The following is a 56,956-nucleotide window of genomic DNA, read 5'->3' as shown; positions in this document are numbered from 1 at the left end:
CCATTGCTGGCCAAGCGATTGATCGATGTCGTCGATTGGGCAGGACAGGATCAGAGACTCCAGACACTGCACGTTGGCCTGTTTGGTGCCAGTACTGGCGCGGCCGCGGCGCTGCTCGCAGCGGCTCAACGCCCGGATGTGGTGGCGGCGGTGGTCAGCAGGGGAGGCCGGACTGACCTGGCCTGGTCAGTGCTGCCGCGAGTGAAAGCGCCAACGTTGCACATCGTGGGTAGTGAAGACGTACAGGTGCTGGAGCTCAATCGTCTGGCTGGTCGTATGCTGCAATGTGACCATCGACTTGAAGTGGTGCCAGGCGCTACGCATCTTTTCGAAGAGCCTGGCACGCTGGGCAAGGCTGCGGCGCTCGCTGCCGACTGGTTTGTCGCGCACCTGCAGGCGTCGGGCAGTCACACGCCAAATGGATAGGTTTCGTCCTCTGGTTCCAGATGTTGTTGTTTCGGCAAGGGCAGCGCGGTGACCGGCCTGGTTTGTTCGACCCAGAGCATGGCATCGAACTGCTCGGCCAGAACTGCCTCGAAATAGTGGCTGAGCCGCTCGCTTTCGGGACGATAGATGACACCAATGGCCCGCTCGAGCAATGGCGTGGACAAGATCCGGCGCAGTTCCTTGCGCTGCGGGTCTCGCCAATCGGTCAACGAGGCTGGCACTCCGGCAAGCCGGAACTGGCACTCCCAACTGTCCGTGCGGGATGGACGTATGTCCTTGATCTGCAGGTCGCCGTCCCAGTCATCGGCTGCGGCCACCTGGCCTCGGTCGGTCGCCATGCCGATCAGCACGGCATCCCGTCCAAACGCACCGCGACAAAGCTGACCGATGTTGAACTGGCCTTTCCAGCCCATTTCTGTCGCGCCTGCATCGCCGATATGAGAATTGTGTGCCCAGACCACCGCCTTGGCTTTGGGACCGCGGTGCTCCAGCAGCGCACGCAAGGTATCGAACATGTGCCGGTCGCGCAGGTTCCAGGATGCGGCCGACCCTCGGTAGATGGCTCGATAGTATTGTTCTGCAGCTATGATTACGCGTGCATTCTGCGTTGCGTTGAAAAAGGCTTCGTCATTGCGGATCAGGCCTGACAATTGTTCGGCCAGCATGACATTCAGTTGCTCGATCACCGGTTGCTCGCAAGGCATGACGCCACCGCGCTCGACAAAATGGCCATACAGCGCAGGGTCGTCCTGCCAGGGCGTCAGGCAGCCGTAGCGCCGACGGGCTTCATGGGCCAGATGCGGATCGACCCGGTCCAGATAGGCCAGCACTTCATGTATGGAGTTGCGCAGGCTGTAGACGTCCAGGCCACGAAACTCTACGCGACGGTCCTCGGCCAGCATGCGATTGTGCGCGTGGAGCCACTGGACAAAGGCCTTGGCCTCACTGTTGCGCCACATCCAGGTTGGGAAACGGCTGAAGATATGGCGTTTCCACGCTGAATGTGCAAGTCCTCGCACATATTGATCGACATGTCCGGCATCCGGCCAGTCGGCTTCGACGGCCACGATGTTGAAGCCATGCAGTTCGATGAGTCGTCGGGTAATAGCCGCACGGGCGCGGTAGAACTCGCTGCTGCCATGGCTCGCCTCGCCGAGCATCACCACTCGGGCATCTGCATAACGGTCGAACAGCTTGGCAAAAGCCGGGTCGTCCAGGTCCGGCAGAGGCTCGGCGTATTGGTGCAGCATTGGCGCGATATCACCAGTGTCGACCTGGTATTGCTTGCCGTAAAGCTGCTCCATCAGCTTGTTCGAAGGTCCGTTCATGGGCTTTCTCCCTGGGATGGATTGCTGCGTCGGCCCGCGGCAGATACTAGGCGCCGCAGCATGGCAGGTCATGGGGCGGCGGCCTTGGGTCAGCTCAGTGCGAGGCGGTGGATGACCTGGCTCGGGTCATCGGGGTCGGTGGTCGTGGTGAACCCTGCCGCTTTGGCCATGTCACGCATCGCCTGGTTGGCGGCTGAGTCGATCGAATACATCTGCCGGAAACCTTTGGCCCGAGCATGATCGGTCAGGTGCTTGAGCAGCAAGCGGCCGAGGCCGTGGTGTTGCCAGCTGTCGAGTACCGTGACCGCGCACTCGCATTCATCCTTGCCGGCACAGGCGGCGTAACGGGAAATGCCCACTTCTTGCAGTTCACCGTCCACATGCGCGAGGGCGACGAAGGCGGCTTGTCGGTCCTGATCGACCGCCATCAACTGGTCGAGCATCGCCTCACCTGGCTCCTTGATCTGGCAAAGGAAGCGAAAGTGCCGTGATTCGGGTGACAACCGTTCGATGAAGGCTTTTTCACGCTGTCGGTCCTTGGCTTGCAATGGCCTGATCAGAACATGGGTGCCATTGTCGAGCGCTTCGATCCAATGCTCGCCGACGGGTGCCGTAAACGAGGTGGCGGCAGGTTGGCGGGAAGGTTTGATAGGAGCCATGGCGGTATCCTCATGCGTCTGGAATGAATAGTGGAAATACAGTTTCGCTCCATGACCTTGCACTGACTTGATAGTTGTCAACTGCTCGGCTGGCAGCTGCTTTTCGCTGTCAAATTGAGGAAAAGAACGGATGTTGCCGGTCCGTACAGGCCCTGGCCGCTTGTTGTATTGGCGTGCCTGCGGTATTGACCACAATCAGGCTGCATTTGAGATGGCTCAGCAGGTATTGCAGGGTCTCGCGCTGCCACGGATTATGCGGGCAGCCAATGACCATCAGGTCGTATTCACAACGATTGGCATAAGCGCTGAGGGTATGTGAACAAGAACCGACAACAAGGTGATGCTGAAGGGGAGGAATGCCGACTTGCCCTGCAAACGCTTTGAATCTATCGGCAAGGGTTTCGTAGCCAGGAATTTTCGCCTGGCTGTAATGCTCGCTGTGGCGCAGCAGCGCAGCCTGATCGAAGACTGAAAACACATTGGCGTCCATGGCCGTTGCCAGTGCGACGGTTTGCTCGAAGGCCGGGCTGTACTGATCATTGCAAGGTGCGGGTAGAAGCAGATTTCTGATTCTCATGATTTTTTTGCCTTCCGTCCGCAATGGGCGCGAACTGAGCCAAATGGCTGCTTAAAGTCTGTGCTCAAGCATGAGCGCATGAAGGCCGCAAGACCTGATCTTGATCAAGCCTTGGCAGGTGACATTACCCTTCGTCGGTAGCCCGGAAAACACTGAGCGTAGCGGCTAATTTTGAATTAATGCTCGCATGAAAAAACGTTGAGGCGTCACCATGTCAGGCCCTGTAGATATGGGGGCAAGGCCCCATGTGAAGTGCCTTGCGTGTTCGTTGAGCCGCCTTTGCTTGCCCGCTAGCCTCAGCGCTGACGAAGTGGACCAGCTGGAACGTATCGTGCGCCGTAACCGTCCGTTGAAGAAGGGCTCCTATCTGTTCAAGGCCGATGAGCCCATGGAGCATGTATTTGCCCTGCGCTCGGGGGCCATCAAGAGCTTCCTGCTTGATGCCGAGGGCAACGAGCGGGTCACTGGCTTCATCCTGCCGGGTGAGATGCTGGGGCTGGACGCTATCGGTGCGAGTCATTATCGAAGCTACGCGCTGGCGCTTGAAGTTTCTCTGGTCTGCTCTATCCGGCTGGATCAGCTGGTTGATCTGTCGGGGCAGATCCCTGGCTTACGCTACCAGCTACTGCATATGCTGAGCCTGGGCATCCAGGGCAAGGATGAACACCTGCGGTGCTGCCATGGGCGGGCTGATCAACGGTTGTCGATATTCCTGTTGGGCATGTCGGCGCGCTACCATGACCGTGGATTGAGGGCTGATGTTTTCAATCTGCCCATGTCCCGTTGCGATATCGCAAACTACCTGGACCTCACTCAGGAAACCGTCAGCCGGTTGTTCACCCGGTTCATCGAGGCAGGGTTCCTGCAATGCGTAGGGCGTGAGGTACGAATTGTCGACCAACAAGGGCTGCTCAACCTCAGCCGGCTGGAGGAACCCATTTAAGCGCCGCGAGCACCCTGTCATAGCGTTGCACAAGCCCACCCAATGGCGACTGGGTACTCCAGGTAGGGTAGGGCACATGGTCTGTTCGCAGCCAGATGCGCTGTGGCTGCACGCCTTTTAGCCAGCACAAGCGCGCGGCCTGGCGCGCTACTTGCGGTGGTGCGCAGCAGTAGACAGTATCCGGCCTGAAATCTTCCAACTGCTTTGTCAGTTGCGTCCATCCGCTTTGGCTGTCGCGCACTACCGTCTTTTGTGCCGTCAGGTACAGCAGGCAATCTGCGGGCAAATGCTCCAGGGGCAAGCCTTCGTGTAGCAGCCGCACCTGAATCCAAGGTAGCCAGCAGCGGATTTCATCGAGCAGGCAAAGAAGCGCCAACACTCCCTCGCCGCGAGTGATGGCCAGCAGCCGTGTGCTTTGCAGGGGCACTGGCCAGGCGTTGCCCAATGGCCCGGAATAGCGAAGCAACTGACTCGCTTTCTCCAGTGCCTGGGCTCCATGAGTGGTTACCATGAACCGGCCAGCTATCCCAGGCAGGCTTACATAGCTGCAGGGCCAACGTTGCTCGCGACTGGCCAGAAAGCAGTATTGGCCCGGCATCGCCTCGCCGCGCTGCGGGCTGCACAGTGCCAAGCGCAGGTACTCCTGGGTGCCTGTACCCGATAACGTTTCCAGCAAACGGACACATCCACCGTCGTCCCGCCCCATGTGCGCCTCGATTGTGTCTGGTTCGACCCTGCTGTATTCAGGTTAGGCGCCTGCCTTCACTGGACCTTGATCAGGATCAAAGGGGCAGCGATGGTAGCCGCTAGCAGATTGATAAACGCAGGGTTGCCTCCGGCCCCAAGACTGATCGAGCATGGTGAAGACGTGCCTGACGTTGCGCAATGGCACTGCACGCGCCCGCCAAACGACTGAACCACCGCTATTTGGCTTTCCAGTACTTCTGCATTTCCAGGAACAGGAACGAAGCTGTCCAGGTGATCAGCACCAGGCCGGTCAATGCCTGCAAGCCAGTGAGGTATTTGAGGTGCCCGGTAGGGGCGATGTCGCCGAAGCCGATGGTGGTGTAGGTGGTGAAGGAAAAGTACACGCAATCCAGGAAGCTGCCATCGAAATTGCCACTGAGCGTGCCCCAGCCATCAGCGTGAGCCATCAGGTAATAGGCCAAGGCAAAACACCAGACCTCCAGGGCATGGGCCAGCAGCGCGCCGAACACACCCGCGACTATTCGGAATCGGCTCCACAATTTCAGCTGCGGTAGCCAGTCATTCAGACGCAGCAAGCATTCGTAGTGAATGATTACCACCAGTATGACCACCAGCATGTTGATGAATGTGACGGTGAGCATGGTCGCTATCCTGATCAGGAGCGGAGCGTCATTTGGCTGTGTCGAGTAGCGGGTAGGTGACAGGTTCCTTGACCAGCGGCAGCAGCGCCGGGAATTCTTCGGGGGTGATGGTCTCCTTGGCCAGTAACAGGCGTGCTCCGGCGTCGAGATCTGCCCGGCGCTGTTCGAGCAACACCCGGGCACGGCTGTAGGCCTCTTCCAGCAAGCCACGAATGCCCAGGTCGATCTCCCGTGCGGTCTGTTCAGAATAGTCCTTGCGCTCCTGGCGCAACACCGACTCGCCCAGATAACCGGCCTGCTGCCGCTCCAGCACCGCCTGGCCCAGCTCCGCGCTCATGCCGAAGCGCGTGATCAGCTGCCGGGCTATGTCAGTGGCGCGCCCCAGGTCGTCGGCGGCACCGGTCGAGACCTGGCCGAATGCCAGGTTTTCGGCAGCGCGCCCGGCCATCATCACGACGATACGGTCACGGAGCATCTGTGCGCTGATCAGGAAACGGTCATCGGTGGGCCGTTGCAGGGTATAACCCAGCGAGCCAGCGGCGCGGGGGATGATCGAGACTTTGTGCACTGGGTCCATCGCTGGCAGGCTGCTCGCCGCCAAGGCGTGCCCCATTTCATGGTACGCGACCACTTGACGTTCATCGTCGCGCAGCACGTTGCCCTTGCGTTCCACACCCGCGACCAGGCGCTCGACGGCAGCAGTGAAGTCCTGCAGTTCGACCCACTGGCTGGCACGCCGCGTGGCGATGATGGCCGCTTCGTTCACCAGGTTAGCCAGGTCTGCACCGGTCAGGCCTGGCGTGATTTCGGCAATGCGCTCGCAGTCCAGGTCGTTCTTGTAGACGATCTTGTGCAAGTGCACCTTGAGAATCGCCAGGCGACCTTTGCGGTCGGGCCTGTCGATGAGAATCTGCCGATCGAACCGTCCTGCGCGCAGCAGCGCCGGATCCAACACTTCGGGGCGGTTGGTTGCCGCCAGCAGCACGACGCCTTCGCGCGCGTCAAAGCCATCCAGTTCGGCCAGCAGTTGATTGAGCGTTTGCTCCTTCTCATCATTGCCGCCAAGGCTGCCAAGCCCACGCATCTTGCCCAAGGCGTCCAGCTCATCGATGAAGATGATGCAAGGCGCCGCCTGGCGTGCCTGGTCGAAAAGATCGCGAACCCGCGCAGCGCCCACGCCCACGAACATCTCGACGAACTCCGACCCGGAAATGGAAAAGAACGGGACCGCCGCTTCGCCAGCAATGGCCTTGGCGACCAAGGTCTTGCCGGTACCGGGAGGACCGACCAGCAACGTACCCTTGGGCACGTGAGCGCCAAGGCGGGCATACCACGCCTTGTTCTTCAGGAACGCGACGATCTCGGTCAGCTCATCCTTGACGTCGTCTATGCCGGCAACATCGGCAAAGGTCACCTTGATATCGCGCTCGACATAGACGCGGGCGCGTGACTTGCCTACACCCATCAGCCCGCCCAGGCCCTGTTTTTCACCAAGCCCATGGAACAGGAAGTACCACAAAACCAGCATCATCAGCAGTGGCATGAGCCAGCCCACCGTGGTGGCCAGCGCGCTGTCCTCGGCGACGCCGGTAAACACCGCCCCCGATCGCCCTAGCTGCTCGCTGAGCACCGGGTCGATACGCACCGTGGAAAACAGCGAATGTCCATCGATGGGTTCCTGCAGCCTGCCCAGGATGCGGTCGTGCTCGATGCGCAGGTCGTTGACTTTCTGCTGTTCCAGCAGCTGTAAAAACTGACTGTAAGGAATGGCCTGCACCGCTGGCCGGTTGAACAGGCCGAGTTGAACTGCGGCCAGCACCGACAGCCCGATGGCCAGGAAATAGAATTTCCATGGCTGACCCTTGTTCATGGTCATCCCTCCTCTGGGCTGAGTACCAGGTTGCGCAGTTCCAGGTCGCTCATGATGAGCTCCAGCATCAGATCCAGTAGTGGGTTGGAATGCCTTGAGCCCTTTTTCTACGCTCCAGCGTTGTTGGGCGATTGACAAAGGTCAAGGTGACGCGCTGACAGATACCTCATGAGATTGATAAATGTCAGGCTGCCGCGGGCGGTGCTGTCGATACTCAGGATGTCTTGGGCACGCGAAAGGGCATCTACATGCAACGCTATCTGCTTGGCGGATTGACGAGCCTGCTGCTGGCATCCTCCCTGGGATGTACGCGTTGGCCTGCCGAGGAATACGATGCACGTCTGGAGTCGGCTGAAAACAACGCGGCGACCGCCAGGCTGCGAGCCGACCAGGTCTGCTACCGGATCGATCTGGTCGAGCAGACCGCCAACGAGGCGCTGCGCAGGGCGACCCAGGCCGAGGACCAGATCCAGCAGTTGCTCCGCCAGGCCAAGCACAAGTAGCCGCCATGTCACGTCGATGGCTAGACCCGGTCCTGTTGCTGGTGTGTGTTCTGGCCTTGCTGGCCGGTGGGCTGGCCTATGCGGCGCAACAGCCCGCCTGGGCCTCTGTGATCTGGGCCGGTGGCAGCGCGATCATGGCAGTGGTGCTGGCGGTGGAGATGACTCAGCGCCTGGCCAGACGCGAGGCGGGCATCGATCTGATCGCGCTGATGTCTATCGGCGCAGCCTTGGCTCTGGAGCAGATGCTGGTGGGGGCGGTGGCCGCACTCATGCTTGCCACCGGCCGTGCGTTGGAGGCGCTCAGTTTGCGTCATGCCGAGCGCGAGTTGCGCGCACTGATCGACAGGGCTCCCCAACGGGCCTGGGTTCAGGAGCACGACAGGCTGCGAGAGGTGCCCGTGAGCGAAGTCCGGCCTGGCCAGGTCGTGCTGGTGCGACTTGGTGAAGTGGTACCGGTGGACGGACGCCTGCAGACGGAACAGGCGACCCTCGACGAGGCTGCGTTGACTGGCGAATCGTTACCCGTCACCCGCCATGCTGGCGAGTCCGTGCCCAGCGGTGTGATCAACGCGGGCGCGCCGTTGCTGTTGCTGGCCACGCACACCGCCGCGCAGAGCACCTATGCCGGCATCGTGCGTCTGGCCGAAACAGCACGCCAGTCACGAGCCCCCTTCGTGCGCTTGGCCGACCGTTACGCGCTGGCGCTTATTCCGCTGACGCTGTTCATCGCCGCGCTGGCTTGGTGGGCCAGTGGCGATGTGCAACGGGTGCTGGCTGTGCTGGTGGTTGCCACGCCTTGCCCACTGATACTGGCAGTACCGATAGCCATGCTGTCAGGTATTTCCAGAGCCGCGCGGCGCAACATCCTCGTGCGCGATGGCGAGGTGCTGGAAGCGCTGGCCGGGATCCGTCATGTGTTCCTCGACAAGACCGGCACCCTGACCAGCGGCCATGCCCAGTTGCAATCGATCGAGATCAAAGGGGAGGGGACGCCCTTGCAGATCTTGCAACTGGCCGCGTCGTTGGCCCAGGCTTCCACTCATCCGATTGCCCAGGCCATCGTTCACGCTGCCCGTCTGCGCAACCTGGCGCTGACACCTGCGCAACAGGTACAGGAAAGCCCTGGCCTGGGGCTTGCCGGCAATGTGCAGGGCAAAGCCGTCCGCTTGGGGGCCCTGGCTTACGTGCGCAACGGCACAGATGATGGCAGCTGGGCTCAGGCGCGCTTACAGCAACTGGACTACCTGGCCAACAGTGGCAGTTTCGTGGCGGTCGACGGTGCGTTGAAAGCCGTGCTGCGGCTTGCCGACGACCTGCGCCGGGAAACACCCCAGACCCTGCGTCTGCTACGTGCCCGCGGCATTGACAAGATTGTCATGCTGACCGGAGATCGCCCGGAAACGGCCGAGATGATTGCTCTGACAGCGGGCATCGACGAACTTCGTTCAGGGCTTTCTGCGCAGGACAAAGTTCGCCTGGTCCAGCAAGGCTGCCGCAGTGGACCGACGCTGATGGTCGGTGATGGCATCAACGATGCCCCGGCGTTGGCTGCAGCCGATGTCGGAGTTGCCATGGGTGCCACTGGGGTTACTGCCTCGGCGCAGGCGGCCGGTGTGGTCCTGCTGGTCGACAGGCTCGATCGTTTGGTCGAGGTACTGGATATCGCCCGGCATGCCGTGCATATCGCCCGGCAGGGGGTATGGGTGGGCATGAGCCTGTCATTGCTGGCTATGCTGGTCGCCGCAGCCGGTTACCTGCCAGCGCTGATGGGGGCGGTGCTGCAGGAAGGTATCGACCTGTTGATCATCATCAACGCCTTGCGCGCGCTTGGCCCCTTGGCGGGCCGGCGGCACACCGGGCTCCCCGTGGAAGACCTGAATCGGATGCAGGATGAGCATCGGCAGCTCGACGGGCTGCTGACGCAACTTGGCCAGATGGCTTGTGACTTCGCCAGGCGCCCTGCTGGGCAGGCTCGGGCCGACCTGCGCGAACTGGTCGGTGCGCTGCACGACCTGCTGGAGCGCCACGAGCGCGATGACGAACGCCGCTTGTATCCGGCGTTGAGCCGTTTCATTCCCGGTGAAGATCCACTGTCGGCAATGAGCCATACCCATCGGGAAATCTTTCGGCTCATCCATCTGCTGTCGTGCATGAGCCGGGATTTCAGCCAGGCGGCCGACAGCCCGAGCGCCGACGATATCCAGCACCAGCTCATCCGTCTGGATACTCTGGCCAAGCTGCACTTTGACCAGGAAGAAGCCTTGTATCGATATCTGGATCGCCGCTGAGCAGCGCTTCTGCTGCCCTGATGGGTTGACAAAAATCAAGCATCAGGGGGCGGGGGGCGAGATGCTGGCAGCATTCGCGATTAGTCCTGACCTGCATGGGAGGCGACGCCATGGCCCACAGCAAAATCCTGTTCCGCTCGGCCGCGCGGGAAAAAATTCTAAGTGGTGCCACTCAGCTTGCCGATGCCGTACGCGTCACCCTGGGGCCAAAATCCAAATCGGTGCTGATGCAGAGCAGTTGGGGGAGGCCGACCGTCTGCAACGATGGAGTGACCATTGCCAAGCGGGTCGATCTGCAGGACCCGGAAGAGAACCTCGGCGCCCAGATGCTGCGCCAGGCGGCCGAGCGTACCGGGGAGGCGGTGGGCGATGGCACCAGCACTGCGACTATCCTGGCCCACGCGATACTGGCCGATGGCGTACGTAATGTGGTGGCAGGGGCCAGTGCCATTGACCTCAAGCGTGGCCTGGACAAGGGGCTGGCATTGGTCATGAAATCGCTGCTGGCACAATCACGCCAGGTCAGCACGCTCAAGGAAAAGGCCCAGGTGGCGACCCTGTCGGCGCACAACGACCCATTGATCGGTCAGCTGGTCGCTGATGCCCTGGAGAAGGTCGGGGTCGAGGGCGTGGTCAGCGTCGAGGAGTCCAAAACCACCGAGACCGTGGTCGACATCATGGATGGCATGCGCTTTGACCGAGGTTATGTGTCTCCCTACTTCGTGACTGATACCGAAAAGATGCAGGTAGAACTGACCGATGCTTGTGTCTTGCTTTGCGACCACAAGATAGGCGCACTCAATGACCTGCTGCCCTTGCTGGAGCAAGTGGCGAAAAGCGGCCAGCCGCTGGTGGTGATCGCCGAGGACATTGACGGCGAGGCGCTGACCACGTTGGTGGTCAACCAGATTCGCGGGGTGCTGCGAGCCGTGGCGGTGAAGGCTCCCGGCTATGGCGATCGGCGCAAGGAAATGCTGCAGGACATCGCCGTGCTCACGGGGGCGACCCTGGTTTCAGCGGAGCTTGGCGTCAATCTCGATACGCTGCAGCTGTCCCAGCTGGGCCAGGTGCACCGTGCGGTGGTGTTGAAAGACAGCACGGCGCTGATCGGTGGCAAGGGAACCCAGCAAGCCGTGGCGGCACGGATCGCGCAAATCCGGGCTCAGATCGAGGCCTGCACCAGCGATTATGACCGGGAAAAACTTCATGAGCGCCTGGCAAGGCTTGCCGGCGGCGTGGCAGTGATACGTGTGGGCGCACCCAGCGAAGCGGAGATGAAGGCGCGCAAGGATGCGTTGGATGACGCCTTGGCCGCCACCCGTGCGGCTATTGCCGAAGGCATAGTGCCAGGCGGTGGCCTGGCCTTGCTCAAGGCCGTGCCCGTGCTGCTCGCCGAAGAAGCAGATAGTGAAGGCGATACGCGCACTGGCCTGCAGATACTGCGGCGGGCGCTGGAGGCTCCAGCGCGAATGATCGCCGAAAATTCCGCGGTCGACGCGGGCGTGGTGGTGGCACGCATGCTCGCCGAAACGGGCAGCATCGGTTTTGATGCCGCGGCCAACGCCTACGTGGACCTGTATGAAGCCGGGATTATCGACCCCACCAAAGTGGTGCGCATCGCACTCGAGAACGCCGTGTCGGTCGCCAGTATCCTGCTGCTGACCGAGGCAACCATGACCGACATCCCCGAAAAGACACCGCCTTTGATGCAACCCCCGTTGCCTGAGTGATCAGGCGAACTGATCGTTGGAGGCACCCATGAGCCACTATCAACGCCTGCTGCTGATCCTGCACCCGGCATTGCGTCAGTCCAGCGCTTTGGAGCAAACTGCCGCCCTGGCCAGGTCAAGTTCGGCCAGCCTGCATATCGTCGGCCTGCTGGAGTCGCTGGACAAACTCAGGTTCCTGGAGACAGGTGATCGTCTAGCGGAGCGGCAGGCCTACCTGCAATCCCAGCAGCAACAGCTTGAAAGCCAGGCGCAAGGGCTACGCGCTTCGGGCGTGCATGTAACGAGCGAAGTTGCCTGGAGTAGCGATCTGCAGGCAGATATTCTGGAGCATGCGCTGGAAATGCAACCGGATCTGTTACTCAAGCAGGTCGATCACGAGCCGGTGCTCAAGCGAGCTTTCTTTACCCCATTGGACTGGAAGCTGCTGCGCCATTGTCCGATCCCGATCTATCTATTGGGGGCTGCCAGGCCCGCCTTGCCACGGCAGATAGTGGCGGCAGTGGACGTAGCGGATTCGTCACCTGAGGGCGAGGCACGCAATGACAGCATTGTCCAGCAGGCCAACGCCTTGGCCTTGCAGACTGGCGCGCAACTGGATCTGCTGCATGCCTGTGACCTGACGATGGCCTACATGGGCGATATGGGCTACTCCACGTGGGCAGCTGGCGATGTTGGCGAACAGTTGCGGCAGACCCTCGAGGCTGACTTCAGGGCGCTGGCCGACCGTTATGGCGCCCCGGCCGAACGCCGCCACTTCGTCCTGGGCCGCCCGGTCACCGTGCTCAGCGAATACGTGGAGACTCACCCTGTGGACGTCATTGTCATGGGCAGGCCTTTTGCCAAGGGGCTGGACCGGCTGTTTGGTAGCACCACCGAGCACGTTTTGTACCAGCTATCCTGCAACATTCTGGCCGTGTAGGGCCCTGGACCGGGGTCATGCAGTTAATCCCGGCCTCTGGCAAGGAGCTTGTAATGACAAGGGCATGCAACCCTGTATCAGTGCCGGGAGGTGGCTGATGAACCCGTATCGCCGGATTCTGCTGATCATGACCGAGGTCCAGGCCAATGCCGCACTGCGCCGAGCCATGGCATTGGCTGCGGCGTCAGGAGCATCCTTGCACGTCCTGGGCATCCATGAACCCGCCGAACTGCGTCTGCGTCGGGACTTGCAGGAGGCCCCGTCGCCCTCGGTCTTCTTCGTGCACTTCAGTACAGGGCTCCAGGCAGTGCTCGATGAACAACCCGCCATGGGCGCGCGACCAAGTTTCGAGGCCGTGGAAACCTCCAGCCCGCGTGACCTGTTACCCGCTTACATAGCCCGCTATGCACCTGACTTGGTGATCAAAGGTTGCCCCGGCTGCTCCTTGCTTGATCAGATTGCACGGACCTCGCTTGACCAGGTGCTGTTGCACGCGAGCGCGGTGCCGCTGTTGTTCGTACCTGCGGACGCCCCGGCCATGCCTGCCAACATCCTCGTAGCGGTGGATGTTGGTACCTTATCGCCGGAGAATGATGCCCTCAACCATGCGCTGGTTGTGGCAGGCCAACAACTGGCGGCTCAATGCAACGGCCAGCTGCACCTGCTCTCGGCTTATGACCTGCCTATCGCCATGCTGGCCAATCCCGACCTTGCGGGCCCCTGGGCTGACGAAGTGCGCGATTCGCTGCAGTTGCCGTTCGATGAGCTGGCCGATGCCTATGGCATCCCCCACATGCATCGCTATTTCAGCGAAGGCGCGCCATTGCGCACCATCAAGTCCTATGTTGTCGGGCTGAAGATCGATGTGGTGGTGGTCGGCGTCGTGCAGGCCAAGCGTTGGGCCAAGCTGATCGGTGATACTACCGAGCGGCTGGTCAGCCATGCACCGTGCAGCATTCTGACGATCAGGCCTGTGCTTGCCAGCTGATTCAGGCTGTATCGGCTGTCCGCCCATTCCGCACCACTTCTACACAGAATTGTGCCTCGTAGGGCGGAACATGGCATTCGACGATATCCTGCGGCGCAACCTGCAGGTGAATGCCCACGATATCTGCATGAACCGGCTGGCGGCAGACGTGTCGGTCAACGAGCACTGCGCTGACGACACGCCGCGCACCCAGCTCGGCCAGATAAGCACAGGTTCGCAGCAAGGAGTACCCTTCGTAGAGCACGTCATCGACAACCAGCAAGGTGGTACCGGCAAGGTCCAGCTTGCCGAGCTGAGGGTTCCCGGTGAGCTGTGTATGGGCGTGCAGGATGCTGAGGTCGTCTGCATAGCGCTTGACCTTGATCGGGTAGAGCGGCAATGGTGCCGCACCGGTCAGTGCTTGCAGGTGCACTTGCAGGCGACGCGCCAGTGGCTCGCCGCGCCGCTGAATGCCCACCAAGGCCACATGGGACGCAGGCAGGTATGCCAAGGCCTGGCGGGCCATAGAGCGCAGCACCCCGTCCAGGTCCTCCTCGTCATACAGGCGAAGCCTTGAGGGAGCGAGGCTGTTCATGATTTTTCCTATAGCCGGACAATGGTCACTGGAAGCTTACCCAGGCAGCGCTGGGTGGACTTGATAAATGTTAATTCGTGGTCGGTAGAGCAAGGGCAACGTATTACCGTCCGTTGAATGTCAGTTCTGATCCAGGTCAGACACACCAGTCGAAGGCTGGATATCGTTAAGGCGAGACTCTCTTTAAAGTGGTTTGTATGCATTCGGGATAATCTTGGATTTATTCTGTTTTTGTTGAAACTTTATCCTTCTCTTGTTCCTGTTGCAGGGAGAAACACGATGGCGATTGATTCGCTGGCCTTCACGCCATGGTCCGCTCTGGCCGGTGGTGCGTTGATCGGGCTGGGGGCTGGTTTGTTCGCGGTGATGAACGGCCGTATTGCGGGAATCAGTGGATTGCTTGGTTCGATGTTGCAGCGAGGCGGGGAAGGGCGCAGAGAAAAGCTGGCCTTTCTCTTGGGATTGCTGGCAGCACCGCTGTTGTGGGGGGTATTTGCCACGGTGCCGTCCCCCCGGTTCACCGCGGCATCGGGGACCCTCATCATGGCAGGGCTGTTGGTAGGCCTCGGCACGCGCTACGGCAGTGGTTGCACCAGCGGCCACGGCGTCTGCGGCCTTTCTCGCCTGTCACCACGTTCGGCCGTGGCAACGCTGTGCTTCATGGCAACCGGTTTTGCCACGGTGTATGTAGTCCGACACCTTGTACAAGGGGGCTGACATGCCTGTCATCAGTGGGTTTATCGCCGGGGTGCTGTTCGGCGTTGGGTTATTGCTGGCGGGGATGGCCGACCCTTCCAAGGTGCTCGGTTTCCTCGACATTGCCGGAGAGTGGGACCCTTCGCTGGGGCTGGTGATGATCGGGGCCATCGCCACGGTTTGGTTGCCGATGCGCTGGGCGCGCCGACATTCAACGGCATTGCTGGGTGGGGTGATGCAGTTGCCCGAGCGACGCGATGTGGATAGCCGTCTTATTGGTGGCAGCCTGGTATTCGGCGTTGGCTGGGGGCTTGCGGGTATCTGCCCGGGGCCGGCACTGGTTCTGCTGCCTTCCGGTTACTGGCAGGCCTGGCTGTTCGTCGCTGCAATGCTGGGAGGCATGACATTGTTCCAGTGGATTCAGACACGCCGTGGCACCTGACTCCGGGGTTGTCTGAATAAACCGGTGTATGTACGTACCCAGGGGGATTGCTGCATCATGCCTGGCCATTTACCGCTCCAGGAGACAGCGATGATCAAGGCCGGCGACACACTGCCCGACGTAATGCTTTACGAGTACAGCAACGGCGAGGGCGCCTGTGCGATCGGCCCGAACGCGTTTTCCCTGCATGAGCGCTGCAAACAGAAGAAAGTGGTGATTTTCGGCTTGCCAGGTGCCTTCACGCCTACTTGTTCGGAGCGGCATGTCCCGGGTTACGTGGCTGCGGCACAGGCCCTGTGCGCCGCCGGGGTTGCCGAAATTCTCTGTGTTTCAGTCAATGATGCATTCGTCATGAATGCCTGGGGCGCGAGCCTGCAGGTGGGCGAGAAGGTCAGAATGATTGCCGATGGCAACGGTGAGTTCAGCGAGGCGCTGGGCCTGTTGCAGGACCTCTCTGCGCGCGGCATGGGCCGGCGTTCGCAACGCTATGCCATGTTGGTCGACGACCTGGTGGTCAAGCACATTGCGGTCGAAGCACCCGGCAAGTTCGAGTGCAGCGATGCCGCAAGCATGTTGGCTTTGCTGCGTTAGTTCGTGAGCACTGAAGGCATGCGCGGTTCCTGTGGGAGATTTCGCAAGCGATCCTCGTACCCTGTGGGAGCGGCTTTAGCCGTGAAGAATCCAACGCGGTGCGTGGCACCGGCTGCGCCGGTGTTCGCGGCTAAAGCCGCTCCCACACGGTCCCTGCTAATTCAATGAGTTATGTGCAGTTCTATGAGATCGGGCGAGCCCGCGAAATGGCCAACGCGTTGCATGGCACCGGCTACGCCGGTGTTCGCGGGCACGCCCGCTCCCACAAGGAACGTGCGAGGTAACGGCTACGCAGCAAAGTCGGTAGAGAGGGACAGGTCCCGCCACTGGGCCAGCTCTTGCTCCACTGCGCTGTTCTTGGCCTCGATGCGCGCGACGGCATCGCTGCCCAGCGCCAGGCGCAGTGGCGGGTTCGCTGCATTGGCCACGGCCAGCAGGGCTTCAGCCAGCTTCGCAGGGTTGCCCGGCTGGGCATGGTTGGCCGCCTCGGCGTAGTGGCGCATGACACCGACGGTGGCGGCGTAGTCAGCTAGCTCAAGGGCCGTCTTCACCAGCGACTGGTCGTCCAGGAAGTCGGTACGGAAGAAGCCCGGCTCGACCACGGTCACCTTGATCCCCAAGGGGGCCAGTTCCTGGTGCAGCGCTTCGCTGATGCCTTCGACAGCGAACTTGGTCGAACCATACACGCCCCAGCCCATGTAGGCCTGGTAGCCGCCGAGCGACGAGATGTTGATCACGTGGCCACTGCGTTGGCGACGCATGTGGGGCAGTACCGCGCGGGTTACGTTGAGCAGCCCGAAAACATTGGTGGCGAACAACCGTTCGGTTTCGCTGGCGCTGGTTTCTTCTACCGCACCGAGCACGCCAAACCCGGCATTGTTGACCAGCACGTCGATTTGCCCGAAATGCCTGATGCCAGCGGCGACCGCCGCATGGGCGTCCTCTTCGCGGGTCACATCCAGGCGCACGGCCAGCAGGTTCGGGTGCTGGCCAAGACGAGCCTGGATGTCCTCCGGGTTACGCGCCGTTGCAATGACGGCGTCACCCGCTGCCAGGGCCTGTTGGGTGATCAGGGTGCCGAAACCGCGGGAAGCGCCAGTAATGAGCCAGGTACGCATGTCAACTCCTCCTGTATCCGACCCTGCACCATGCGGGCCTTCTTGATGAGTTGAACGAACTTTAAAATCTGTGCATTGCTGTGATAATCCCATGAATATCACATGGGCCTTTGAGTGAATTTCAGCAATGAAACCAACCAGCACCGCAGACCTGTCTCTGTTCCTGTGCATTGCCCGCCACCTGAATTTCAGCCGCGCGGCGGTCGAGCTGGGCCTTACGCCTTCGGCCTTGAGCCATGCGCTGCGGGCCCTGGAAACCCGCCTGGATGTTCGCCTGTTCAACCGCACCACGCGTAGTGTGGCGCTTACCGAGGCCGGGGAGCGTCTTTACCAGAGGCTGCAACCGGCCTTTCGTGACATCGCCGACGCGCTGGAGGACCTCAACAACTTCCGCGACAAACCGTCGGGCAACCTGCGCATTACCGCCGGGCGCGCCGCAGTGGAACTCGCGCTGCTGCCCCTGGCCAATCGTTTTCTGGCGGCGTATCCGGATATACGCCTGGAAATCGTCAGTGACGATGCGTTGGTGGACATGGTGGGCACCGGCTTTGATGCCGGCGTGCGCCTGGGGGAGCGGCTCCAGGCGGATATGGTCTCGCTCCCCATCGGCCCTTACCTTCGTTCGGTCGTGGTAGCGGCGCCTGCGTTCTTCGATCGGCACCCTGTTCCACAGCACCCGCAAGACTTGAAGCAGCTGCCTTGTATCGGGCACCGCTTCCCTGGTGGCGCACTTTATCGATGGGAGTTCGAGCGCGGGGGCGTGCAGTTGGAGGTCGATGTCCAGGGGCCCTTGGTATTGAGCGATGTCAGCCTGATGCTGGCGCCTGCCTTGCAAGGGCTCGGCCTGGCCTATGTGTTCGAAGACATGGTCAAGGAACACCTGGAGCGTGGCCATTTGCGGCAGGTACTGGGGGACTGGTGTCACTACTACCCAGGGTTGTATCTGTACTACCCGAGCCGCCGCCAGGTGCCCGCGGCGTTGAAGGCCTTTATCGACTTCATACGGGAGCAGCGCTAGCCGGACGCCTGGCTGATCGCCCGGGCGTGCACCAGGCAGTCATGCGCCCTGGCGGTCGATATCACGGCGTAGTACGACCGAAGTGGTTATGTCATCCACTGATTCGTGGCGTGCCACATTGTCCCGTACCTGGTTGAGGTCGTCGATGGTTCGGGTCTCGACTTCGACCACCAGGTCGAGCTGGCCGCTCACCGAGGACACGCGGCGCACACGCGCGTCGGTTGCCAACTGGTCGAGCAGCCCCATGGCCGGGGTGCGATGCAGCGTTACCAGCAAGATCGCACGGATTACGTTCGCATCGATTTCGCCGATGTCCGCGCGATAACCGCGAATGATCCCATTGCGCTCCAGGTTGGATACCCGCTCGGTAGTGGCACTTCTGGAAAGACCGATCCGGCCAGCCAAGGCCTTCAAGGCGATGCGAGCGTCCTTCGAAAGTATTTCCAGAATCTCACGATCTTTTGCGTCCAGGTCACGCATTGCAACACCTAATCAACACACCGTTTTTATGCCGGCGAGAACCGGCATTATGCTTGTCGATCACGACGGTATGCAGGGTGTCCGTTTCGGCCGTGCGTGACAAGCTATTGAAAAAACTATTTGCTCGCACGGAACGTGATGACATGACAGACCTATCCCACCCGGCACCTCGGTTTTCGGCAGGCGATGCAGAGGGCCTTGCCCAGGAACTCTTCAACGTCACCGGCACAGCAACGCCTCTGGACGGGGAGCGTGATTGCAACTACCGCCTGAGCACCGGCGCTGATGCAGGCTGGATTCTCAAGATCGTCAATGCCAGCGAGCCCAGGGTTGAAAGCGAGTTTCAAACCGCACTGCTCGACCACCTGGCGGTTCAGGGCGCTCACCTGGGGGTGCCTCACCTGAAGGCAAGTGTTGCCGGCGACTTTCTGCCAACCGTGGCCAGTGCCACAGGTGAAAAGCACGCTGTGCGCCTGGTCAGCTGGTTACCCGGGACGCCACTGGCAGAGGCCAAGCGTTCCTTCGAGCTGATGAAGAACTTTGGCCGGGCACTGGGTGAACTCGACCGCGCCCTGCAGGGGTTCATGCACCACGGTGCGGTGCGGCAGCTGGATTGGGATTTGCGCCATGCCGCAGGAGCTCGGTCACGCCTGCATTTCATCCGGAGTGCGGAGCGTCGGGCGATTGTCGAACGGTTCATCACCCGTTTCGAACAAAGCGTACAGCCCAGGCTGGCATCGCTGCGCGCCCAGGTGATCCACAACGACGCCAACGACTGGAACATACTGGTCGACGCCGAAACCAACCGTCAGGTGACCGGCTTCATCGACTTCGGCGATGCAGTGCATACCGTGCTGATTGCCGAAGTGGCGATTGCCAGCGCCTACGCCATTCTGGACATGGACGACCCTGTCGGTGCTGCGGCTGCGTTGGTGGCCGGCTTCCATGAGACGTACCCCCTGCAACCGCAAGAAATCGATGTGCTGTTCAACCTGATCGCCATGCGCCTGGTCATCAGCGTCACGTTCTCTGCTTCCCGGCATGATCAGACAGAAGACAACCCCTACCTGGCGATCAGTGAGGCCCCCGCCTGGCGCCTGCTGGAGCAGCTGGATTCGATGAATCCACGCTTGGCCACCGGCATTCTGCGCAAGGCCTGTGGTTTCGATGCCATCGAGGGTGCGGGCGCTGTTCGCCGCTGGCTTGCGGATAACCACAAGTCCTTTGCCGACCTGGTACGGCCATCAGCCGCAATCCTTGACAAGGTGATTGCGCCATTTGGCGATGCTGGCCACGAAATGACCATTGCTTCAGCCGAACAGCGCCCTGCAGATGCGGCCCGCTGGTGGGACGAGTTCTCTACTGCGCACCAGGTGCCGCTGGCGGTCGGGCCGTGGGGCGAGCTGCGTACCATCTATACCGATAGCGCCTATGAGTCGCGCTTCATCAAGGGCCAGCGCCGCACACTGCATGTCGGTGTCGATCTGGTGATGGCCGCAGATACGCCGTTGTACGCTCCCGTCGCCGGCACCGTGAAAAGCGTTGAAGTAGAGCGCAACCCGCTTGGCTATGGCGGGTTGGTGATGATCGAGCACGCGCCACCCGGTTGCCCGGCATTCGTGACTCTATGGGGGCATATGGCCCATGAGGTGCTCAACCGCTTGAGCGCCGGCGACAGGATCGAAGCCGGCGAACTGGTTGGCTACATGGGCACGGATCATGAAAACGGCGGATGGATTGCGCACCTGCATTTGCAAATAGCGACCGACACCCAGCTGACGGCGGGCGAAGTCATCGGGGTGGGTGAGCCAGAATACCGCGAAGTCTGGGCCGACCTGTTCCCTGACGCTTCGATGCTGGCCGGTATCCCGCCCGAAACCTACCGCCAGGAAGGGATGACGAAGGCACAGCTCATCTCCAGGCGCAAAGAGCTGCTGCTGCCTAACCTGTCCATTTCGTACACCGACCCGATCAAGTTCGTGCGTGGCGATGGCGTGTGGCTGATCGACAACTTTGGCCGGGCCTACCTGGACTGCTTCAACAACGTCTGCCACCTGGGCCACAGCCATCCTGACGTGGTAGAAGCCCTGGCGCGCCAGGCTGCGCTGCTCAACACCAACACCCGTTACCTGCACGACAACATCGTCGAGTACGCCGAGCGCCTGACGGGAACCCTCCCTGAGGGCCTGTGCGTTGCGTCCTTTGCCTGTTCGGGTAGTGAAGCCAACAGCCTTATGCTGCGCATGGCACGCAACTACACCGGCCGTGACGAGGCGATCGTACTGGACTGGGCTTACCACGGCACCACCCAGGAGCTGATCGACCTGAGCCCGTACAAGTACAAGCGCAAGGCAGGCAAGGGCAGGGCGGCGCATGTTTACGAGGCGATGGTTCCGGACAGCTACTACGCCCCTGAGGACTGGCCAGTGGCAGAGCATGGCAAGCGCTTTGCCGAGTCCGTGGCCGAGCAACTGCAGGCCATGCGCAAAGCCGGCAAGGCGCCTGGGTTCTTCCTGGCGGAGTCCATCCCGAGCGTGGCAGGGCAGGTGTTCCTTCCCGAGCACTACCTCAAGGAGGTATACGCCATGGTGCGCGCCGAAGGTGGGCTGTGCCTGGCCGATGAGGTTCAGGTCGGGTTCGGCCGCGTAGGTAGCCACTGGTGGGCGTTCGAGACCCAGGGCGTGGTGCCGGATGCCGTATCCATGGGCAAGCCGATTGCCAACGGCCACCCGATGTCGGCGGTAGTGACCACGCGCGAGGTTGCCGATGCCTTCAATAACGGCATGGAATATTTCAATACCTTCGGCGGTAACCCCGTGTCGTGCGCGGTGGGGCTGGCTGTGCTCAACGCAATCGAACGTGACCAGTTGAAAGAGAATGCCCTGAACGTTGGCAACTACCTGCTCGACGGTTTTCGCAAGCTTCAGCAGCAGTTCGATGTGATTGGTGATGTGCGCGGACTGGGCCTGTTCCTTGGCATCGTGCTGGTCACTGACCGGCAGTCTAAGGCGCCGGCTACGGCGCTGGCCAGGAAGGTGGCAGATGGTGCCAGGGCGCGTGGCGTGTTGATCGGCACCGAAGGCCCGCATGACAACGTGTTGAAAATGCGGCCGTCAATGATCTTTAGCCGGGCCAATGCGGACTTCCTGCTGGACGTGCTGAAAGACAGCTTTATCGCGGCATTGAAATAACGGTTTCGGCCGGACAAGGCGTACCTCAATGCGCCACGGCATGAGAGTGAACGGTCAGGGCACCTGGCACCTTGGTCCGTTCAAGCCCGCCGTGGTCTATCCACCGAAGCGTCTGCTCATAGGCACGCTTGAGCAACGACTCGGTCTGGTCGAAGTTAAATACCGAGACATCGACCGGGCACAAGGGGGGAACGATGTGCAGGCTGGTGAGGGTGCGGAAGTGTTCGATGTCACTCACAAGCTGGCGCATGCTCATCAGGTTGACAGTGTGCAGGGCCAAGGCAACAAGGCCCCGGGGCGGTTGAGTCAAGGCGCAACTGAGCCCGGTGGGGATCACCACAACGTTGCTGGCGCCCAGCGCTACGGCAGTCGAAATGGGTGTGTTGCTTGCCACGCCGCCATCCACCAGAAACTGGCCGCCGATCTGCACGCAAGGGAACACTAGCGGGATCGCAGCGCTGGCCAGCAGCGCCTGCTCGAGTTCACCGTTGGACAAGACTGTCTCGGCACCACTGAGCAGGTCGGTAGTAACGATATGCAGCGGCAGTTTCGCATCCTCGATGCGATGAATCGGCAGCGCCTTGCCGAGCAAGCGGTGCAAGGCCGCCGGCTGTAGTAGAAAACCGCGCCGTTTGAGCAGGCCTCTGCAGGTGTCGAGCCAGGACAGGGGGAAAATGTCGGTTCTACTCAGGCCTCGCCAGAATTCGGCGAGTGTCTCGACACCCTGGGCGTTGGGCCTTGCCGCAAAGTAGGCACCGTTGATCGCGCCTACCGAAGCACCAACTACCCTGTCGAACTGGACATTGGCTTCGACCAGGGCCCGCAGCATACCTACCTGCACCGCACCCAGGCTACCGCCGCCAGCGAACACGATTGCGGTATGCGTAGGCATGATTGCAGTCTCTGCGCAGGCATGTGTCGATTGAGTGTAGCTGTTGGGGCGGCTCTGGAGCCAACGGCTGACAAGGCCCTGTTCGGGGCGATCGGTGATCGCCCCTTTTGCGGCTCAGGGGCGGTCCTTGAGGGTTTCGAAGGCTTTGACGCTTTTGATCAGGCTTTTGTTGCTGGCGGAACCGGCACTGTTGAACAGGAAAGAGAAGTCCGAGGCCAACGAAGGGCTGCCGGCAATCGTCGCGTACTGATGGCACTGGTTGCAGTCATCACCCTGCACGTAGGTCTCCATGGTGGTGTTGGCCACCGGCACATTGCCCTGGCTGATGAACGGCCCGTACGACAGCGGCACTTGCGCGTTGGCGCCCGGTTCCGGGCTGGGCGGATTGGGGGCGAGGGTCCAGAGTACGTTGATCAGCTTGTAATACTGGAACACCGACTGGCCTTGGCTGTGTTGCGCGAAGTTGGCTTGCACCGCGCTGTTGAGGGCCTGCAGGTCGCTGGGGACGGGGTGTTCGCGGGTGGTCTGTACCGGCTGGTCGCGTGGGAAGAGATCGGTGCACTCCTTGTCGGGATGGTGTTGCTTGCACTGGATACGGGCTTGGTTCGGTGTGCACTCGGGGCCACTGCCACAGTCAGGGTTGTTGAAGGCAAAACCGTTCGGTGGGGTTTGTTGCGGCGGGGCCTGGGCCGGTTCGGGCACGTTGTCGACCTGCTCGAAAGTGGTCCAGATGAAGTTGGGCGAAGCCTGGGTCTTGTTGATGATATGCAGGCCCACCAGCCCCACCACTTCCTGGGTGCACTTCAGGGTATCGGGGCGTTTGAGCCAGGCGACGGTGGTCAGATAGCGCCCGAACAGTTCGGGTTTGCCGGTCAGCACCCGCCAGGCGGCCTTGAGCTCGATAGCGCCCAGCTGCTCCTGCGGGACAGGGGACTGTGGCAGCGAGCGCATCGGTTCGCCGATTGGCAGCGACAGCCCCTCCGGTGTCTTGCCGTCCTGGTTTTGCGCGACCTTCAACTGGTTGGCGGCGTCGTAGAGCCCCTTGTCGACGATGTAGTCGAACTCGGCCTTGCCCACCTTGCGCTCAAAAAACACCAGGTTGCCAGACTGGTCCGTCAGCCAGCCGCCGGACGCTTCCATGACCGGGTCTGGAATGGACGCGAGTGTTCCGGTAGACAGGTGGAAACGGTGCAAGGCATTGATCGCGCCTTCGGAGGTGGCGTTCATGAACTTGCGTGCGCCCACCTTGATTGCCTTGAGGCTACCCTGGGTGCTGCAACCGGACGGCACCAGGGTTTGCACGCCCCAGCCGGTGGGCGTGGGCGCGCCGGGCAGGAAGATGTCATTGGCGTCCTTGTAGCTGGCCCATACCGGGGCCACGCTCATGGGTTGGCCCGGTGCAGAGGGGACACCGAACTGCGCCAGCGTGCTGTTCATGTCGGGTTCGCCCGCCAGGCTGGCGGTGGCCGGCCAACCGGGGTTCACCGGCCAGTTCAAGGCAATGAACAACTGCCAGCCAAAGCAGTTCATGAACGCCTGGCTGGTGGCATTGAAGTTGTTGACCGGCAGGAATCCCCCGCTGGCCGGGTTGAACACCAACTGCTGCTGCACACAGGCGTCGGCATCCGACAGCGTGGCCGCCGTGGCGGGTTGCGGGGTCGACAGGCACAGTAAAATGCCGCACAGCAGCGACAGAAGACTCAAGCGTGACCTGGACATCATTGCGCTCCTTGCAAGCTGTGAAGCCGCACCCGAAGGTGCGGCGGTAGAGAGGCTAGACTGGCGTGGTTCAGGCGCCAGGCACCAGCGCCAGGCCGGACTCCCAAGGGTGGTCTGCCGCGCTCACGTTCACGTCTTCATCCGGATTGAGCGCACGCACCGTCACCAGGCCGGGGGCTGCGGTGGGGCTGACCGTGATGGTCAGGATGTAGGCTTGCGTACCGCCCGCGTTGGTCTGGCCGGGAATGGCCGATGCGTCGGGCAGGTATTGGGTGACCTGCGCGGTAACCCCGGGGTTGGAGAATTGCACCCTGGCATTCTGTGCCGTGGTGGTCTTGTCGGCGCCTTGCACCACCAGCACGAACTGATTGCTGCTGCCCGGTGCAAGCCAGGCGGGCAGGTCGGTGGGGGAGTTCCCGTAGAACAGGTCCAGCGGCAGCAGTTGCACCGGCCAGGGTTGCAGGCCGGCCACCCGGTCCTGCACGCATGGGAAGGATTGAGGTGTGACGCTGAGCGGCTTGACGGTGACGCTCAGGCCCACCAACAGTTGTTGGGCGATGACCCACACATAGTTGACCTTCTGGTTGTTGATGGTGATGTCATTGATCGAGAAGCCGGCGCTTTCCGGCACCTCGAACACCGCCTGCAGGATCTGGTCGGAGCCGTTGGCGGCCGACTTGGCCGTACCGCGGGTGATGCGCCAGTACTGGCTCACGTCCTGGCCTTGCGGGCCCTTCCAGGCGCTGAAGTCGGTGGGTTGTTGCAAGTACAGGCCAATGGGGTTGGTCAGCGACAGTCGGTTGTTCACCGCCGTGGTATTGGCCATGAAGCCGATGTGCGGGTCGGAGTTGCGATAGTTCTGCCCGTACTGCGCGCAGCAGATCAGCGACTGGGCATTCTGGCTGCTGCTCACAGGGCGCAGGATGGTGGCGGCGGCGGCCAGGTACACCTCGGCACTGAGGGTATTGGGGCCGGAGGTCAGGTGCATCGCTCCGCCGTACTGGCCGGGCACACAGGCGGTTCCGGCGTTCCATTTGTTGACGGTGTCATAGGCCGGCTTGCCGGTGGTGGGGTCCATGACCGGGTCGCCGGCCTTGCCGGTCGGGCAGTCGGCGGTGTAGCGCAGGTACAGGTCTTCGAGTTGCACGTTCGGGTCGATGTAGTCGCGGTAAAGGCCCAGTACTGCGTTCGGGTCGATGCGCCACATGGCCAGGAAGTACGCGGGGTTTTCACAGGTGAAGGTGATCTTGCGCATGTTGCCGTTGGCATCGCGCACGATCGACCACTCGCAGTACTCGTCGAGCCAGCCCCGTGGGCCGGAAGGCGTGAAGTCCTTGTACGTGCCGTTCCAGGCGATGCTGGGGCAGCGCTTGGCCGGCAGTTGCAGCACAGTGCCCTTTTTGTTCGGGTCGTAAAGCGTGTAGAGGGTGTTGTCGAGGGTGATCTCGCCATGGTCGGCCAATTCCATCACCTGGTCCAGGGTCATGGCCTTGCCGCCCAACTGGGGAATGACCGCCGCACCGTTGTTGTAGAAGAACGTCCACAGGCGGTTGGGGAACGGCGCCCAGGTAATCGCGGGTGGGGTCACGTCGCCGAAGCCCTCTACGAGCGGGTTGTAGTAGCCCGAGCGGGGAGCGTCGTTCAGGCTCGACCAAGGGTTGCCGATGATGGACGACTGGGTCCAGCCGGTGAGGTCGTTGTTCCAATCGGTTTCAAACTGCGGCAACTGGTCTTCCAGCCCCAGCTTGTTGTAGTCCTTGGGGGCTTGTCCGGCGGGAGAGGTGAACTGCTTGAAGGGCGTGCTCATGTCGGTTCTCCTGGTGTGCGTGAGGTGGAAGCAGAGCAGCAGCCGGCGACCGGGGGCGGGCCGGCGAGGGTCTGGCGCGGGTCGTCCCACACCAGTTGGGCGATGAAACCGGGCAGGGTCGTGTATTCGTCAGGCGTCAGCACGCGGCCACTGTCGAGGTGGGTCACCACCAGCGACAACTGCACTGCATCGTCGCGGCCAAGGCCCAGCGCAGCAGCGTTGCGGGCTGCATTCAGTGCGCGCGACACGCCATGGGTGATGCATCGGCCCTTGTCGTCCACCAGCCCCATGCCGATACGGCTGAAGCGCCCCACGTAATGCGGGTTGTCGGCGCTCACGTGCTGTGCGGTGGCGTCGGGCTGGTCGAGAAAGACGTCGATCAGATAGGTGTCATGGGTGCAGCGCACATGGTCGAACACCACCCACGGCCCGGGCCCTGCGCCGTTGCCCGCGGCAGGCCCGGCTTTTGCGCTGTGCTTGCAGCAGGCGCCGGTGGCCGCCTTGGGCGCGCCAAACTGAGGGGCCACCGGCACGCCATAGTCGTAGCCGATGTGCCGGCTGTCCTGGGCCATGTCGCCGATAGTGGTGTAGCGCCAGGCGTCGGCGCTGGTGAAGGTGAGCTGCGTGGCATCGTGGCCGGAGAACGGCTGGAGCAGGCACTGCGTGGTGTATTGCGCCCCGGGGTTGGCCCTGATCCAGACCTCGAGCATGCGATCGATGTTGGCGTGGTAGGAGCAGAACACCGGGTCGAAGGCGGTGTAGGCGTTGTCGGCCATGTCGCCGCCGATCCAGCCGTGATAATTGTCGTGGGGTTGTTCGTACAGGCCGTCGAAGTTGAGGGCACGGTTGGGGTACAGGCTGTCTTTCTGGGGCGGGTCGAACACCGGGATGTTGGCCCACGGATAACCGGGCACACCCTGTGGTTGGCTGAAGCTGGTGAACTTCAGGGCATCCACCACCTGTTGCTGGAAAATCCGGCTCATGCCGTACAAGCGGGTGCGCTCCGAGCGCGAGTCGTCACCGTGGGTGTAGAACAACCGGTCGCGTTGCACATAGCGGCAGTCCACGCCCTTGACCGCGCCACTGGCGCATACCTTGGAACAACCGTCCTTGGCGGCTGCGTAGCGCAGGGGATTGGGCCGGGTTTCGCCGGTGTGCGGGTGCACGTAGGTTTCATCGAGAAACGCCTGGGGCAGGCCGGCCTGCGGGCTGCCGTCGACGCTGGCATCTTCGGCCATCCAGTCCCAGTAGGGAATGGCGCAGTCGATCAGTTGTTCCAGGTACAACAGGTAGGCCCGGTGCCAGAGGGCAAATGCCTCCTGGTAATGCAGGCACCAGTTGGTGTGGATGTAGGCGTAACGTTGCCAGGGCGAACCACTGTCGGGGTCGCCCACCTGCATCACGTCGTCCAGGCGGGCGCGGTACAGGTTCAGCTCCTCGAGGCTCAGGGCGCGGATGTCCTTTCTCACCCACCTGACCGGTTGGGGCAGGTCCGGTGGCGGGATGCGTTCGGCCAGATCGAAGGGAGAGCTGGCGTCCAGGCGCCAGCCCTGGTTGACCCACAACCTGAAGGTTTCCAGCGCGTCGATCGGCCAGAACTGCTGCTGGTCGAGGGTCAGCGGCATGTTGCGCGAGGCCAGGTGCTGGTAGATGGTTTCTGACCAGGCTTTGACCGAGTCCGGTTCGTCCAGGTAGACGAAATAGGCGTTCATGCACCCGATCCAGGAGGCCGCCACGGCCGCACGCTGGGTGGCGGGAATCCAGTAGGGAGCGGTAAAAAGGCCGTGGATGTCCGCGGCCCATGTTGGTTTCGCGATGATCATAAGGTCCCTCTCATGCGCCCCGCAGGCCATATCTGGCCGGGCTGCTAAGCTCAGTTGATGGTAAAGAGCTGGCGCGCAGGGAATCGTGCAAATTGGCCCGTCCTTGCAGCGGATTCATTGCAGTTTTTCAAGGAAGACACGTGAAAAATGACAGACGCCATGGACCTGAAGATTCTGGGAAAGCTGCAAAAGGATTGCAGCCAGAATCTGGAGTTGCTTAGCGACAGCGTCGGGCTGTCTTCCACCAGTTGCTACCGGCGTATCAGGCGCCTGGAGAGCGCAGGCATCATCAAGGCCAAGGTCGCGATACTGGACGAGCGCAAGCTGGGCATTCAGGTGACCGCCTTCTTCTTGGTCAAGCTGGACCGCGACAGCAACGACATCGACCGCAAGATGCAGCACATCCTGGCCAGCCACCCGGAGATTCAGGACTGCTACCTGATGACGGGCGAGTTCGATTTCGTGATGGTTGCCAAGTTTCGCGATGCAACCGAGTACACCGACTATATCTACCGGTTTCTCGAGACGTACCGGGACATTCCGATTCGCACTTACACCTCCACATTGGTGGTGCGTACGGTGAAGAAGTCCTATGAGTTGCCGCTGGAAGGGGGGCTACACCGGGCCGTCGATGCCTGATTGGAAGCCAGTGGTGTGCATGGCACCCCAAGGACCCGCGCAGGCCAACAGCGATATGGCTTACATTCACCGTTGCGAGCATGGCGCCTTTCGTGGAGCCTTTGTCTCGGCTTCCTCGCCGTCTTGCTCGAGCGCCATCAATGCGGGCAGGTCGAGTATCTCCACGAGCCTGCCACGCATGCTGACGATACCTAGTGCGCGCAAGCGGGCGACCGAACGACACACGGTTTCCTGGCGTAGGCCCAGATACGAAGCCATGTCTTCTCGAGACATGCGCAGCATGAAACCGTGGGCAGAATAGCCCCGGCTGACGAAGCGTCTGGACAACCCGACCAGGAAGCTGGCCAGCCGCTGTTCGGCGGTGAGGTTGCACAGCATCAGCACCCGTTCATGCTCGCGCACGATTTCCTTGCTCATCAGACGGTTCAGGCTTTGCTGCAGGACGGGAAAGTCGCGCGCCAGTGCCTGTAGCCGGCGATAGGGGACAGGGCAGACCTCGCTGTCTTCCAGGGCTATGGCGTCGCATACGTGATGGTCGGTGGCGATGGCGTCGAGCCCAAGCACATCGCCCGGCATCCAGAAATTGATCACCACACCTTGGCCTTCGGCGCTGTTCAGGCTGGTCTTGAAGCTGCCGCAGTGCACGGCATAGAGCGTTGTCAGAGGATCGTTGGCATTGAAAAGTGCGGCGCCTTTGCCAACACGCATGCGCGGGCCGATCAGCGCGCCCAGGCAACTGCTGTCGTGCACTGGCAGGCCGGTGGGCAGGCATAGGCTGCTGACACGGCACTCGGTGCACAGGGTCTTTAGCGGTTTCAGATGTATCGGGGTTGCCGGGCTCGGCGCTGCAGGTTGGTCGAGCAAGGTGATGTTTTGTAGGCCGGTCATTTTCAAGCCTCCTTCGCGCATCGGATATCTGCCTGGGTTGCCATCCGCGCACCAGGTTTGCCAACGGTGGCCATGCTTGGGCGTGATGAACAGTCGGCAAGCATGTCCAGTGTATGGGGCGCGTTGAGACGCGCATTCAACCGTTCGACGAACGCTTGCGCTTCGATGGAAGTATTGAAGCTCACCCGGCAATCATCCATTCGGACCCACCAGCGGTTCTGTTCGGGATTGTCTTCGACGTAGATGTTCATGGAAGCCTCCAAAAAGCATGCATGAGCAAACCAGCTGCAGATCCATGCGAAACGAAGGCATCCCTACCGGCAACAGGGGTGGTTCAGGGTGTAACGGCCATTTTCGTCACGCCATCCCGCTGGTTGGCGACCGACTTACAGGTGACTTCGATGTGTTTGATGAGCACCATGGCATGCCTCCGGGGCATTCGATGGTTGTTGTTATGGGATTAGATTGCGCCGTAAATGCCTCGAAGCTTTGATCCGCATCAAATTCACGCGCGGCCGGTATTGCCGTCTGTCCGCGCAGTGGTTCAGTGATAAACATCAAATCCGCGAGGCGCGGGTGGTGGATGATCCAGTGACACTTCCCAACCGCTGAGGTGTTCCATGGACAACCCGCAAAGACTCCTGCTGATCACCTCGCCCCTGATGCGGCGCACCCCGGTTTACGACCGTGCGGCTGCGCTTGCCAAAGCCAAGGGCATGGCCCTGCACATCGTGGCTTTCGACTATCTCGAAGGTTTGGCCACGGCTGGCCTGGCCAATGACCAGGCACTGGCTGTGATGCGTGAAGGCTATGTGCAGCAACACCGTGAATGGCTGGAAACCCAAGCGCTGTCGATGCGCCGCAACGGGGTGACGATCACTACCGAAGTAGTCTGGGTGCAGGATCCGCTGAACGAGATCCTCGTACACCTGCGCGAGCAGGCGTTCGCCATGCTGATCAAGGCCTTCGAGCATGAACCCTGGTGGGTGCGGCCGATGCTCACCTCGCTCGACATTCAGTTGCTGCGGGAAACCCGTATCCCCCTGCATCTGGTGCATCAGGCCAGCCATGTGCTACCGCGCAAGATTCTGGCCGCCGTGGACCTGTCTCGCCCTGAGGACCAGTTCGAGGGGTTCAACGACCAGATCATCAGCGAAGCACTGAAACTGGCCTTACAGTGCAATGCCCAGATCGATTTGCTATATGCCTGCGACGTGTGGGCCATGTACCTGGACGCAGGTGGTAGCCGCGAGCCTTTATCCCCGTTCGACTCCAACCTCGCCCAGACACTGCACGAGGCGCAAAGCGATGCCTTCCAGGCACTAGCCGAGCGCAACGGTATCACCACCGAACACCGCCACCTGCGGTTGGGAGACCCGGCCAAGGTGCTGGCGCTGTTCGTGGAGAATAATGATATCGACGTACTGGTCATGGGCAGCCACCACCATCACGGCATTGGCTGGTTTGTTGGCAGCACTGCGGAGCGGGTATTGCATCGATTGTCCAGCAGCGTACTGGTAATTTCACCGGAGCATTCCAGAGGCCAGTAGGCAAGGCCCGAAAGGGCCTTGTTTTCAGGCGCGAAGGTCAAGTTCGTGAATGATTTCGCTGACATCGCCACCCAGGTAGCGTGAGCTGAACCCCAATCTCTTGGTCAGCCGGTGCATGGCGTAATTGTTCGCCAGGTCCCTGGAGATCATGCAGTGAAAGCCATTGCGCTTCGCGGCCGCGATCAGGTGCTGCATCAGCAGTCGGCCCAACCCCTTGCGTTGCCATTCTTCGTGTACGGCTATGGCGCATTCGCAGAGCCGGCTGCCTGGAACACTGGCATACCGGCTGACCCCGATCTGCCGTAACTGGCCATCTGCATGGACCAGGGCAACGTAGGCTTCGCTCTGGTGATGATCCACTGGCATATGCTGCGCATCCAGGCTCGGAAGGCCGCCACTGAGCCCGGCGATGAAGCGGAAACGCCGTGCCTCGTAGGCGATCGTGCTGAGAAAGCGGCGGTCCCTTTCGCGGTCTTTCTCATGCAGCGGGCGGATCAGTACGGCAGAGCCGTTCGAAAGCTTTTCGATCCAATGCTCGCACGCGTCTGGCTGTTCAGTCTGCTGCCTGTTCATGTCGCCTCCCGGTCACCTGGTCGATGCTTGCTGCAGTGGTTGTACCGTGCTGGGCGGCGCCGGTTCTGACAATCGTCAAGTTCAGGCTCGACGGTGGGTTTTTCTGATCTGCATCAAGCGCGAACCGACCCGTCTTCGGACAATCGCCTACATCATCACGCCAGCCGCGCAAGCCCGGAGGTTCACCATGGGTCAATATCGACAACTGCTGGTGCTGCTCACCGAGGTCGATCCGCATTCGGCCGCATTGCGCAGGGCCCTGGCCCTGGCGCATGTCAGTGGTGCCAGTGTGCATGTGCTGGGCTTGTTCGAACCGACGCAGGAGCACCTGTTGCGCGAAGAGCGATTGAACGAGGCGGATATCCAGCGCCAGTTCGATCACTACCGTGTGCGGCTGGCGGGGGTGGTCGAGCGTCACCGTGGCAGTGGCATCGCCTTGACGGTCGACAGCCTGCAGGCGGACGACATCCGCAGTCAGGCCATCGACTACATCAGCGAACTGCAGCCCGATATGGTCATCAAGGACAGCGAAGCGACGCCAGCCATGGTGCGCCTGTTCCGCACGCCCCTGGATTGCGCCTTGATGCGGGGTTTGAAGGGTGCCACGCACTTCGTGCCGGCGGCCGCGGTGTCGCTGCCCAAGTGCGTGCTGGTCGCCGTTGACACTTCTTTCAGCGAAACGCCCGACGTCCAGGCGTCCTTCAACCGTGGGCTGATCCGTGCCGCGCAGGCGCTGGCACTGCAATGCGATGCGCAGTTGCACCTGCTCTCGGCCTACAACCTGGCAGGCGTGTTCGCCTCGGACATGAACGTCACCCAGGCGTGGATCGATGAGATGCGCAGTGCCTTGAAGGTGCCGTTCGACACCCTGGCGGACGCCGAGGGGGTCGCGGCGGATCGCCGCCACTTCATGGAAGGTGGCCCGGTGCATGTGATTCGCGAGCAGGTCGCTGCGCTGGACATCGACACGGTGGTCATGGGTGTCGTGCAGCCCAAGGGCCTGGACAAGCTACTGGGCGACACTACCGAGCGCATCATCAGCCGCCCACCGTGCAGCGTCCTGGCGTTTCACCCGCAAGCGCTCGAAACCCAGGAGCCCAAGCCATGCAACTGACATTTCTCGGTGGTACCGGGACCGTGACTGGCAGCAAGTTCCTGCTGACTCGCGACAGCAGCCGTGTGCTGATCGACTGCGGGCTGTTTCAAGGCTACAAGCAACTGCGTCTGCGCAACTGGGAACCGTTGTCGGCGGCGCTGAGCGCGCTCGATGCCGTGGTACTGACCCATGCCCATCTCGACCACAGCGGTTATCTTCCGGTGCTCGCGCGGGAGGGCTATACCGGGCCGATCTACGCAACCCCGGCCACTTGTGCCTTGGCCGAGATCCTGTTACTCGACAGTGCCCGGCTGCAGGAGGAGCAGGCCGAGCATGCCAACCGGCACGGCTACTCCAGGCATTCGCCGGCACGCCCGCTTTACACCGAACAGGATGCAAAGCGCGCCTTGGCACTGTTGCGCCCTGTGGCGCTGCATCACCCGATCATGGTCGCGCAGGGCATGGAACTGCTACTGCGTACGGCTGGACACATACTCGGCGCGGCGACGGTGCAGATCAAGGCCGATGGCCAGACCTTGGTCTTCTCCGGCGACCTGGGCCGGCCACAAGACCCGATCATGCGCGCACCGGAACTGATCAGGACGGCAGACGTGCTGCTGGTGGAGTCCACCTATGGCGATCGCCAGCATCCAACCGAATCGACCGAGCAATTCCTGGCCCAGGTCATCAACCAGACCCTCTTGCGTCATGGCATCACCTTGGTGCCGTCGTTCGCCGTTGGCCGTGCCCAGTTGCTGATGTACTACCTGTACAAGCTCAAGCGCGATGGCCTGATACCTGATATCCCGGTCTACCTCAACAGCCCGATGGCCACCGACGCTACCACCCTGTACCAGCAGTTCAGGAGCGAGCATCGATTGACGCCGACCGAATGCGCCGCAATGTGCAGGGGCACGCATATCATCCGTACGGTAGATGAATCGCGGCGTCTGGATCAGCTGCGTGAACCTGCAGTCATCATCGCCGCCAGTGGCATGGCGACCGGTGGACGCGTTCTGCACCACCTCAAGGCGCTGGCACCCAACCCACGCAACAGCATTGTGTTCTCGGGTTTCCAGGCTGGTGGTACGCGCGGCGCCGACATCGTCGCCGGTGCGCCCAGTGTGCGCCTGCATGGCGAAGACGTGCCTGTCCGGGCCCAGGTACATGCCATGGAAAACCTCTCAGCGCATGCCGATGCCGACGAGATCATGGAGTGGTTGCGCGGGTTCGCCCGCCCGCCACGCCAGACCTACGTCATCCATGGCGAGCCGCACGCCGCCGATACGTTACGGCGGCGGATCAGCATCGAGCTCGGTTGGCAGGTGTATGTGCCCGAGTACCAGGAAACCGTTGCCGTTGACCCAGTGCGCTAGCCTGGGTCGGGAGGCTGTCATGGATACACAAGCAAGGGCGAAACTCCGGGCCTGGATGCATCGGCCACGGGCTGGCAAGCTCGGCTTGCCTTCGTGCGCTCGGTGGACCGCATCGTGCAGAGTTGCGCAGCATCCGCATGGCTTGCCCGACAGTGACTTCAATGCGCTACAACCTGGACCGCTACCGGTTGGTGCTGGCTGTGTTCGAATGCGTGCCTCGCCTTGAGGTTGCGCAATGGCACTGGACGCCGCACCCAGACGCCTGAGGTGCCGCCGAACCCTATCGTGGTGCAGGTGACGAAGGAGAAGTACCAGAGCCCCGGCGGTTGCCAAGCAACTCGGCGACCAGGATGCTGGTATCGACGATATCCAACTGCTTCAGGCATCGCACGGGTAGGCGGAAGGGCGCGACGCTGTCAGCCACTAGCACCCGTTCGAACGCGCCGTTGTCAAACAGCTCGCCACCGGTGGTGAACAGACCGTGGGTGGCAGCGGCCAGTATGCGATTGGCTCCGGCCTGCTGGCAGGCCTGGGCAGCGCGTAGCAGCGTCTGCCCCGTACTGATCAGGTCGTCGAACACGATCACAGTGCTGCCTGCCACGTTACCGACCAGATGTTCGCCGCTCAGGCCCGCCTGCTGGCGGTGCTTTTCCATCATGGCCACCGAGACCGGGCGCGCCAGCAGCTCCGCCAGGACCTGGCGAAACTGCTCGGCGCGTTTGATGCCACCGATATCTGGCGACAAAACCGTGACTGCCTGCTCACCGACCAGCGGGGCCAGGTGTTGGGCGAATAGTTGGGTGCATTGCAGGTTCCAGCTCGGGATCCTGTAGGCGTTGTCGAAGGCACTGGGGTTGTGCACGTCCAGCGCAACCACGCGGTCCACGCCGCAGCTTTCCATCAGGCGAGCTACATGGCGGGTGATGGTAGCGTCCTGAAACTCCGCCTTGCGGTCCTTGCGGCCATAACACAGGTAAGGCGTGACTGCCGTCAACTGGCTGGCGCCGGCGTCCTTGAGCGAGCCACAGAAGAACAGCAGACGGCACAGCTTGTCGTGCGCGCTGTGGTGCGCGTCACCATAGAGCGAGTGGAAGACGATGACCGCTCGACCGTCGACCGATTCGACAGGCCAGCACTTGTGTTCTCCGTCCTCGTAGTCGCGCTCTTCATGTTCAGACAGTCTCCAGCCCAGGCGTTGTGCCACGGCATTCCCGTAGGCCTGGCTGCCGTGCAGGGCGAACAGTAACGGCGGTGTGCCATTCATGGACTGCGCTCCAGAGGTCGTTCACAGCAACATAAGCGGCATGCCACTGCGCGGTTTGATGATTATCAAGTCGAGCATAGCCAGCGGGCGGGCACTGGGCAGGTCAAAACATGTGGAAAGCCGCATCGACGATGCCCTTTGCCTTGGTGGGTTAATCGTTTTCGCTCTGCTCAAGGGGGCGAAGACCAGGCTCACTGGCGTATTGACCGAGTTGGTCGAGCTTGGTGGCAGATCACTTCGTCGTCACCGCACTGAACACCGGTACATTCTGCCCTGCGGCGTTCTGCACCAGCATCGCCAGTGGCTGCAGGCCATTGGCGTCAGCGCTGCCACTGCGCACGGTCAGGGTCAGGTTGCCGAAGGCACAGCTCAGGGTAGCGGTGGTGCTGCCGTCGTTGAAGACCAGTTTGATGTTCAGCTCGCTGGTGCTCCAGGTGAAGCCCTGCCTGACCAGGGTCAGGGTCGCCAGGTCGTCGCTGCGGATCAGGGTCCAGGTGCCGGTGGAGGCTCCACGGTCGAACGCGAGCACGTTCCTGATCAGCGGCCCGTTCGTGCCGCCACTGACCTGGCTGGTGGAGACGAAGGTCTGTATGTACCCGGGAGTGCTGTACACGGTCTGCGACTGCGAGGTCATCTGGTCCTGGAACCCGGTGATCAGCAATATCACGTCGCCCGCGCTGTTCAGGCCGATGGTCTGTGGCGACTGGCCCGGCGTGCCATTGAGCTGCTGGGTCTTGACGTTGCTCGCCTGCCATTTGCCGGTGACCTGTACGTTGGGGTTGGCGCCCTCGAATGCAGCAACCCGCGGGCTCACCGAGAAGCTATTGATCACCGGTGCATTGGCGATGACGCTGACAGTCTGCTGGGCATTGGGCACCTTGTTGCCGTTGAAGTCGTAGCCGTCGAGGGTGTAAGTCACGGTGTCGTCCGGCTGCGGGTCCGGCTCCCAGGCGCTGGCGTTGGCCGGCACCACGACCTGGTAGGGCTTGTTGTCCTGGCTCCAGCTGATGGTGCGCTTGGACAGGGCGAAGGTTTGCCAGTTCAGCTGCACCGGCGTGCCCTGCCTGATCACGCTGGCGTTGAGGGTCATGAAGCGCAGGATGCCCGGGGTCGGCGCCTGCTTGACCAGCGCCACGGTCTGGTAGCCGTCCTGGTAGCCGGGAATGTTGCTCCATTGCAGGTAGGCCAGGGTGGTGCCGGCCTTGAGCTGGGTGACGATGTTGCCCAGCATGAATTCGAAGCTGGCCTGTTCGCCGGTGCCGAGGATCTGCTTGTTGGTCAGCTGGTCCGGTGTCAGGGTCCAGCTCGGTGAGCCCTGGGTACTGGGCGCGATGGACCAGCGGTTGCCGTAGTCCTGCACGGTCTGGCGGGTGAAGCTGGCGGCCCGCTCCGCCGTGGTGAGGGCGCCGAAGCCGTCGCCTTTGTCGGCATAGACGAAGGACAGGGTGAAGCTCGGCGCCTGGGGGCCCCAGGGCACGTCCTCCGGCACGATGGGCGTGTCCGGCGATGGGTTGCTCAGGCGGAACACCAGCGAGCAGGTCATTGGCGAATCGGCCTTCTCGGTGATGTAGATGACGTTGCCGCCATTCAGGGCGAAAACCAGGTTCAGCGGCAGCAGCTTGCCCGGATCGTTCTGCGCCATCACCGGCAATTGCACCGAGTCGCCGTCGCCGAACCAGCAATCGACGGTCACCTGGCGCGGGCCGGGCTGGCCGTTGATGTTGACCCCGTCCAGGGTCACGGTCAGTTTCGCCTTGTCCTTGAAGGTACTGTTCTCTGCCTGGGCCAGGCACCACACCGGCCCCTGCGGGGTGTTCTGGAACTGCGGGGTCCAGCCTGGGCAACTGATCTGCACCGTGGCCGGGTCGCTGACCAGGCTGCCGAGGAACAGGTACAGCAGGCTGGTGTTGCTGTCAGCCTCGGTCTCCAGCACCGGTGGGCTGCCGACCAGCTCCAGGTCGGCGCCGCTAGCGTTGGTCAGGGTCAGAGTCAGGGTCTGCGCCTGGTTCAGGTAAGCCACGGGCTTGCCGTCCTTGTTGGCGATGCTGTACTCGATGGCACTCATCCGGGTCACTCCCTACCGTTGTCGCGGACCAGCCGCAGCCAGCCTTCTTCGATGCGTTGCGGGGACGCCAGGGTCGCGGTGGGCACCGCCGAGCCGGGCGTGAGGTTGCTCCAGCCGGTGGCGCCCGGGTTACGCGTCACCCATTCCCAGATGAACCCGTTTTCCTGCGGCACCGGTACCGGCATCACCGTGCCGGCGCCGACCATCGGCGTGGTCAGGAAGGTCACCGCGATCGCGTCGAGCGCTGGCTGCCACTGGGCGCGGGGGATGCAGATGGTCTTCACCGGGACGATGCCGGCGGTGGCGTTCACCGAGCCGTGAGGGTCGATGAGCAGGGTCAGGGCCAGGCCGTCGCCGCTGTCGGAGGCGGGGACCGGGCTCAGTGAGGTCTTGCTCACATCGACTGGCACCACGCCATTGCCTCCGCTGGCCGCTGGCGAGTAGAAGGTGGTCCATTGGTCGGCGCTGCCGTCCTCGACGAAGTAGCCCACCAGGCCATCGTCATATACCCCGAGGTCGCCCAGGCGCACCGGGAATTTCACGTTGCCGATGCCAGCGCTGGGCCGCGGCTGGCCCGGGCTCAGGCCGACGCTGGCGGCGAAGGCCGGCCAACTGTTGTCGGCGGCGGGCTGGCCTTGCAGTTCCAGGCGCAGGGCAGCACGGACCACCGCCAGCGGCCGGCCGATCAGCACGCTCAGGCTCGGGTCGGCAGTCGGCGCGGCCGGGCCGCTGGCTCCGCTGGCCTGGTCGAGGGTGGCGAGCAGGGCCTGGAGGAAGCCCAGGCCCTGCGGTTGGTTGTAGAGGGCACGGACGAAGTTGGCCAGGTAAGGGTTGATCGAGGCCATCACCTGGTCGAACGGCCGGGACCAGTTGGCGCTACCTGGCGCACCCTGCCAGCGCGGGCCGACGGTATTCAGCGAGCCGATCGGCGAGCCGTCGGCGTCGTACACGGTGAGGTTGTCGTCAAGGTGGTTGAAAAGCACCCAGCCGCAGATCGGCGCCGGGCCCTGGTCGGAGCACTCGGCCTGGCCATCCTCGGCGCTGAGCCAGCGGAATTGCAGGCGCGCCGGCTGGGTCAGGCGCGGCGGCAGGACAATCTTGCCGTTGTCGACCACCTCGCCACCGGCAAGGCGCTGCTTGAGGCGCTGGGCGATGATCGGCGTCGGCTTCGGCAAATCTACCGCCTGGCCGTAAGCGTCAACCAGGCGCAGACGGTTGATTCGCAGTTCGCCGCAGCGCAGCGGGTTGAAGCCGTTGTTTGGCGCCGGTGAGGCGACGTTGAAGCCGTCGATCGCCGGGGCCACCTGGGTGTTGGTGAAGTTGCGCAGGATCAGCGACGGGCTCAGCGCGTCCACCACCGGCAGTTGCAGGGTCTGGCTGCGCATCAGCAGGCCCTGGTTGAAGCCGGTCAGGCTCTGCGCCATGGCCTGCAGGTCGAGTTGGCCGAGGATGCCTTGCAGGACCTTGGCATTGGGGTCGTCCGGGTAGTTCTTGAGGTAGACCTCGATCTGCGATTGCAGGTTGAGTTCGGTGCGCCCAGCCAGGGTCAGGGTGCCGGAATAGGTCTGGAACGCAGGATCGGGTGTCAGCCCGGTGACGGCGTCGAAGTCCAGGCCGTCCGGATCGAGGGTGAAGGAGCCGGTCACCGCGTCGGCGACATAGTCGTCCCCGCTACCGGCCAGGCCGACGCGGTGGTAGGGGTAGAACAGCACTTCCCAGTTGAGGAAGGTCGGTAGCCAGGGTTGCGACCAGGTGCTCAGGCCCACCGGTGACGGTGCGTTGCCGACCAGGGCCACCGCCGTATTGGCGGCGCCGCTGCGGGCGTCGGCCGCCAGCAGGTGCTGGCCACGGGCGGCGCGCTGGGCGCTGGCGATCTGTTCTGCCAGGGTGTCGCTGGCGATCGCCGCCAGGCGCTGCGCGCCGTTGCCCTGGGTGAACTGCCGGGCCAGGTCCGAGGCGCGTAGCGGGTCGAGGGTCAGCGATTCGGCCAGTAGCGCACCGAGTTCCGGCGGATAACTGGCGCCCGCCGGTGCGCTGGCCAGCGTCACATCAGGGGTGAACAGTGAGCCATGCACGCGCAGACCACTGACCAACTGGTTGCCGGTCCGGCAACCGAGCAGGCCCTCGGCATGGAACCGACCATCGCCGCCATGCCGCGCCGATGCCTGGGTGGTGGGCCGTCCGGCCAGCAGGATCACCGGATCGGCCGGCTGCCAGAAGCGCGCTGCCGAGGATGGCTTGAGTTCCCAGCCGGTGCCGAGGGTCTTCTGCAGGGCGGCCAGGGCGCTGTCGATCTGGGTCTGCAGGGTAGCGATGCTGCCGCTGCTGGTCTTGCTGCCCGCCAGCGCGGTCACCGCCGACAGGTCGTAGTTCTTGATGAAGGCACGGGCCTGGTCGGCGGTGAGTGCGGTCGGGTTGGCCTTGTTGAACTGCAGGAGCATGAACTTGGCCCAATCGACGAACAGCTGCTGGCGCAGGGCATCAAGGTCGGCGCTCTGGCCGTCGAGGCTGCGCTGCAGGCGGTTTACCCGCTCCAACTGCTCCACGGCATCGTCCGGCAACTGACCGTTGGCCGCGGACGGATCGGCGCCTGGCGCGGTGATTTGGCGTGCCAGCCACACGGTGCCGCCGGGGTAGGTGGCGAAGCCGGCCTGGTGCACCGCTTCGTCGGCCGCAGCCGCGCCGCCGACCTTGCCCAGTTCGTGGAGCAGCCCCTGCTGGAACACGTTGAGCAGGGTTTCCAGGTCGGCCACCCCGGGGTTGCGCGCCTGGATCAGCGCCGCCACCGCCTCGGCGGTATTGTCGGCGATGACCACGTCGATGCCGTCGGCGCTCGGCGGGGTCAGCCAGGCTCGTTGTGGATCCCAGGTCAGGCCGCTCAGCAGGCCGTTGCACACGGTACGGTTGGGCACGTCGGGGCTACCGCTGACCGCCCATTCCAGGGTCTGGGCGATATAGGCCTGGCGCGCCTCCACGGTGGTGGCGCTGGCCGGATAGACCAGGGTCGTCAGCGGGTCGCTGGCGCTGTTGGCGTACCAGCCCACCACCGAGTAGGACAGCAGCGTCTCGGCGGTGAAGGCCTTGGCGTCGTCATCGTCCAGCGGGTCCCAGAACGAAAACACGTTGGGGCAGTTCGGATACGCCGCGGCATAGGCCGGGGTGCCGTAGCCCACGGTGGTGTTACTGCTGGCATAGGTGCCGCCGTTGCGCCCGGCCCAGTCGGCCTGGCGGTAGACCCGCCCCTGGAACAGGAACGGCTGGCTGGCCCCGGTCAGGTCCGGGGTCACCGGCACTGCCCGCGAATAGATATTCTGCGGCAGGGTCTGGTCCTGCACCTGCTGCAACTGGTCGCTCTCGATCACCCAGGCAGTCTGCACCGTTCTGCCGTCGGCGTTGCCGCCGGCGAAACGGGTCACCAGCCACAGGTTCGGTGCCTGCAGGAAGGCCACCTTGCCACCGTCGGTACGGCCACGAGCGAGGCTGTCGGGTAGCGCCCAGTGCAGGTGGATACCAGGCTGCATGGCGTCCTGGCTGTCGACCGCGTCGAATGGCTTGGGCAACAGGTTCTGCGCCAGGTAGGGGCCCACCGCCTGGGTCGTCGGCATCAGGGCGAAGTTGCTGGCCACCGCGGCGAAACCATTGACCGCGCTGGCGTCGGGTTTGCCGATGACCAGGGCGGTGACATCGATGGGGACGATCAGACCGCTGTCGCTCATGCCGAAACCTCCTTGTCTTGATTGCTGAAGCGCACGGTCTGCACGCCTTCCACCAGCTCCAGGGCGAACTCCGCCGGGGTGAACGGACGCTGGGTACCGTCCGGGGCGAGGTTGGCGTTGCTGGTCACCAGCTGCGCCTGCAGGCTCTTCGCCAGGTCGGCAATCTTCAGCACGCGCTTGCCACCACCGGCGGCGCGGTAGCCGACGGCGACGCTGGCGCCGTCAATCTGGTCGCCGGGACGGGTGTTGGCCGGTGCAGTCTTGGGCACGGTGACATAGCGCAGCGACTTGCTCGCCTGGCCGATATCGACGCCGAAGTGCATGGCTTCGGACGGCTCGCCGATATCGACATGGCAGATCTGCCCGGTGGTCATGAACAGCAGCACGGTGGGCGCCAGCACCTGCTGGCGCAGCACGCCGTCGAGCAGCGAGCCGTTGGCGTCGTAGGCGCGCACCTCGATGCCCGGCCAGCCGCTGACCACGTTGGAGCGCAGGACGAAGCCGCTGACCGTGGTCGCCGGCGACACCGCCGCGTACAGGCGCGCCACCAGCTGGGCGTCGATGTCGGCGTCGAAGGTGCAGGAGCGGCCGATGCTGGTGGCGCCTTCGAGCAGGGCATTGATCCAGTTCGGGTCGAGGACGAAGAAGCGGATCGACTCCGCCGGCAGCATGGCCTCGTCCGGCACCAGGTAGCCGAAGGGCAGGCCCTTGAGAACGGCGAGGCTGCCCAGCCACTGGGTGAGTTCGTCGGGCACCGGGTCGCTGCTGTTGGCGCGCAGGAGGCCGGACTGTGGCTCGGCGACCATGGCCTGCAGGTTGAGGAACTGACTGTTGCGCTGGGCGAGCCGGGTCATTCTGCGGTCTCCGACGAGCTGGAGGAGCGGGCGCACTGGGCGGCCAGGGATTCTGCGATCAGGCCGATGGCCAGGCCGCGCAGGCCGGGCTGGCTGGTAGGTGCGGCACTCAGTGCGCGCAACGCCGAGTTCGGCGTCACCGAGGCCTGCAGGCGCAAGCTGAGGACCTGGGTTTCGCTGTTTTGCGCCACCTTGCGCGCTTCGTTGCGTTTCCACGCGTAGAGGGTGCTGGCGAACAGGGCGTTCTGCAGGGCCAGGCCACGGCCGATCTGCCAGGCAGCGGCGTAGGTGACGTCCATCAAGCCGCTGGCCGGATCGAAGCGCACCGCCTGGTCGGCCACCACCAGTGGCGCGGCACCCGGTGGCGGGACGATGACTGGCGACGAGGAAAATGGCAGTAACGGGCCGCGGTACCACGACACCGTAGTGTCGCCAAGACGGGTCTGGTGGTTCATCGCCGTGTAGCCCATGGCGAAGGCGTTGCCAACGGCCTGCCCGGTGCTGCCGCTGGCGTTCACCGGGGCGGGCAGCCGCAGCGGTGCGCAATCAACGCCTTCGAGGTAGCCGCTGAAGGTTTCCTGTGGGTCGAGGGAGGTAAACGACCAGCTTGCCAGCGACACCAGGCGTAGTTTGTCCGCCGTGCCGCCGGCGGCCAGGGTCAGCGCCGCGGCGGTTTCGCCGTCGCCGGTGGGCAGGTAGCGCGCCAGGCCTTCCAGGGAGACCAGGTGCACCACACATTTCTGGTTCGGTGCCGGCAGGCGGTTGCCCACCACCACCGAGAAGTTGCCTTCCTGCTCGTCGTCGTCCTGCGCCTGCTTCTGGGTCAGCACCACGCTGCGAGCGTGGGCCAGCCAGTCCAGTTCGTCGAGGGTCGGGGCGATGGCGGCGAACAGGTCGGCCGGTACGTCGATCACCTGGCAGGGGTCATACCACTGCTCGCCGGTGGCCAGGGTGAAGGTGGGTGCATTGCCTGCGGTGCCGAGCAGGGCGTAGCCGTCCGGGTAGCTGGCGGTGCTGGCCGGCAGGCTGCTGGGCGTCGACTTGCCAGCCTTGGCCGCTTCGGCGCTGTGCGGGAACGCCTGGCGTTGCAGGTCGCCGGCCAGCACCGATTGCAGTGGCGGCGCTTCGTCCAGCTCGAACAACAGCAGAGCCAGCCACGCGGCGTTGTCCGCCTCCAGCTCAGGCGAGCGCTCCCAGGGCAGGGTGCGACGCTTGAAGATCACGTGGGGCAGCACGTTCTGGTATTCGCCCTGGTTGTCCGGCGGCGGGAAGCGCGACACCAGCTCGCTGTCGTCGAGGCGGAAGCGTTCGCCACGCACGGCGAAATGCCGGGTGTTGACAAAGGCTTCGTCGAAGGCGGCATCGGCGGTGGCGTTCGGGTCGCTGTTCTGCAGGTGCTGTGTAACGGTGATGCTGTAGCTGCCGGCGGTCAGCGGCGGCAGCCAGTGGGCAACGAACTGTACGCTGCCGTCGCTCAACGGCGTGGAAGAGGCCTTGATCATGAACGGACGGCTCCTGAGGAGGTGGTGGGTTGGGCGCCGAGCACCGAGAGCTGGGGCGCGCTGAGCAGGGTGTTGGCGGCGTTCTGTGCCAGCAGGTCGACATTGACCTGGGTGCTCACCGTGACCCCGGCTGCGGCCAACTGGGCCAGGATGGCGCTGCGGGCGTTGGCCACGGTGGTGTTGGTCAGGGCGCTGGTGAACTGGCCCATGGCGTTGGCCTGGTCATAGCCGGTGGCGGCGGGCACGGTGGGGGCGATCCAGGTCACCACGCGGCTGGCCTCGATTTCCTCGCGCAGCACGCTCAGCTGGATTGGCAGCGGGGTGACGTCGGGGTTGTCGGCCTTGGCCTTGATGCGCAGGCCGGTCATTGCGTTGGGAATGGCGCGCTGGGCCGTGTCGTTCAGGTTGCTCAGGCTTGGGTCGAGGGCGGCGTTGACGGACCAGGTCGCTGCCGGCAGGTTTTCCACCACGGCGCTGACGTCGACGCGGATGTCCTCCGCGCTCATCTCGCCGTCGAGCTTGCTGATCACCACGGTATGGCTGGACTCGAAGTAGTCGTTGTTGACCCCCACCGGGCCTACACCGAACGCCGTGTTGCTGGCCGTGATGTTCTGCGCGGCGCCGGCCCCGGTGTAGCTGGCCTGCTTGCTCGGCAGGGCGCACCAGGTGGTCAGCTCGAAGCGTTCCGGGTCGAGCACCCAGTCCATGTCGTTGACGCCGGCGAGGTCTTTGAGCAGGCCGTTGGCGACCCGCACCAGGCACACTGAGTCGGTCTGTTGCACCGGCGTGGCGGCGTTGAGGCTGGCCGGCAGGGCGGCGAGCAGCAGGGCCCGCGGTGCGGCCTTCGGCGCGCTGCCGCCACCGGGCAGGAACGAGCTCTTGAAGTCGCTCCACTGGATCGGCTTGACCTCGTTCCTGTTACTGTCACCGAAGCTGATGGTGATGCTGATCACGTACAGGTCGGCGGTGGCGGTGCCGGCGAATTCCGGGCCCCACAGCTGGATCTGCACGCCGACATGGACGCTGACGGTGAACGAGGTGATGCCGATGTCAACCTTGTACGAGGCGCCGAGGCTGACGCCGATGTCGGCGGCGTAGTGGAATGGCTTCCAGCCCAGCAGGAAGTCCACCCAGGCCTTGAACCAGGCGCGCAGATCACCGCTCTGCCACACCGCCTCCAGGCTGCCGCCAGCCATCACCGCCGACGGCACCAAGGCGAAGTAGAGGCCGCCCTTGACCGTCAGTTCACGGGTGATGTTCCAGTTGAAGCCCAGGCGCGGTACGTCCGGGTACCAGTCCGGCTTGCTGAACGCCGGGTGGTAGCCGCCGAGGGAGACGACGAAGTCGCCGGCCTTGTAGCCGTAAGGGTTATCCGGGTTGTCCTTGGTCCAGGCGGCCACGGCGAAACCACCAGTGAGGTGGCAGTCGCGGGAAAGGATGAAGGAGTTGGCGGTGAGTTGCGCACCGAGGAACAGAGTGCCACGGTTGAAGTTGTAGGACGCCTTCAGCACCAGCTCGGCATAACCGATCGGCGACGAGGTCTGCGGCGGCACCGACACCGAGGCCAGGCCGAGCAAGGCGATCTCGAACTCGTTGCCCAGCTTGCCGGCGGCAAGGATGAAGCCCTTGATCATCTGGAACGAAGCAACCCGCACGCCAAGGGCAAGGAAATAGTCGCCATAGGAAGGCGGCACGTACTCGTGCATCACCTTCAGCGCCTGCGAGGCATCCTTGCCGGCGAACGGCGAACCGCCGTTGACCGCGGCGATCAGCGGCATCTGTTCGAGCTTGTCGAGGCCAGGGATGATCAGGTCGCGGTTGAAGCCGAAGCCTGCCGCCAGTGCATCCACCTGGAGGAAGGGCGGGCCGCCGATGGGGGCGGCGAGCACGGCGTAGGCGAACAACGACGGCGAGCCATCGAGGGAGGCGTAGGAGGCCATGGCCGAGAGCTGGAAACTCGGCACCTTGAGCATCAGCTGGCCGTCGTACTCGGTGACTTCGTTGCCCTTGGCATCCTCGGTGACCACCTTGAGCAGGCCGCCGTTGATGGTTACCGAGCCGTTGTCGTAGCCGATGAACAGGCCGTCGAGAGAGGCACCGTCGGGATTCGGCGGCAGCACCGGGCGGAAGGCGATGGCCGCGCCGATCAGGTCGATCTCGATGCCGCCCATGGCGAAACCGCCGTCGAGCATCAACCACACGCGCTGCTCGCGGTAGGCCACGCCGACCCGGCTGAGGCTGATCGGGCCGAAGCTCTTCTGCACATTGACCCACTTGCCCTGAGCCTTGGCGGTACCGGCAGGTACCGGCGCGGTGTCTTCGTTGGCCGCGGCAAGCCGCGCCTGCTTCGGCTTCGATGGCTTGGCGAAGGCCAGTTGCAGCGGCTTGGCCGGCTGGTCGCCGAGCATCAGGTTGGCCGACAGCACCACCCGGCCCTCGACGCTGAGCGCCGGGACCTGCGGCTGGCCCTTGGGAATCACCGCATTGACTGCGTCGACCTGGTCCTTGTCGAATACTGCAGAGGCGATCACCAGCCCCATGCCGTCCAGGCCGACCTGCTGGATCGACGCCAGTTCGTTGCCGACCACCGGCAACTGCGAGATATCTGCTTCCACGGCGATGTCCACCACCGCCGCGTAGATCCGCCCCTGGTCGCTGGGCACACTGACCATGCTCACCGCGACCTTCTCGGTGCTGGCGGTAAGTACCAACTGCGACTTGTTGAAGTCGTAGGTGAACGAGGCCTGCTTGAGTACAGGCAGCAGTTCCGCCGGCACCCCGGAGAGGTCGATGGCGAAGGTCTGGGCCAGGTCGACCAGGGCCAGGGTCTTGCCGGCGGTGGGTACCAGCTCGGCGCGCAGCATCTTGACCTTGCTGTCCTGGGTGAAGGTGACGCCAAAGGTGGCCGCGCCGATCACCACCTTGCCGTTGAAGTTACCTTCCCAGGCGGTATTGGGTTTCGACAGTTCAAGGTCGACGCTGAAGTCAAGCTCGGTGCCGGCGATGGGGAAGCTGCCCTCGCAGGCGAAAGTGAATTTCGAGGCGCCGGTGTCGAGGCTGACCGCCAGGTTCTGCAGCTCCAGCTCGCTGATGGCGGCGGGGCAGGTCACGTTGAATTGCCGGGTGAGGTCGTTGATCAGTTTGCCGATGGCTAGCGGCTGGCCGTACGCGGTGCTGCCAGAGATCTTCCAGCCCTTGTCGTAGGCCGCTGCGACGGCAATATCGACGCCGGCCAGGGTCAGGTTGGCATTCATCGAGCCAGTGGTGGCGTCACTGGTTTTCACGATGTTCACATCGACGTTGTTCAGTGCCAGCGGGCCGGCGCTGAACACCTCGCTCATGCCCAGGGCGAAGCTGTAGCTGCCTTCCGCCGGCACAGTGTCGAAGGCCAGCTTGGTCACCGTGGTATCGGGGAAGCCGCCGGCATCACCGAGGTACTGGATCAGCACGTCGCGGATCTTCACCGGGGTCATCGGCGACAGATTGCCGCCCAGTTGCAGTGGAGGCAGGCCGATGGACAGCAGCAGGTCGGCCGGGGCCTGGTTGAAGGTGAAGGGCAGGGTGGCGCTGACGCTGGCATTGAGCAACTGGCGCTGCTGCCAGTCAAAGGCAATCTCGACGCTGTCCAGCACCAGATTGGCCAGCGGTAGTTTGGCCACCGCGTCGCTCACCGCGGTGGCTGCGGCATCGCCTGCGATCAGCCCGGCAAGGGCGGCTAGGGCCGGCTGGCGGTTACCGTCGGCGCTGACCAGGATGGCCACCTGGCTGCTGCCATTGAGACTGACGGTCACTGTCCATGGCTGGCCGCCGATCTGCAGGCTGCCGCCTACCGTGCCGCTGAGGCGGGTGACGCTCTGGTCCATTTCGGTCTGGCTGGCGCTGGTCAGGGTCACCCAGGCGCCGGTAAGGCTGGGGCCGCCCTGGACCAGCGACCAGTCGCCGCTGACCCCGGTGGTGATTGCGCAGCGTGTGTCGTCATTGCCGCCATAACTGGCGACCACCTCGATCTGCTTGAACGGCATGTCGGCGAACAGCGGCAGGTCTACCGGCAGCCAGCCGCCGAAGCGGTTGGCGAAGGCAAAGTTGCCTACCGCCAGCAGCGGCAGGCGGCTGTCCGGCGGGGTCAGGTCGAGGACCAGGGCGTTGTTGTCGTCGAGGCTGCCGCTGAAGGTCAGGCTGCTCTGGCCGAGGGTCGCGCTGGCGACGCTGCTCAGGCTGGCGCTGATGGCCTGGCCCTGGGCGCTCTGGGTGAAGGTCAGGGTCAGCTGGCAGAGGCTGGGGTTGGCGCCGAGGCCGTTGAGCGTCCATTCGCCGCTGGGCGTGCCGCTGACGCTGAAACTGGCCGGCCAGGCGCTGCCGGGGTCGCTGATGCTGGTGCTGGCCAGGGTCACGTTGCAGGCACCGAACAGACTATCCAGGGCGCTGATACCCGTGGTTCCAGCGCCCAGGGCAAGGCTGCCGGCGGTGTCGATCTTCTGCTTGAGCTGGGCCTGCAACTGGCTCAGGTCCTGCGTAACGGCATTCATGGCGGTCATAGGGTGGTGCCTCCAGGAAAGATCGGTCCGCCTCAGGAAAGGGAGTCCTGTACGTCCTTGTTGGCTGATGCCTTGTAGTAGCTGACGGTGAACAACGGTTCGCCCCCGGTGAGGGCTTCACCCAGAGCGGCCAGTGCCGTCGACGAGTTGACCTTGACCGTGTCGAGGGCGTAATGCAGCGCCTGCCTGGCCGGGTCGAGCCGGCCATTGCCGCAGATTGCCCCGGCAATGGCGCCGGTAACCACGCCAGCCTGGGTACTGCCGCAGGCGCGGGTGATGGTCAGCCCCACCAGGGCCGGGCTCGGGTTCGCAGCGGCGCGGGCGGTCAGCTTGTAGCAGTTGCCCAGGTCATAGAAGGTTTCGCCAGCGGCTTCGCAGGCTTTTTCGGCAGCGTCGAGGGCGGCGCCTGCCAATTGAAAGGCCTGGGCCTGGTTGCCGGCACCGCGCACCCGTTGCGCGGCGGTCGCGGCCTGGGTGGCCAGGGCCGCTACACGTCCGGCGCCGTTGCTGAGGATGTCCCGTGCCCGGGTGGCCTGGTCGTTCGCGGCTTGCGCGGCGACGGTGTATTCGGACAGGGGCACGTAGCGGTTGACCAACTGGTACGCCGTGCCCAACCCGTCGATACAGTCCGCCAGCGCAGCGAAACCGGCCAGCGGACCGGGCACCGCCGCACTGGCGGTGGCGGCGGTTTGCGCTGCGCTGTCGACGCAACGGTAGACGTCGTCCATGTTGGCGGCGCGCTGGAGGGCACTGCGCTGCGCGTCGATCGCGTCCAGCCAGTCTTCCTGGTCGAGGGGTTGCACGCTCAACCGGGCGAGGTACTCGCTATTGATTCCGCCGCTGGTCTTGCTGCGCAGTATCCACAAGGCGGTCGCCGCATCGCGCGCCTCGGTGGTGTTGGCCAGCGCCGTGACCACATCCACCAGCGTGCCTTTGACCGCCGCTTCGGCAGCGGCCTTGGCGGCCACCGGGTTGGGCGTCAGGCCCACGGCCTTGGCGGCGATATCGGCAATCGCGAGCACCGCGCGCCAGGTGCTGGCCGGGAAGTTGCGGTTGGCGAAGGCCTGGGCCTCGCTGACCTTCACCAGTAGGTTGCCGGGCCGGTTGCTGGCATTCGGATCACCGGCAACGATGCCCAGGGTGACGAAGGCATTGCTCATGTTCTCGGCGCTGTCGAAGCCGGTGAAATAGGTGCGCCGTGGCCGCCCGGGCGAGGCCGGCGGCGGGGGTGGGGTGACGCCGTTGCCGCGGGGATAGCCGTTGAGCACGTCGACCGTGGCCGCAGCCGGGTGGCCGTGCTGGTTGCCCGTGCTGTTGGAAACCATCACCGCCAGCGGACGCATGCGTTGGAGGAATTGTGCCGAGGTGGCGGTGTCGGCGCCATGGTGGCTGGCCTTGACTACCAGGACACGGCCGGCGGCATCGTCGTTGGGGTTGGCAAGTTGGGCGATCAGGGCTTCCTGGGGGTCCTCTATATCGCCACCGATGTAGTAGGTGAATTCGCCGAAGCGTAGCAGGAAGGCCAGGCTGCAGGCGTTCTCCGCTTCGCTGACCCCCTGTGCGGCCTTGACCGGGGTGCCGTTGGGGCGCTGCACCCACTGGTTGCAGGCGATGCAGGTCAAGGTCGGTGCGCGGTCGCCGCTGAGCTGGAGGAGTTCTGCCTGAGGGCCGCTGAGCAGCCATTGCGGGGCCTGGTTGATCGCCTGGCTGACCTGGAAGGCCGTGGCACCGGCGGGAACCGCTGGGCTGCCGGTTTTGGACACCATGCTGGAGGTAATGCTGGGCTTCAGGTCTGCGGCCTGCACAGCGCGGGTCACGCGGTTGCGTTCGGGCTTGCGGTTGATCGAGGTGAGGTAGCGCAAGTACAGGTCACTGGGCCCCAAGGCTGGCCAGCCACGGTCGTAGACACGCGCCGTGTCGAAGGTGGTCACCGGCTTCTCGAGCAATGCTGCCACCCCGCCCAGATGGTCGCCGTCGTAGTGGGTGACGACCACGGCATCGACCTTGGCCAGCCCGGCCTTGTCGGTGATGTAGCTGTACACGTGGGGCGCGGCGTCCTTGCGCCCGCCGTCGATCAGCACCGCACGGACCCGCTGGCCCTCGGCATTTTCCGGGTTTTTCGCGACGATCAGGGTCGCGTCGCCGGCCTTCTTCACATCGATGTGGTGAATCTCCAGCGACCAGGCCATGGCTCAGGCGCTCGCGCGGGCGGCCACGGCGCCGCTCAGGGTGTCGATCAGCGCATCGATGCTCGACAGCGAATTGAGCTGCTCTACCGGCACCTTGATACGCAGTTCGCGCATGGCATCGGAGACGATGGTGATGATGTCCAGGCTGCTGGCGCCGAGGTGGTCGAAGCGCAGCTGGGTGTCGATCGGGCCGAGGTCGAGGAAGGCCAGGGCGGCCTCGGTATGGCGCAGGACCACTTCGCGAACCATCTCGTGGATATCGTGCATAGCGTCGCTCCTTGTCATGGCACCCAGTTCAGGCCACCGGTGAGGTGGATGGCCTGGCCGTTGATGAAGGCGGCCCCGTCGCAGGCCAGGTACAGGACGGCCTGGGCCACGTCGTCTGGCGTGCCGAGGCGGCCGCTCGGGCACTGCCCGAGCCAGTGTTCGAAGGTTTTTGGCGCCGCCGTCTCGCGGCTCATGTCGGTGTCCACCAGGCCTAGCACCAAGGCGTTGGCGGTGATGCCGCGGCGCCCGTATTCGCGCGCCAGGGTGGCGGCCATGGCGATCAGCCCAGCCTTGGACACGTTGTAGGCGATCTGCCCGCTCATGCCGTACGCGGCCACCGAGGAGAGCAGCACGATGCGCCCGCGGCGACGGGCGATAAAGCCCGGCAGCAGGGTTCGGCACAGGCGAAAGTTGCCGTCCAGGTTGACTTCCATCACCGCCCGCCAGTCGGCGTCAGGCAGTGACACGGCCAGGCTTGGGCGGTTGATAGCGGCATTGCCCACGAGCACGTCGATGCCGTCCAGCAATTGGTCGGCCTCTTCGCAGACGGCATCGATGGCTGCGCCATCGGCCATGTCCAGACGCAGGGCCAGGCAGCGCCGCTGCGGGGCTATTTCCTTCGCGTGGCGCTGCAGCGCGGTGGCGGCTGCGGCGTCCTGGTTCCAGGTGAAGGCGACATCATGGCCGGCCAGCAGCGCCTGTTCGACGATGCGTCGGCCGATGCCGCGGCTGCCACCGGTGACGAGGAAGTTCATGGACGGGGCTCCCAGCGACCCAGGATCGCCACACAGTTGTTGCCGCCGAAGCCGAAGGCGTTCTTCAGCAGGTAGCGCACCGGATGCGCCACCGCACCGGCGGCGCAGACATCGAAGTCGAGTTCCGGGTCGGGGTCGTCGAGGTTGATGGTCGGGTGCAACTGACCGGCGCGCATCTGCGCGATGGCCGCCACCAGCTCCACCAGCGGCGCCGACCAGCAGGTATGGCCGAGCATGGATTTCGGTGCGTTGACCTTGAGCCGGTCCAGGTGCGCGCCGAACACCCGGCGGATCGAGCGGGCTTCGGTAAGGTCGCCCAGCGGCGTCGAGGTAGCGTGGGCACAGATGAAATCGATATCGCCGGGCTGCAGGCGGGCTTCGCGCAGGGCAGCCTGGATGGTGCGGGTCTGGCCATCTTCTTGCGGGCTTGGCTGGCGACTGGCATCGGAGCGGGCGGCCACGGCGAGGACTTCGCACAGCGGCTCGGCGCCGCGGGCCTGGGCGAGGTCAGCACGTTCGAGGACCAGGCAGGCGCCGCCGTGGGCCGGGACGAAGCCTTCGCGGCGGCGGTCGAAAGGCCGGCTTGCCTGTTCCGGGTGATCGTTGAAGGAGCGCTGGCTGACCGCCTGCATCAGGGCCAGGGCGTGCAGCTCCAGCGGCGAGTAATCGAGCACCGGGGCCAGCACCACGACCCGTTGGGCATCGCCGAAACGGATCTCGTTGAACGCCGCGCGCAGCGCCAGGGCGCCGCTGGCGCAAGCCCCGCCGACGCTGTAGCCGGGGCCGCGGATGCCGAGGACTTCCGAAGCCACCGCGGCATGGTCGGTGTCCAGCCCGGCGAGGCCGAACTGAACGTCGATATGGTCGGGGTCCTGCTCGAACTGGCGGAAATTGTTGTAGTAATAGTTCTGGCCGATGTTGTGGCCGCCGACGATGATCGCGGTTTCGCCGTCATCACCCGCAGGCAGGTCGAACAGCCCGGCGTCCTGCCAGGCGCGCCCGGCCATCAGCACCGACAGCGCGGTGGACCAGGGCAGACGGTTGCTCGCCCGGCGCAGGCGCAGGCGCGGTGCATCCGTGAGGCTGTCGGCCAGGGCGCAGAGGCGCGGGCGCGGATCGAAGCCTTCCAGGCTACCACCAACCTTGGTCGCGATCTGGCGGTCGAAGCTGCTCCAGCGACGAATGCCAGAGTGCCCGGCCAACAGGTTGTCGAGCAGGCTACCGGGGTCCTCGCCGAGGGCTGTAAGCACCGACATCCCTGTCACTACCACATGGGGCGTTTCAGACATGACATCCCTCCATCACTACCACGCTGCGCACAGCGCCGGCGACGCTGATACGCCCGCCGAAGATCGCCAGCATGCCGTTGTCGTCGAGCATTCGTACCTCGATGTCCATGATGTCGCCAGGGCGCACCTGGCCAAGAAACTGGGCGCCGAACACCCGCGTGGCGAGGATCTCCAGCGGTTGCGCCGGGCAGCCCCGGGCCATGTGCAGCAGGCACTGGCCGGCCTGGGCGATGGCTTCTCCCTGGAGCGCACCGGGGTAGATCGGGTTGCCGGGGAAATGCCCGCCGAGCACCGGATCCTCGGGATCGACGCGGCGTTGTGCGTGCAGCACATGGTTGTCCGGGTCCCAGGCCAGGACGCGGTCTATCAGCAGGAACGGCGACCGGTGTGGCAGCATCTGCTCCAGGGGCGGAAAGGCAACCGCGGCGGAGGATCCCGCCGTGGCTTGCAGCAGTGGACCACGACGCAGACGAGCGAGTGCGGCTGCGACGTCCAGGGCGGCGCTGGTGCTGGCCATGTCAGGCCGCCCGGGCCTTAGTCACGGCCACGGCGTTGTCCAGCACCCATTGCAGGGCGGCGTCGGCTTCCACCTTGGGCACCGCAGCCACCGCGCAGGAGGCTGCGTTGCGGCAGGCAATGCCGTAGTGCTCGTAGCCGGCGAACCATACAGCTTCATAGGCGGCGACGGTGTGTAGCGGCGTACCGTTGCCACTGCCACTGCGCAACCCCTGGCTCAGGGGTTCCATCAACGCCTTGACCGCACCCCGATAGCCCTCGACCTGTTGCCGGATATTGGCGTTGAGGGCAACGCCACGTGGCAGACTGCGGGTCTCCACCAAGGCTTGTTCATAGGCGTTGATAGTGCTGCTTACGAAGTGGTTGCTTCCTACTACCGGGTCGCTGCTGGCCGCGTGTTTGGCGAAAGCCAGCGACAGTTCGCGGAATTCCGCTTCGCTGAAGAACTCGTCCTGCAGGGCGAGGTAGACCTTCACCGGCAGCGGGATCGGCAGAGTCGCCAGGATCTCCAGGGGCAGTTCGGTGGCATTGTGCTGGGCGAACATCTCGCGGATCTTCGCCTCGGGGAAATCGTCGCAACGGGCAAGCTGGATCACCCGGTCCACGGACATTGTGTAGCTCATGACGGGCTTCCTCTCAGGTGTTGGACAGGGTGTAGGCGACGGTGATGGTGTCGCCGGCTGTGGGGAAGGTCTTGTTGTAGTTGTATGACGAAGCCGTGCCACCGACGCCGAGGATGTTCGCGGAGTTGGTACCGTTCATGGTGAACTGCAGGATGAACTGGGTGCCGTCGTCGGCCTGGTAGGTGACCTTGCCGTCCGGCGTCTGGCCGTTGGCGACAAACACGGTGGTCGCGTTGCTGCCTGCCGCCACCGAGGTCGGCGGGGTGGTCGTCCAGTTGGCACCGTTGAGGCTGTACTGGGTGCTGACCAGCACCAGCCGTTGCGAGGTGGTGAGGGTACCGGTGCAGGTACGGTTGGGGGTTGGACTGCTGCCGCCGCCACTACTCATAAGCGTTCTCCATGATGGCTTTGCTGTGTGGGTGGGTCAGGATGCCGCGGCCAGAAGCGTGCCGGACAGGAAGCCCGCAGAAACACGGCTGACCGTGTTCGGCAGGGCGGAAAGAGTGGTGGCGGCGCTGGGCCAGTTCACGGCATTGCGCGTCGCACCCATCGGCCCCTTGGCCGTTGCGGCAGCGAGGAACACATAGCCCTCGTCGCGAACCGCGCAGTTGAGGTCGAGGGCCGGGGTCAGGCCGCTGCTGGCGACGTTCTCCACCCCTTGCCAGGCGCGCGCGGCGTTGACCTTGGCATGCTTGAGAGTGCTGCCCTGGGCGGCGAAGAGGTGAACGAACTGGCCCTGCACTGCGGCGCCGGCGCTGATGCAGTCGATCGTCGAGCCGGCGTCAAGGCCTAGGCGCGTGCTGACCTCGCTCCAACCGCTGTCCCAGACCTGGGCGCCATTGCGCACGCTGAGCCAGATACCCTTGCTGCCGGAGGCAAAGACGAACAGCTGGCCGTTGATGACCGCGCAGGCCACCCGGGTGCAGCCGGCCGGCAGGCCGCTTGAGGGAATCGCGCTGAAGCCGCTCCACGCCGCACCGGCCGCCTGGCTGGCCAGCCATACCTGGTTGCCGGACAGGGCCGCGACCACTACCACGCTGCCGGCCAGGGTGGCGGCGATGTCGCCGACCTGGCCGACGTTGGCGGTGCTCAGGGGCATTGGTTGCTGGCTTTCCCAGTTGCCGACCACCGTGGCCGAGTTGTGCCCGATGACCCCGTTGGCCAAGGTGAAGACGAAGAGCCGGCTGGCCAGGCTGGTGGTGGCCAGCGCCTGGATCGGCGAAGGCTGCACCGGCGGTGATACGGCCTTCACAGCCGACCAGGTGCCGACGCCGTTCTGGCTGGCCAGCCAGGACAGGCCGGTGGTTTGGTGATAGGGCGCGAAAGCCTTCAGCAACTCGTGGTAGCAGACCAGGCAGAAGCCGGCGGCGGGATCGCGCATCAGGCAGTTCTGGCTGGGCCGGTAGATGCCCTTGAGGTAATTGCCGCCGCCTTCGAAGGCGCCGATCATCCAAGGTTGCCAGCCGCTGGCCGACACATCGGAGGGCAGGGCACTGAAGCCGGGCGTCAGATACTGCTTCCACTTCAGCGAGGCGGCGTTGAGGTTGGTGGTGAGGTTGGGGCTGCTGGGCTCGATGTCCGGATAGCTGGCGGTCTGGGTGGCGTATTCGACGCCGAGTCCGGCCACCAGTTGGGCGATGGCCCGGGCCAGCAGGGCAACGTTGCCGCTGTCCAGGGTCAGGGTGCACAGGCTGCCGCCGAAGCTGCCGCCGGCGCTGCTGGTGTTGGCGATGACCACGGCCAGGTGCCAGGTGAGGCCGGCGGTGGTCAGGGCAGCGCTGACTTTCGTCGGGTCGGCGCTCAGGTTGCTGGCCGAGGCGCCGCAGCTGGCAGTGCCCAAGGCGCTGTTCGGCGACAGGCCGGACTGGCTGGAAACGGTGTCGAGCTGGTAGACGTTGATAGCGTCCTGCAGGCGCCAGGAAATCGGCACGATGCTGTTGAGGCCGCTGATCAGCGTGGTGACGGCCTGGTGGAAGGCCTCGAGTTGGCTGGAGGTGAAGCCGTCGCCGGTGATGGCGATGAGAAAGCGTTTTCCGTCGGTACCGTTGTCGACGATTTTCGAGCACGAAGCAGCAGCATCCATCAGAAAAGCCCTCATCCCTAAGGTCAAAATTCTTACTGGAAAACGCAAACTGACTTTACTTCACTCATGGCATATTGCTATAGGTTTTTCCTGGTCGTCAATACGTAAGCGTAAGATGGTCCCCGATCCTCCCCAAGTCCACTCCCTCGAAGATACCCCCATTCGTGGTGCTGATGGATGATGCCAAGCTGGGCATGATCAGCTGATTTCACGTTATTGATGGGGGCACACGAAGCGTGCCGCTCTTTGCAATGGGAAGGCGGGCGTCCTGTTCGATTCTTTCTGCGCCCAGGCGTAATTCCGAGATATCGCGCTTTGGCGGCGTGCCGAATTGCCGCCCATATTCGCGACTGAACTGCGAGGGGCTTTCATAGCCGACCTTGAAGGCTGCAGTGGCGGCATCCAGGTGTTCATTGAGCATCAGCCTTTTCGCCTCGTTCAACCTCAACCATTTCTGATACTGCAACGGGCTCATTGCGGTGAGCTGGCGGAAGTGCTGATGGAAGGTCGAGAGCCCCATCTGCACCCGAGAGGCCAACTCATCTACCCGCAGCGGCGCGGCGTAGTTCAGCTTCAGCCAGTCGATGGCCTTGGCGATTCGATGCCCCTTGCTGCCGATGGAGGCGATGGACCGGAGCAGGGGGGCCTGGTCGCTCAGCAGCAACCGATAGTGGATTTCTCGCTGAATCAGGGGCCAGAGCACGGGTATCGCATCAGGCTCCTCCAAAAGCTCGATCAGTCGGCTGAAGCTCTCCAGCAGCTTTGGGCCCAGCACACCGACGCCGGCGCTTGTGTGAACAGACTCACCGCGCACCGTAAGACGGCCATCTTGCGCGATCAACTCTGCCAGTGTGCGCAGGTCGAGCTTGAACACCAGGCCCAGGCACGGTGCGCCTTCGCTGGCCATCGTCACTGCCGAATGGGCGGGGATGTTCAGCGAGGTGACCAGGAAGCGGGTCGTGTCATAGGGGAACACGTCGCTGCCGATGACCATTTCCTTGGCACCCTGCACGACCAGCACGATGCTCGGCTCGACGATGCAGGTGATCGGTGGGGCTGGAGTGTTACGCCGGTAGACGCAGAGGTCTGCGATGCGTGTCGCGAAATCGCCAGCCGTTGGCGTGTGGGCGCCGATGACCTTGCATAGCGTGGCCATCGGGTGCGTGAGCAAGGGCGGTTGTGTGGTGGCGGACATAGGAAGCCTCCGATCATCTTGTGGAAAAC

General features: G+C 63.6%; 47 protein-coding genes (1 of these 47 cut by a window edge). 16 read left to right on the top strand and 31 right to left on the bottom strand.

Going from position 1 to position 56,956, the window contains the following annotated elements; all coding sequences use genetic code 11:
• Positions 1-426, top strand: the 3' portion of a protein-coding gene (locus A4C63_RS23015) for a dienelactone hydrolase family protein (protein ID WP_063914748.1). The gene continues 249 nt to the left of window position 1, outside the view; the window shows 426 of its 675 coding nt (coding positions 250-675); its start codon lies off the left edge, out of view; the stop codon is at positions 424-426.
• On the opposite strand, the gene A4C63_RS23010 is transcribed toward A4C63_RS23015, so the two are convergent.
• From A4C63_RS23010 to A4C63_RS26100, 3 genes are all read right to left on the bottom strand, one after another.
• Positions 408-1,775: an erythromycin esterase family protein gene (locus A4C63_RS23010; RefSeq protein ID WP_063914747.1), complete on the bottom strand. Its 1,368-nt coding sequence runs from the start codon at positions 1,773-1,775 to the stop codon at positions 408-410. The genes A4C63_RS23015 and A4C63_RS23010 overlap by 19 nt on opposite strands.
• 89 nt (positions 1,776-1,864) lie before the next feature.
• Positions 1,865-2,434, bottom strand: coding sequence for a GNAT family N-acetyltransferase (locus A4C63_RS23005; protein WP_063914746.1), 570 nt, complete (start codon positions 2,432-2,434; stop codon positions 1,865-1,867).
• A gap of 109 nt (positions 2,435-2,543) precedes the next feature.
• Positions 2,544-3,011, bottom strand: a complete 468-nt coding sequence (locus A4C63_RS26100) for a universal stress protein (RefSeq protein ID WP_082888405.1) — start codon at positions 3,009-3,011, stop codon at positions 2,544-2,546.
• A gap of 211 nt (positions 3,012-3,222) precedes the next feature.
• Here A4C63_RS26100 and A4C63_RS22995 point away from each other — a divergent pair, with 211 nt between their 5' ends.
• Positions 3,223-3,954 carry a cyclic nucleotide-binding domain-containing protein gene (locus A4C63_RS22995; protein ID WP_063914744.1) on the top strand — a complete coding sequence of 244 codons (732 nt, stop codon included), beginning with the start codon at positions 3,223-3,225 and terminating at the stop codon, positions 3,952-3,954.
• Here the strand turns inward: A4C63_RS22995 and A4C63_RS22990 are convergent.
• From A4C63_RS22990 to ftsH, 3 genes are all read right to left on the bottom strand, one after another.
• Positions 3,929-4,660: a hypothetical protein gene (locus tag A4C63_RS22990; RefSeq protein ID WP_063914743.1), complete on the bottom strand. Its 732-nt coding sequence runs from the start codon at positions 4,658-4,660 to the stop codon at positions 3,929-3,931. The genes A4C63_RS22995 and A4C63_RS22990 overlap by 26 nt on opposite strands.
• Before the next feature lie 217 nt (positions 4,661-4,877).
• A complete protein-coding gene (locus A4C63_RS22985) occupies positions 4,878-5,303 on the bottom strand; it encodes a potassium channel family protein (RefSeq protein ID WP_063914742.1) in 426 nt (141 codons plus the stop codon).
• Between the two features lie 28 nt (positions 5,304-5,331).
• Positions 5,332-7,173 (bottom strand): ATP-dependent zinc metalloprotease FtsH, encoded by a 1,842-nt coding sequence (ftsH, locus tag A4C63_RS22980; protein ID WP_063914741.1) that lies wholly within the window; start codon positions 7,171-7,173, stop codon positions 5,332-5,334.
• A 248-nt stretch (positions 7,174-7,421) separates the two neighbouring features.
• Between ftsH and A4C63_RS22975 the strand changes: the two genes are divergently transcribed.
• The 5 genes from A4C63_RS22975 to A4C63_RS22955 all read left to right on the top strand — a co-directional run bounded on the left by A4C63_RS22975 (position 7,422) and on the right by A4C63_RS22955 (position 13,601).
• The gene (locus A4C63_RS22975) at positions 7,422-7,676 is read left to right on the top strand and encodes a hypothetical protein (RefSeq protein WP_063914740.1); all 255 of its coding nucleotides are present in this window, start codon (positions 7,422-7,424) and stop codon (positions 7,674-7,676) included.
• Positions 7,677-7,681: 5 nt separating this feature from the next.
• Entirely contained in the window at positions 7,682-9,964 is a 2,283-nt protein-coding gene (locus A4C63_RS22970; protein WP_063914739.1) for a heavy metal translocating P-type ATPase, read from the top strand.
• 110 nt (positions 9,965-10,074) lie between these two features.
• Positions 10,075-11,694: a chaperonin GroEL gene (gene groL / locus A4C63_RS22965; protein WP_063914738.1), complete on the top strand. Its 1,620-nt coding sequence runs from the start codon at positions 10,075-10,077 to the stop codon at positions 11,692-11,694.
• 28 nt (positions 11,695-11,722) lie between these two features.
• Positions 11,723-12,613: a universal stress protein gene (locus A4C63_RS22960; protein WP_063914737.1), complete on the top strand. Its 891-nt coding sequence runs from the start codon at positions 11,723-11,725 to the stop codon at positions 12,611-12,613.
• A 97-nt stretch (positions 12,614-12,710) separates the two neighbouring features.
• The gene (locus A4C63_RS22955) at positions 12,711-13,601 is read left to right on the top strand and encodes a universal stress protein (RefSeq protein WP_063914736.1); all 891 of its coding nucleotides are present in this window, start codon (positions 12,711-12,713) and stop codon (positions 13,599-13,601) included.
• A 1-nt stretch (position 13,602) separates the two neighbouring features.
• On the opposite strand, the gene A4C63_RS22950 is transcribed toward A4C63_RS22955, so the two are convergent.
• Positions 13,603-14,175: a phosphoribosyltransferase family protein gene (locus tag A4C63_RS22950; protein WP_063914735.1), complete on the bottom strand. Its 573-nt coding sequence runs from the start codon at positions 14,173-14,175 to the stop codon at positions 13,603-13,605.
• 279 nt (positions 14,176-14,454) lie between these two features.
• On the opposite strand from A4C63_RS22950, the gene A4C63_RS22945 reads away from it, so the two are divergent.
• The 3 genes from A4C63_RS22945 (at position 14,455) to A4C63_RS22935 (ending at position 15,904) form a co-directional block, all read left to right on the top strand.
• Positions 14,455-14,892, top strand: a complete 438-nt coding sequence (locus A4C63_RS22945) for a YeeE/YedE family protein (RefSeq protein ID WP_063914734.1) — start codon at positions 14,455-14,457, stop codon at positions 14,890-14,892.
• 1 nt (position 14,893) lies between these two features.
• Positions 14,894-15,313 (top strand): DUF6691 family protein, encoded by a 420-nt coding sequence (locus tag A4C63_RS22940; RefSeq protein WP_063914733.1) that lies wholly within the window; start codon positions 14,894-14,896, stop codon positions 15,311-15,313.
• A gap of 90 nt (positions 15,314-15,403) precedes the next feature.
• Positions 15,404-15,904 carry a peroxiredoxin gene (locus A4C63_RS22935; RefSeq protein ID WP_063914732.1) on the top strand — a complete coding sequence of 167 codons (501 nt, stop codon included), beginning with the start codon at positions 15,404-15,406 and terminating at the stop codon, positions 15,902-15,904.
• A 287-nt stretch (positions 15,905-16,191) separates the two neighbouring features.
• Here A4C63_RS22935 and A4C63_RS22930 read toward each other — a convergent pair whose 3' ends face one another.
• Positions 16,192-17,022, bottom strand: a complete 831-nt coding sequence (locus A4C63_RS22930; RefSeq protein ID WP_063914731.1) for an oxidoreductase — start codon at positions 17,020-17,022, stop codon at positions 16,192-16,194.
• 127 nt (positions 17,023-17,149) lie between these two features.
• Here A4C63_RS22930 and A4C63_RS22925 point away from each other — a divergent pair, with 127 nt between their 5' ends.
• The gene (locus A4C63_RS22925; protein WP_063914730.1) at positions 17,150-18,040 is read left to right on the top strand and encodes a LysR family transcriptional regulator; all 891 of its coding nucleotides are present in this window, start codon (positions 17,150-17,152) and stop codon (positions 18,038-18,040) included.
• Positions 18,041-18,079: 39 nt separating this feature from the next.
• Here A4C63_RS22925 and A4C63_RS22920 read toward each other — a convergent pair whose 3' ends face one another.
• Positions 18,080-18,520: an Lrp/AsnC family transcriptional regulator gene (locus A4C63_RS22920; RefSeq protein WP_063914729.1), complete on the bottom strand. Its 441-nt coding sequence runs from the start codon at positions 18,518-18,520 to the stop codon at positions 18,080-18,082.
• 143 nt (positions 18,521-18,663) lie between these two features.
• Here A4C63_RS22920 and A4C63_RS22915 point away from each other — a divergent pair, with 143 nt between their 5' ends.
• On the top strand, positions 18,664-21,711 hold the full coding sequence (locus A4C63_RS22915) for an aminotransferase class III-fold pyridoxal phosphate-dependent enzyme (protein WP_063914728.1): 3,048 nt from the start codon (positions 18,664-18,666) through the stop codon (positions 21,709-21,711).
• Positions 21,712-21,736: 25 nt separating this feature from the next.
• Here the strand turns inward: A4C63_RS22915 and A4C63_RS22910 are convergent, their stop codons facing one another.
• The 4 genes from A4C63_RS22910 to A4C63_RS22895 all read right to left on the bottom strand — a co-directional run bounded on the left by A4C63_RS22910 (position 21,737) and on the right by A4C63_RS22895 (position 27,952).
• A complete protein-coding gene (locus tag A4C63_RS22910) occupies positions 21,737-22,603 on the bottom strand; it encodes a patatin-like phospholipase family protein (protein ID WP_063914727.1) in 867 nt (288 codons plus the stop codon).
• A gap of 114 nt (positions 22,604-22,717) precedes the next feature.
• The gene (locus A4C63_RS22905; RefSeq protein WP_063914726.1) at positions 22,718-24,322 is read right to left on the bottom strand and encodes a hypothetical protein; all 1,605 of its coding nucleotides are present in this window, start codon (positions 24,320-24,322) and stop codon (positions 22,718-22,720) included.
• A 70-nt stretch (positions 24,323-24,392) separates the two neighbouring features.
• Complete coding sequence (locus tag A4C63_RS22900) at positions 24,393-26,129, bottom strand: hypothetical protein (protein ID WP_063914725.1); 1,737 nt, start codon at positions 26,127-26,129, stop codon at positions 24,393-24,395.
• Positions 26,126-27,952: a tyrosinase family protein gene (locus tag A4C63_RS22895; protein WP_172827550.1), complete on the bottom strand. Its 1,827-nt coding sequence runs from the start codon at positions 27,950-27,952 to the stop codon at positions 26,126-26,128. The genes A4C63_RS22900 and A4C63_RS22895 overlap by 4 nt, the downstream gene beginning before the upstream one ends.
• 159 nt (positions 27,953-28,111) lie before the next feature.
• Here A4C63_RS22895 and A4C63_RS22890 point away from each other — a divergent pair, with 159 nt between their 5' ends.
• Positions 28,112-28,591, top strand: coding sequence for an Lrp/AsnC family transcriptional regulator (locus A4C63_RS22890; protein ID WP_063914724.1), 480 nt, complete (start codon positions 28,112-28,114; stop codon positions 28,589-28,591).
• Positions 28,592-28,657: 66 nt separating this feature from the next.
• On the opposite strand, the gene A4C63_RS22885 is transcribed toward A4C63_RS22890, so the two are convergent.
• Together A4C63_RS22885 and A4C63_RS22880 are read right to left on the bottom strand one after the other, a co-directional pair.
• Positions 28,658-29,479 (bottom strand): helix-turn-helix domain-containing protein, encoded by an 822-nt coding sequence (locus tag A4C63_RS22885; RefSeq protein ID WP_063914723.1) that lies wholly within the window; start codon positions 29,477-29,479, stop codon positions 28,658-28,660.
• Between the two features lie 2 nt (positions 29,480-29,481).
• Positions 29,482-29,730, bottom strand: a complete 249-nt coding sequence (locus A4C63_RS22880; protein ID WP_063914722.1) for a hypothetical protein — start codon at positions 29,728-29,730, stop codon at positions 29,482-29,484.
• A 369-nt stretch (positions 29,731-30,099) separates the two neighbouring features.
• On the opposite strand from A4C63_RS22880, the gene A4C63_RS22875 reads away from it, so the two are divergent.
• Positions 30,100-31,029, top strand: coding sequence for a universal stress protein (locus tag A4C63_RS22875; protein ID WP_063914721.1), 930 nt, complete (start codon positions 30,100-30,102; stop codon positions 31,027-31,029).
• Positions 31,030-31,053: 24 nt separating this feature from the next.
• Here A4C63_RS22875 and A4C63_RS22870 read toward each other — a convergent pair whose 3' ends face one another.
• On the bottom strand, positions 31,054-31,602 hold the full coding sequence (locus A4C63_RS22870) for a GNAT family N-acetyltransferase (protein WP_063914720.1): 549 nt from the start codon (positions 31,600-31,602) through the stop codon (positions 31,054-31,056).
• Positions 31,603-31,789: 187 nt separating this feature from the next.
• On the opposite strand from A4C63_RS22870, the gene A4C63_RS22865 reads away from it, so the two are divergent.
• Complete coding sequence (locus A4C63_RS22865) at positions 31,790-32,716, top strand: universal stress protein (RefSeq protein WP_063914719.1); 927 nt, start codon at positions 31,790-31,792, stop codon at positions 32,714-32,716.
• Positions 32,707-34,074, top strand: coding sequence for an MBL fold metallo-hydrolase RNA specificity domain-containing protein (locus tag A4C63_RS22860; RefSeq protein WP_063914718.1), 1,368 nt, complete (start codon positions 32,707-32,709; stop codon positions 34,072-34,074). The genes A4C63_RS22865 and A4C63_RS22860 overlap by 10 nt, the downstream gene beginning before the upstream one ends.
• A gap of 280 nt (positions 34,075-34,354) precedes the next feature.
• Here A4C63_RS22860 and A4C63_RS22855 read toward each other — a convergent pair whose 3' ends face one another.
• The 15 genes from A4C63_RS22855 to A4C63_RS22785 form a co-directional block, all read right to left on the bottom strand.
• Complete coding sequence (locus A4C63_RS22855; protein WP_063914717.1) at positions 34,355-35,338, bottom strand: ribose-phosphate pyrophosphokinase; 984 nt, start codon at positions 35,336-35,338, stop codon at positions 34,355-34,357.
• Between the two features lie 232 nt (positions 35,339-35,570).
• The gene (locus A4C63_RS22850) at positions 35,571-37,403 is read right to left on the bottom strand and encodes a hypothetical protein (RefSeq protein ID WP_063914716.1); all 1,833 of its coding nucleotides are present in this window, start codon (positions 37,401-37,403) and stop codon (positions 35,571-35,573) included.
• Positions 37,404-37,408: 5 nt separating this feature from the next.
• Positions 37,409-41,119 carry a hypothetical protein gene (locus A4C63_RS22845; RefSeq protein WP_063914715.1) on the bottom strand — a complete coding sequence of 1,237 codons (3,711 nt, stop codon included), beginning with the start codon at positions 41,117-41,119 and terminating at the stop codon, positions 37,409-37,411.
• Positions 41,116-41,973: a hypothetical protein gene (locus tag A4C63_RS22840; protein WP_063914714.1), complete on the bottom strand. Its 858-nt coding sequence runs from the start codon at positions 41,971-41,973 to the stop codon at positions 41,116-41,118. The genes A4C63_RS22845 and A4C63_RS22840 overlap by 4 nt, the downstream gene beginning before the upstream one ends.
• Entirely contained in the window at positions 41,970-43,475 is a 1,506-nt protein-coding gene (locus tag A4C63_RS22835) for a hypothetical protein (protein ID WP_063914713.1), read from the bottom strand. Before A4C63_RS22835 ends, A4C63_RS22840 begins: the two co-directional genes overlap by 4 nt.
• Entirely contained in the window at positions 43,472-48,010 is a 4,539-nt protein-coding gene (locus tag A4C63_RS22830) for a DUF6603 domain-containing protein (protein WP_063914712.1), read from the bottom strand. Before A4C63_RS22830 ends, A4C63_RS22835 begins: the two co-directional genes overlap by 4 nt.
• A 32-nt stretch (positions 48,011-48,042) precedes the next feature.
• Positions 48,043-50,199, bottom strand: coding sequence for a ComEC/Rec2 family competence protein (locus A4C63_RS22825; protein WP_063914711.1), 2,157 nt, complete (start codon positions 50,197-50,199; stop codon positions 48,043-48,045).
• A gap of 3 nt (positions 50,200-50,202) precedes the next feature.
• A complete protein-coding gene (locus tag A4C63_RS22820; RefSeq protein ID WP_172827549.1) occupies positions 50,203-50,466 on the bottom strand; it encodes an acyl carrier protein in 264 nt (87 codons plus the stop codon).
• Positions 50,467-50,480: 14 nt separating this feature from the next.
• Positions 50,481-51,221, bottom strand: a complete 741-nt coding sequence (locus A4C63_RS22815) for an SDR family NAD(P)-dependent oxidoreductase (RefSeq protein ID WP_063914709.1) — start codon at positions 51,219-51,221, stop codon at positions 50,481-50,483.
• A complete protein-coding gene (locus A4C63_RS22810; RefSeq protein WP_063914708.1) occupies positions 51,218-52,510 on the bottom strand; it encodes a beta-ketoacyl synthase in 1,293 nt (430 codons plus the stop codon). The genes A4C63_RS22815 and A4C63_RS22810 overlap by 4 nt, the downstream gene beginning before the upstream one ends.
• Positions 52,503-53,027, bottom strand: coding sequence for a 3-hydroxyacyl-ACP dehydratase FabZ family protein (locus A4C63_RS22805; protein ID WP_082888403.1), 525 nt, complete (start codon positions 53,025-53,027; stop codon positions 52,503-52,505). The genes A4C63_RS22810 and A4C63_RS22805 overlap by 8 nt, the downstream gene beginning before the upstream one ends.
• Before the next feature lies 1 nt (position 53,028).
• Positions 53,029-53,649: a hypothetical protein gene (locus tag A4C63_RS22800; RefSeq protein ID WP_063914707.1), complete on the bottom strand. Its 621-nt coding sequence runs from the start codon at positions 53,647-53,649 to the stop codon at positions 53,029-53,031.
• Between the two features lie 13 nt (positions 53,650-53,662).
• Positions 53,663-54,037, bottom strand: a complete 375-nt coding sequence (locus A4C63_RS22795; protein ID WP_063914706.1) for a hypothetical protein — start codon at positions 54,035-54,037, stop codon at positions 53,663-53,665.
• Between the two features lie 36 nt (positions 54,038-54,073).
• Positions 54,074-55,732: a M64 family metallopeptidase gene (locus A4C63_RS22790; protein ID WP_063914705.1), complete on the bottom strand. Its 1,659-nt coding sequence runs from the start codon at positions 55,730-55,732 to the stop codon at positions 54,074-54,076.
• A 208-nt stretch (positions 55,733-55,940) separates the two neighbouring features.
• Entirely contained in the window at positions 55,941-56,927 is a 987-nt protein-coding gene (locus tag A4C63_RS22785) for an AraC family transcriptional regulator (RefSeq protein ID WP_082888401.1), read from the bottom strand.
• Between the last annotated feature and the right edge of the window lie 29 nt (positions 56,928-56,956).

It is taken from the genome of Pseudomonas sp. p21 (assembly GCF_001642705.1).
Lineage (GTDB): Bacteria > Pseudomonadota > Gammaproteobacteria > Pseudomonadales > Pseudomonadaceae > Aquipseudomonas.
This window is presented reverse-complemented; position numbering and strand designations above follow the sequence as displayed.

Excerpts from the sequence above, each read along its gene's own strand:
- A4C63_RS23010 (WP_063914747.1), bottom strand. The coding sequence starts at position 1,775 with ATGAACGGACCTTCGAACAAGCTGATGGAGCAGCTTTACGGCAAGCAA.
- A4C63_RS23005 (WP_063914746.1), bottom strand. The coding sequence starts at position 2,434 with ATGGCTCCTATCAAACCTTCCCGCCAACCTGCCGCCACCTCGTTTACG.
- A4C63_RS26100 (WP_082888405.1), bottom strand. The coding sequence starts at position 3,011 with ATGAGAATCAGAAATCTGCTTCTACCCGCACCTTGCAATGATCAGTAC.
- A4C63_RS22995 (WP_063914744.1), top strand. The coding sequence starts at position 3,223 with ATGTCAGGCCCTGTAGATATGGGGGCAAGGCCCCATGTGAAGTGCCTT.
- A4C63_RS22990 (WP_063914743.1), bottom strand. The coding sequence starts at position 4,660 with ATGGGGCGGGACGACGGTGGATGTGTCCGTTTGCTGGAAACGTTATCG.
- A4C63_RS22985 (WP_063914742.1), bottom strand. The coding sequence starts at position 5,303 with ATGCTCACCGTCACATTCATCAACATGCTGGTGGTCATACTGGTGGTA.
- ftsH (WP_063914741.1), bottom strand. The coding sequence starts at position 7,173 with ATGAACAAGGGTCAGCCATGGAAATTCTATTTCCTGGCCATCGGGCTG.
- A4C63_RS22975 (WP_063914740.1), top strand. The coding sequence starts at position 7,422 with ATGCAACGCTATCTGCTTGGCGGATTGACGAGCCTGCTGCTGGCATCC.
- A4C63_RS22970 (WP_063914739.1), top strand. The coding sequence starts at position 7,682 with ATGTCACGTCGATGGCTAGACCCGGTCCTGTTGCTGGTGTGTGTTCTG.
- groL (WP_063914738.1), top strand. The coding sequence starts at position 10,075 with ATGGCCCACAGCAAAATCCTGTTCCGCTCGGCCGCGCGGGAAAAAATT.
- A4C63_RS22960 (WP_063914737.1), top strand. The coding sequence starts at position 11,723 with ATGAGCCACTATCAACGCCTGCTGCTGATCCTGCACCCGGCATTGCGT.
- A4C63_RS22955 (WP_063914736.1), top strand. The coding sequence starts at position 12,711 with ATGAACCCGTATCGCCGGATTCTGCTGATCATGACCGAGGTCCAGGCC.
- A4C63_RS22950 (WP_063914735.1), bottom strand. The coding sequence starts at position 14,175 with ATGAACAGCCTCGCTCCCTCAAGGCTTCGCCTGTATGACGAGGAGGAC.
- A4C63_RS22945 (WP_063914734.1), top strand. The coding sequence starts at position 14,455 with ATGGCGATTGATTCGCTGGCCTTCACGCCATGGTCCGCTCTGGCCGGT.
- A4C63_RS22940 (WP_063914733.1), top strand. The coding sequence starts at position 14,894 with ATGCCTGTCATCAGTGGGTTTATCGCCGGGGTGCTGTTCGGCGTTGGG.
- A4C63_RS22935 (WP_063914732.1), top strand. The coding sequence starts at position 15,404 with ATGATCAAGGCCGGCGACACACTGCCCGACGTAATGCTTTACGAGTAC.
- A4C63_RS22930 (WP_063914731.1), bottom strand. The coding sequence starts at position 17,022 with ATGCGTACCTGGCTCATTACTGGCGCTTCCCGCGGTTTCGGCACCCTG.
- A4C63_RS22925 (WP_063914730.1), top strand. The coding sequence starts at position 17,150 with ATGAAACCAACCAGCACCGCAGACCTGTCTCTGTTCCTGTGCATTGCC.
- A4C63_RS22920 (WP_063914729.1), bottom strand. The coding sequence starts at position 18,520 with ATGCGTGACCTGGACGCAAAAGATCGTGAGATTCTGGAAATACTTTCG.
- A4C63_RS22915 (WP_063914728.1), top strand. The coding sequence starts at position 18,664 with ATGACAGACCTATCCCACCCGGCACCTCGGTTTTCGGCAGGCGATGCA.
- A4C63_RS22910 (WP_063914727.1), bottom strand. The coding sequence starts at position 22,603 with ATGCCTACGCATACCGCAATCGTGTTCGCTGGCGGCGGTAGCCTGGGT.
- A4C63_RS22905 (WP_063914726.1), bottom strand. The coding sequence starts at position 24,322 with ATGTCCAGGTCACGCTTGAGTCTTCTGTCGCTGCTGTGCGGCATTTTA.
- A4C63_RS22900 (WP_063914725.1), bottom strand. The coding sequence starts at position 26,129 with ATGAGCACGCCCTTCAAGCAGTTCACCTCTCCCGCCGGACAAGCCCCC.
- A4C63_RS22895 (WP_172827550.1), bottom strand. The coding sequence starts at position 27,952 with ATGATCATCGCGAAACCAACATGGGCCGCGGACATCCACGGCCTTTTT.
- A4C63_RS22890 (WP_063914724.1), top strand. The coding sequence starts at position 28,112 with ATGGACCTGAAGATTCTGGGAAAGCTGCAAAAGGATTGCAGCCAGAAT.
- A4C63_RS22885 (WP_063914723.1), bottom strand. The coding sequence starts at position 29,479 with ATGACCGGCCTACAAAACATCACCTTGCTCGACCAACCTGCAGCGCCG.
- A4C63_RS22880 (WP_063914722.1), bottom strand. The coding sequence starts at position 29,730 with ATGAACATCTACGTCGAAGACAATCCCGAACAGAACCGCTGGTGGGTC.
- A4C63_RS22875 (WP_063914721.1), top strand. The coding sequence starts at position 30,100 with ATGGACAACCCGCAAAGACTCCTGCTGATCACCTCGCCCCTGATGCGG.
- A4C63_RS22870 (WP_063914720.1), bottom strand. The coding sequence starts at position 31,602 with ATGAACAGGCAGCAGACTGAACAGCCAGACGCGTGCGAGCATTGGATC.
- A4C63_RS22865 (WP_063914719.1), top strand. The coding sequence starts at position 31,790 with ATGGGTCAATATCGACAACTGCTGGTGCTGCTCACCGAGGTCGATCCG.
- A4C63_RS22860 (WP_063914718.1), top strand. The coding sequence starts at position 32,707 with ATGCAACTGACATTTCTCGGTGGTACCGGGACCGTGACTGGCAGCAAG.
- A4C63_RS22855 (WP_063914717.1), bottom strand. The coding sequence starts at position 35,338 with ATGAATGGCACACCGCCGTTACTGTTCGCCCTGCACGGCAGCCAGGCC.
- A4C63_RS22850 (WP_063914716.1), bottom strand. The coding sequence starts at position 37,403 with ATGAGTGCCATCGAGTACAGCATCGCCAACAAGGACGGCAAGCCCGTG.
- A4C63_RS22845 (WP_063914715.1), bottom strand. The coding sequence starts at position 41,119 with ATGAGCGACAGCGGTCTGATCGTCCCCATCGATGTCACCGCCCTGGTC.
- A4C63_RS22840 (WP_063914714.1), bottom strand. The coding sequence starts at position 41,973 with ATGACCCGGCTCGCCCAGCGCAACAGTCAGTTCCTCAACCTGCAGGCC.
- A4C63_RS22835 (WP_063914713.1), bottom strand. The coding sequence starts at position 43,475 with ATGATCAAGGCCTCTTCCACGCCGTTGAGCGACGGCAGCGTACAGTTC.
- A4C63_RS22830 (WP_063914712.1), bottom strand. The coding sequence starts at position 48,010 with ATGACCGCCATGAATGCCGTTACGCAGGACCTGAGCCAGTTGCAGGCC.
- A4C63_RS22825 (WP_063914711.1), bottom strand. The coding sequence starts at position 50,199 with ATGGCCTGGTCGCTGGAGATTCACCACATCGATGTGAAGAAGGCCGGC.
- A4C63_RS22820 (WP_172827549.1), bottom strand. The coding sequence starts at position 50,466 with ATGCACGATATCCACGAGATGGTTCGCGAAGTGGTCCTGCGCCATACC.
- A4C63_RS22815 (WP_063914709.1), bottom strand. The coding sequence starts at position 51,221 with ATGAACTTCCTCGTCACCGGTGGCAGCCGCGGCATCGGCCGACGCATC.
- A4C63_RS22810 (WP_063914708.1), bottom strand. The coding sequence starts at position 52,510 with ATGTCTGAAACGCCCCATGTGGTAGTGACAGGGATGTCGGTGCTTACA.
- A4C63_RS22805 (WP_082888403.1), bottom strand. The coding sequence starts at position 53,027 with ATGGCCAGCACCAGCGCCGCCCTGGACGTCGCAGCCGCACTCGCTCGT.
- A4C63_RS22800 (WP_063914707.1), bottom strand. The coding sequence starts at position 53,649 with ATGAGCTACACAATGTCCGTGGACCGGGTGATCCAGCTTGCCCGTTGC.
- A4C63_RS22795 (WP_063914706.1), bottom strand. The coding sequence starts at position 54,037 with ATGAGTAGTGGCGGCGGCAGCAGTCCAACCCCCAACCGTACCTGCACC.
- A4C63_RS22790 (WP_063914705.1), bottom strand. The coding sequence starts at position 55,732 with ATGGATGCTGCTGCTTCGTGCTCGAAAATCGTCGACAACGGTACCGAC.
- A4C63_RS22785 (WP_082888401.1), bottom strand. The coding sequence starts at position 56,927 with ATGTCCGCCACCACACAACCGCCCTTGCTCACGCACCCGATGGCCACG.